The following is a 57,671-nucleotide window of genomic DNA, read 5'->3' as shown; positions in this document are numbered from 1 at the left end:
GATGGCTAATACAAAATTTGGATTTTATCTGAATTTTATTAACAATATCTTGCAATGAATGCTGCAATGACTCTGGAATAGCTGCTAGTTGTATTGGCAACGGATCTAGTAGTTGCATAGGTGTTTGCCTTTTAACTAAGGGGAGATAAGCTTGTGGATTTGATGCTCCCACGGCTAATTAAGATACCACATATAGAAGACAGAATTCCTTAAGGAATATTATGACTACAGTGGTATAAATCAGACGGGTGTATTAAGATAGTTAGGTATTACCCCCCTTAATCCCCCCTTATAAAGGGGGGAAACCGGATAAAGGCGGGAAACCGGATAAAGTGGGGAAACCGGATAAAGGGGGGAAACCGGAAAATCCAGTTCCCTCCCCTTGACAAGGGGAGGGTTAGGGTGGGGTAAAACCTTGGTTAATCAACTTTTTCAGACTTGTGTGTACACCGTAGCCTTTACAAAGGGAGGGTTAGGGTGGGGTAAAACTTACGCTTAAACCCAGATGAGTAGACTGTTTCAGACTTGTGTGTACACCATAGCTTTTTAAGGGGGGTTAGGGGGGATCAATAAGTGCCTAAAATCACAGTCAATCACTTTTAAAATATCCTCTTAAAAGACTGGGCTTTCTGCTCTCAACGCTGTAAGTTCTGATGTTTGCATCCCAAAAATTGTGGGCATCGATGCTTCTGGACGGCACAATAAAGACTTAGCCACTTGTAGCATACAGATACCCGTATTACCAAAAGATTTTTGGTATTGCAGGATTGATTGAATAGCGACAATCAAATTCCAACCAGCAAACTGTACAACTCGTTGTAAAAAATCAGGACGATGCTGTAATATTTCTGGAAAGTGATTTAAATATGCGATCGCTAAAGCAGCAACAGAAGGTTGGATTATCTCCAAGGGTGTTATTGCCATCCGCAAGGATTCATCGATACTCATGGTTTTGCTGGTAATCATGCTACCCAACCAGATATGCAAATAGCTACTAATGAGTGTACCTAAATCAAAAGCTGGATCTCCCCAACTACATCTTTCCCAATCAATTAATCTTATCGTACTGTTGCCAATACCTTGTTCCCAATCATCACCCACAAGGATATTATTTAATTTTAGATCATTGTGGGTTAAACAATTGGGTTTTAAAGAATTTCCCAGTTCGGCTATGGCTTGACCCAAACTGTCATATCGTTGATAGAGAGAAAAGAATTTCATACCATCAGCCGGAACAGAACTAAAAATTTCTGGGCTAATTCGTCCCAAATCTTTAACTAAATGGTTAACTGGTTCGCTGGCTTGATTTTCTTTTGAGGAAGAGAAAAACTCTTGATAATCTTTATGATTGAAAGTTAAGCTATGGATGCGGGCTAAAATTGTGCCTATAACAGAGGCTATTTCTAAGGGAAAAATATTTTCCTTACCATAGAACGCCATCACATCACGATAGTTATCTAAGTAATTAAAAATAATAATGGAATCATCGGGATTAAAGTTAACTCCCTCTGATATCCAGTCGCGCATTTGATTTAATTCGGGAAATTTCTGGACAAATTCCTGCATTTGCCATTCTCGCAAAAACTCACCTGCTGGTTTTCCTTCTCGGTTAAGACGTTCTTGCTTGACCAGGACTTTACGTCCATTTGGGAAATTTAGCAATAAATTAAAATTTTTGGCGAATTTAGGTTCAATCTGTGTGTGAGCCTGTTCTTCTGGCGTACAGATATCATACTTGATTAGATAATCAAAAATGTTTTGGGAACTCAAAGAAAGTGCCATACTTAAATAAGTAATTGAATAGTTGAAAATGCCAAAAAGTTTTAGCTAATACCAATCCGATATTAGAGGATGTTTGAAAAGTGGTGTCTTGTGATTTTAATCACATTCTTACCCCCCTTAATCCCCCCTTATAAAGGGGGGAAACAAGAAAATCCAGTTCCCTCCCCTTGACAAGGGGAGGGTTAGGGTGGGGTAATAACATTTGATACATCAATGATGACTTTTCAAACATCCTCTTAGGGTGTATATAATTAGCAATTTATCTAAGAGTATGTTTGAAAAGTTTTATTGTCTGTATAAAAAGTTTGAATTGAGTTTAAATACCCCTTAAAAAGGGGTATTTAAACTCAGGTTTACCCCTTTTTAAGGGGGGTGGTGGCTATCTAGAAGTCCCTAATGTCACAGCGAAACACGTACCTAAAATACTATCCATTAATTATTATCCCTTTGTGTATATTATAATACCGGCGTTACTAGCAGTGGCAGTAGCACCGCCAATACCAGTGCTGGTAATATTGATAGTAACATTGCCGGTAATAGTGTTGGTAACACCAGTCAGGGTAAGATTGTCGGTAAGACTTGCACCTACTGTGTTCGCCATTTCTTGAGCGCCGAGGTCGCTGAGGAAGCTTTCAGAATCTTGGAACAATTCAGAACCAGCAGGACGTAATTCAGAGATTTTAATAGAAGCCATGAGATTTTTCCTTCAAAAAAATAAGTTGAGTAACTTTCGTTAAAGGATTAAACTTTGTTTTGTTTAATCCTTAATTTCATTGTTATTGAATCAACTTTGAAAATCAAGCTTTCTAAATCACTTTTCGAGACACAACTAAACCTTTTATGTCTGTAAATTAAAACATTGCTTTGGCAGTAAATTATAGTACTTACGCATTGACAATAAATACCAAATATCTATATTTTGAAAAATCATATCTGTCGCAGAGGTTTAGCAATACTAAACCCCTACAGCGTGGGTCTATCTGTCATCTCAGAATGATTAATTTGTACAGTGCGTAACTACTAAATTTATTCTTTGGAAGTCCCTTACATTAAAAAAGCAAATGTTTTATGACTATTTTTAGAGACATTAGTATAGGAGTTTTGTCTTTTAATGTTGTCTCTGAGCGACTGCGTATCTTAGAGGTTAAAGAAGTAACTGTGAAAGAATGCGTACACCAGAACACATGACGGGGTTTTTACCCAAATTTTTGATAAATGGTCTCTGAGCGATCGCTCTTGGGGAAAAAGATAACGGGAAAAGTCAGAACTTTGGATAAAGTCGAGCTAAGGTTAGGCTTTGGAATTAGAGGTTAAACAATTAGAGCCTAAGAGGTTGTTTGAAAAGTGTTTTGCTGTGATTTTAGGCACTTTTAGATCCCCTCTAACCCCCCTTAAAAAGGGGGGAACCGGAATCAAAGTCTCCCTTTTTAAGGGAGATTTAGAGGGATCTAAAACTTTTGATACCGAAAAGAGGACTTTTCAAACATCCTCTAACTGCTTAACAACATCAACTTTAGCGATTTCTTTCTTTAGCCATTCAGAAAACAAATTTGAAGCAATTTTTTGGTATAGGACATTATCCAATTCCGGTTGAATAATCTCCTCCACCAAAATCAGGTGTACTCCCATAGAACTAACAATAGGTTTGAGAAGCTGCGGCGGTTTAGCTGCAAAAACAGCACGAGAAATTTCTGGCTTCAAATTCTGACGATAGACTATCCCTCGATATCCACCTTTTCGACGTAACTCTATATCCTGGATGTATTTGTGAGCAACATCATGGAAACTTATCTCACCTTCCTGAATACCATAGAAAAGTTCTATCGCTAAATCTTCGTCATTTAAGATAACCTCATATAACACTACACCGGCATAGTCTAATTGATGTTGAAAGAAATAGGGTTCAACTTTATCTGCAAACAGATGGCGAAATAATTTACTACTAATCAAGTTTTTGTAATTCACTTTTTCAAAATCATCTAGAGACAGACCATGCTTTTCCAGCCAGTCCCAGGTATCATTTGCACTGTGAAGTTCATTAATTAACCGCAATTGGTCTGCTGCTTTCTGAAGTTCCTCTGTATCTACTTTAATATCCGCCTCAGCTACGGCGTTTTCAATAACTTTGCGGGTAACAATCTCTTCAATTATCTCAGGAATCTTGCAGGATAGCTTGACTTCCTCAAGAATATCTTCATTGGTAATCGTGATAGTTTGATACATGATGTTTCTCCTAAGTAAATAGACGAAATAAAACGTGAAATTATGACCTCTCCTCAATCCCTCTCCTAGTAGGAAAGGGGCTTTTTTGTTTCCCTTCACTAGGAAGCAAGGGAGGGTTAGGTTTAGAAATGCATAAGTACTGCGAATCCCCCTACAATTTCACCCCACCCTGCTGCAACTGCTTAAACGGGTCAAGCAGAAAATCAATAATCCGACGCTGGCGCACAATTACCTCAGCCGTCGCCGTATCCCCAGGATGCAGGGCAATACACTTATTAGCTGAGAGAAGACAATTTTGTTTTAGGGCAATATCTAAGTTATAAACTGCCACTTTTCCATCAGGGGTATCTATCTCTGTAGTAGTAGGAGAAATCTTAATTAATTCACCTGATATAACTCCATAATCCTGAAAAGGATAAGCATCAAATTTTATTTTGACTGGTAATCCCGTCCGTAAGGAACCACTTTCTGTAGTTGCGATTTTTGCCCGAATTATTAAAGGTGAATTTAGCGATGCAATCTCCGCTAGCATTGTCCCAGGCTGCACTACAGAACCAGCTTTTTCGATCGGTAGCTGAAACAGTGTACCGCTAACGGTGGCTCTGATCTCTCGTTGCCCCAACTGAAATTTTAATGATACAATCTGCCTTTGACTTTGAGCAATTTCGGACTTTAGCGAACTAATATCTGTTTCTAGACTTTTCTGTTGTTCTTGAATTTTTAGCACAGCTAGCTCACAAGAACGTCTCAAAGTTTCATAACTCCTTTCCTGTTCTTTTAACCGTAATCGAGCCTGTTCAATATCCGCATTTGTTTGGCGAATATTCCGCTCGTAACTGCTCTGGTGTTCTGCCAAACTTAACTTGGCTTGTTCTATATCTGACTTAGTTTGTTCATATACTTTTTGCCTATCTTGAGCTATATCTTTCTTGTCTACTACATAAGTTTCTGAAATAACCCCTGACTGCCAAAGACTGCGATAGCGTTCAACTTCTCGCTCGCTACTCGCCAAACTACTTTTGACTAACTTATTAGCTGTTTGACTATGCTCAAGAGTTTCTCGTGCCTGATTGACTTGAGACAATTTTTCGTCTTTTTGTAATTCATAGGCATTCTTCAAAGCATAAAGATTCTGTCGTGCTTGCTCAATTTGCGCCTGCTTTTCTGACTGTTGAGATTGATTTTGTTGCTCTTGAGTTGCTAAGGATACAAATAATTGATTTTTAGATGAATTTAACTGAGTGAATCGATTTAATTGTCCTTCTAACTTGTCCTGTGCTTGCTGTAAATCTGCCTTGACTATTTCTGATTCTAATAGCAATAAAATTTGCCATTTCTTAACTGAATCACCCTCCTTTACCCGAATTTCGGCAACAGTACCTGCCACAGCAGCATCCAGCCTAACCGTCTTTCCCTTTGGCTCAAGTCGTCCTCTTGCCGTACCCGTTTCATCCACTTTAGATAGCATCGCCCAAGGTAAAATGATCGACACAAACACCACTAAAAAATACAACAATCCCCTTGTCCAAACTTGGGGCAAGCTATCAAGTAAATCCTTCGTCGCGTCAGCCCAATCATCAGTTGCTCTAGCTGGTGTTTGCTCTCTTAAAATTTCCTCGCTCTGTTCTACCTCATAGATTTGGGTTTGAACCGTTCCATTTAATGTGTTTGGCATGATTTTTCCTGATATCAATTTGGGATTTTGAGAGTGGGGAGACAAGACTCCATGTCCTCTTTTTTTACCCCGCAACATCTAACTGCTGATGATTGAGATAAAAATAATGTCCCCGCTTCGCCATCAACTCTTGGTGAGTCCCACTCTCAACTAATACGCCGCGATCTAGCACTAAAATCAAATCTGCATTCCGCACAGTTGAAAGGCGATGGGCGATTATTAAGGTGGTTTTGCCCTGAAGAATTGTGTTTAAATTCGTCTGAATAATCCTTTCTGACTCTGCATCCAGATGGGAAGTCGCCTCATCCAAAATCAACAGCTTGGGATTGCCTAATAACGCCTTTGCGATCGCAATTCTTTGTCGCTGTCCTCCAGATAACATCCCCCCTCCTTCACCAATCTGGGTTTCATAACCCATAGGTAACTTTTTAATAAACTCATCAGCACCCGCCAATCGCGCCGCCTCAATAATCTCTGCCAAAGTTGCCCCAGGATGTGCCAAACTAATATTTTCCCGAATCGTTCCACCAAACAAAAAGGTATCTTGGTCAACTACCCCAACCTGCTCGCGTAGAGAGCGCAAGGAAAGACTGGTAATATCATGCTCATCAATCAATACTTTGCCATCTGTGGGGGGATATAACCCCAAAACTAGCTTAGAAATCGTGGTTTTCCCTGAACCGCTCCGTCCTACCAGGGCAACCATTTGCCCACTGTGTACTTCAAAACTGAGATTTTCTAAAACATTGATATCGCTTTCAGGATGATAGCGAAACGTCACGTTATCAAAGCGAATCTTACCTTGAATCGGTGGTAAAGATTGCCGCGCCTGGTGCTGCAAATCCTCTTCTGGTTCCGTATCCAACACATCATTAATGCGTTCTACCGCAATCACCACTTCTTGCAATTGATTCCACAAAACTGTTAATCGTTGGAAAGGTGTAATAATATTTCCCAGCAACATATTAAATGCTACCAATTGCCCAATGGTTAGCTGGTTATGAATCACTTGGTATGCCCCAAACCACAGCAAGATGGTAGTTACGATTGCTTCAATTGTGTTGCTGAATATTTGCAGGCGATTGCTGATCATTTGCCCGGAAAAATTAGTTTTTATTTCTTTACTTAATAACTCTTCCCAATGCCAACGCACTGTCTGTTCCACTGCTGTGGATTTAACTGTTCGCACACCAGAAAGGGCTTCGATCAGATAGCTACTTTCATTAGTAACAGCATTAAAGATTTCCCTAGAAATCTTTTGTAAAAAAGGTGTGGCAATCAATGCCAGCAGGAAAAAAGGTGGTACAATCACCAATACCAGCAACGCCATTTTCCAGCTGTACCAAAACATCAATCCTAAATAGATAAAGACAGTGACTAAATCCAGCAGGATGGACAACGCCTCACCAGAAAGGAAGCGTTGAATTTTGCGGTTTTCCTGTACACGAGAGATAATATCCCCCACATAGCGGGACTCAAAGTAACTCAAGGGTAGCCGCAGGGTATGGCGAATAAATCCGACAATCAGTGCTAAATCTACCTTATTCGCCGTGTGGTCTAATAGATATTGCCGCAACCCCGTCATCGCCACACGGAATAAACTAAAAATCAGTAACCCTAACCCCACCGCCGTTAAGGTTAGTTCAGAACGCTGCACCACCACTCGGTCTAAAATTAACTGGGTAAATAGGGGAGTAACCAGTCCAAAAATCTGGATAAATAAGGAAGCGACAAACACTTCCAGCATCACTAAAGTGTGAGGCTTCATCAACTCAAAGAGTTGCCAAAAGGGAGTTGTAGCCTCTTTGGCATCCTTCAACCAGGCTGTGGGTTGCAGTAGCAATGTGTAACCAGTCCAGTTGGCTTTAAATTCGGCGTGGCTGAGGCTGCGTTGCCCAATACCAGGATCTGCCACAATCACTTGTTTAGGAGTGATTTCATAGACAACGATGTAGTGCTTCCCCTCCCAGTGGGCGATCGCCGGCAATTTCTGCCTCGCTAATTGGTCAAGACTCGCTTTCACAGGTCGCGTGGTAAATCCAATGCCTTCCGCCGCCGCCGATAACCCCCGCAGCGACGAGCCATTGCGATCAACATTGGCCATATCCCGCAAGCGATTTACACTCAAGTTTTTCCCCCAATAGCGAGACACCATCACTAAACAAGCTGCACCGCAATCCGATCCACTCTGTTGGGCAAAAAACGGATAGCGCCGAATCACACGCTGTAATAAATGTCCAACTCGCTGCGTGGAGTTGGGAAAATAGGCTTTGCTAATCTTTTTCTCGCGTGGCTCTACTGCTGGCGTTGACAAAATCTTCGTTTCATGCAGACGTTTGGAGTCAGATGGCAGTAGTGGGGCGTTATCTGAGTCCACCTGTTGGGGATTACGAGATAGCGCCTTAGCCCATAAATGTTGCCGAATTTGGGGATATTTAGCCATCAATGGCCACAACACCTCACCCGAAACAAAGCACAGTTGCAAGTTGACTGAAGCCCTAGCTGCGTAAGGTTTAAAGTCACCCTCCTTAAACAAGGTAAATTCCCCAAATGAGTCTCCCGTCTCCAAAGTGGCGATTAACTCATCGGCGCTAGAGAGCAACCTGACTTTACCAGCGATCGCAATATAGATTCCTGGTTGAGCATCGGTTCCTTGCCAGAATTTGCCGACTTTCGGGTTGATAAATTTAACTTGTTGAAGACAGTATTTAAATTCCTCTATGGAAAGAGAATAACCTAGAGTATTGTTGAACTGTTGCAGAGTAACCAACTGAGCGGATATATCTTGCGCCATGAACGTCTACATCTTTTCCTAATTTTGCAAAGTTAATAAGTAACAATTCAGAATTATCGGGAATAGTTATCGATTTGAGGTCACTAATCAAAATTTTGGAACCCTGAGCTTGTTCAGGATTACTGGGTTTTGCTAGTGTGGATAATCCCATCTGTTTGAGCAGTCGCTTGATATGGCGATCGCTCACCTCAATCCCAAATTCTTTTGTGAGATGCTTCCCCAACCAGTTAGCTGTCCACCGTCGAAAAACATAGCCATGATCGCGGGGACTACTACTAACCAGCTCTTTCAAACGTTCTAAATACTGGTCATTTATGGCTTTAGGGCGACCGATGGGACAATCTTGCCATTGGTGCGCCATCCCAGTCCGAGCTATGTGCATCCAATGCCTTGCTGTTGCTGCACAACATCCCAAGGTTTGACAAATCGACCTTTGAGTTTTCCCCTGATCTGCCAACAACATGATTTCAATTCGTTGACGGTAAGATTCAGGTAAACTTTTGTACAAATTTTCTAGCAGTAGTTTCCTCTGAAACGGTGTTAAACATTTACCAGCAGTTGCAGTTGGATATTTAGTTTCAGGTTTCGCTTGGCAGTCGGACATATACATAGGATTTACTAGTTTTGCAGACATACGAATACCTCATGCTTCAAGCATAGTCAAGCACTTGCAAATGAGTTTTTCGGGTGTTTGTTTTTACCCTACAATTGGCAATCACACTATGTAGGTATACATTAACTACAAATCAAATTTTGGAATTCCGAAGAATTATCAATTAATTTTCTATGTTTAAACGCTTACTCAACGAGTCAAAATCAACTTGGATTTATCTCTGCCTAAGAGGATGTTTGTCAAGTCTTAAAGTCTACTAAAAAACCCCGCTTCCATTCCTCTCCCCGTCAGGGTTGAGAGGCTTTGAAATCCCCATTACCTTGTAGTGAAAGTCGGCTAGGGGGTTAGGTTTGGGAGCTTTCGGTGTTAAGTAATAATACTTTAAAACATCCTCTAACAGCTTAAATTATGATCAAAATTTTCATCTGCTTCCGCTTCCAAAAGTTTAACAGTAAATAAAGCTACATTCTAATAAGAAATGTGAAACCCATGTACTTAGACAAATCTGTATATTCTGTATATGTGTAGTTATGTTAAGTTAATAAATTGTATCATGTCCGCCAAATTACCCATAATAAAAGAACCCCTCCCCGCAGGCGGGGAGGGGAGACAAAGCTACGCTTTGGCGGGGTGGGGTTCTTCGGGTTTAATTAAGTAATCAAGCGGACATGATATAAGTTAACAGACGCGATTAATCGCGTCTGTACAGGAGTTATTTTATTCCCATACCCCTTTAATCAAATCCAAGAGTTGAACCACATTCGCAGCTTATAACCGTTAGGGGAGAGAGGTAAACCCAAATAAATGGGCATCCAGAAAATAAAAGCAACCAGAATGATAAAAGTAATAGTTACACCTACCGCCCGGAGTTGTTGATAATAACTGCGAAGACACTGATCAACAAACCAAGCGATCGCTAAAAATACAAACACTACTGCACACATATAATGGTAGATAAAAGCGCACCTCGTTACCTCCACCCAAGGTAATAAGTTAGCAAGATAATTGATCACTAAATACAAGGCAATCCAAGTATCAACAGTAAGAGTGGCAGGTACAGAAAAACGCTTTTTCTTCACACAATAAATTACTAATTGTGACACCAGCATCCCAACTAAAAACAACATGGCAGCAATACCAAACCACCACAAAAATGGATTACCCATTGCATGGACATCATAAACAACTTGCCCAGCACCAGCAGGCAAAGGTGGCCCCATCACAGGTAACGGTTCAGTGATACTTTCAGCCGTTTGATAATAATATGCCATTGGCCGAGTCATTAAAGGCCATTTGTACCAAGCAGCACAGTAAGGATGCACATTAGGACTATTGCCACCTAAACTTAAGTGAAACTTTAAAATCTCTTGATGTACTGCAATAAATCCATACCTTTTATCTAGCTGAAGATGAGGAATCCAAATGATGCTGTAGATAAAAGCTGGGATAATTCCTAGATAAAACAGCATCTGAAAAATGTTTAGCTGAGTCAAGTTTTGTAGTGGTGTCTGAGATGAGGAAGATGAGGGAGAATAAGTACTAACTCCTGTCTCCTGATTTCTGACTCCTGCCTCCTGACTTCTGCCTTCTGACTCCTGACTTCTGCTTTCTGACTCCTGACTTCTGCTTTCTGACTCCTTCAATGAGGGGGATGTAAAAAAGAGTTTTGGGTTAGGAAAAGAATGTATCAAATGAATTATCCAAGCTGCTATCCAAATAAGATAGGCACCTGACAGAAACCATAAACCATTCCATTTAGTACCGACTGACGCACCAAAAGTAATGCCAGCAAAAACTAAATAAAAAGAACGTCGCCGATTTTGATTATCTAATGCTAATAATAAAAACCAATGTCCTAACAAACCAAAAATGACGATATAAACATTACTTAAAGCATAGCGAGACTCAACTAGAAAGATGCCATCACAAGCTGTGAACAAACCTGCAAGTATTGCAAAGCTACGGCGATAACTCAATTGATAAGCGATCGCAGCCACAACTAAGGGAATAAATGAGCCTGTGAGGGCATTTAACCAACGATAAGTCCAAGGCGATCGCAATGAACCTGTCAGCCCATTTACCGTATCGTGCCAAAAAGGAATATGACTACCAATCCAAATGCCGATACCAATAATATATTGACTTAGCGGTGGATGAGCATTAAAAAATGGCGTATGCGTGAGATAATTATTACCGAATTTAGCAAAGTAAACTTCATCAAATACCAGAGTGTTGAATCGCTCCAATCCCCAAAACCGTAAGGCAAGTGAGAGAAGAAATACACACACCATCCCAATTTGAAACCACTTTTTATTCATTTGTCATTTGTCATTTGTCATTTGTCATTTGTCATTGGGCATTGGGCATTGGGCATTGGGCATTGATTAATAATGGGAGCATCTCAATGAGTATAAAAAGCCTTGTAAAACCTCACCCCAACCCTCTCCTTGGTAAGGAGAGGGAGCAAGAATCTTGTTTCTCATCTGGTATATTTGCAAAACTGAGATACTTCCTTAATAATTCTTCTTCCCCTACTCCCTACTCCCCACTCCCCACTCCCCATTCTCTACTATGCGATGCCTGCGGCGGTAAACTACGCAAATTCTGAATTTTTCCGCAGTTCTTCAGACCGAAATCCCAAAACAATCCGATCCTTCGGCACACCTACCCTCACTAGTTCCGTTGCTAGCCCCTCTTCAGTGCCATCACGTTGAATCCAAATTTTGCCATCAATAATATCAATGTGAATCAAACAGCCATGAACGCGACGAGTCACAGTAGGAGACAAATCATAGGCTGGTTCTCTTCCCAAAATCATCAAAAGATAGCGGTCTTGTTCGCCATCAAAAACTGTTTCAAATTGAATATTGCCAGCGCTGAAGGGGATTTTTGTATGTTCAATCAGAATATTCCGAATCAACTGCCTGTATTGCTCCAAGGTATCCATCTAAAAATAACCTCTTGCTCTAGCTGAAATAGAACAATATTAACTTTGTAATCTTCTACTAAAAGTTTAGCAATTGGCTCATCAAAGATATCGGCGTATACTTCATCCTGAACAGCGAGATAGAGGACGCGATCGGGCGGGATTAGTTCTAATCATCACAGAGCGGTATGCAAGGTACTGTCCCAATGCGTGTTCGAGAGCGGTCATGTCCGATACACTGCGAAACGTTTTAATCTCAACGGCTATCTGCTGTCCTTCCTTTTCAGCAGCAATCAATTTCTCTGCACCCAAGTCAACATACATATCCCTTTTTCCCCACTTTAGATGAAAGGGATCGTCGGTAATCGTCCAGCCATCTTTGATTAGGGCATTTTTGACGTTATCGTGATAGCGGTCTTTAGCTGGCATACATTACTCGAATATTTAACACACTAAAACCCTTTACAATTAAGATTCAGCACTCTCAACTTTTGCCACTTCTAGCATCGTCTTTAAAACCGAATCTGGATTCAGACTAATCGAGTCAATTCCTTGTTCAACTAAAAACTGGGCAAATTCTGGGTAATCGCTAGGTGCTTGTCCACAAATGCCGATTTTGCGATCGCATTTTTTCGCCGTTTCTATGGCCATTTTCACCATTCGCTTGACAGCTGGACTGCGCTCATCAAATAACCGCGCTACCAACGCCGAATCCCTGTCTATCCCTAGTGTCAGCTGAGTTAGATCATTGGAACCAATGGAGAAACCATCAAATACCTCAGCAAATTCCTCAGCCAGAATAACATTACTGGGCAACTCGCACATCACATAAACCTGCAAGTCGTTAACACCTTGCTTTAAACCATTTTTTGCCATCTCTGCCAAAACTAAACGCCCTTCATCGGGAGTGCGACAAAAGGGAATCATCGGGATCACATTTGTCAAACCCATTTCTTCCCGTACCCGTTTGATGGCATGACATTCTAGGGCAAAAGCTTCTCTGTAACCTTGATCATAGTAACGCGCCGCCCCTCGCCAACCCAGCATTGGGTTTTCTTCATGGGGTTCAAACTGTCGCCCACCTAACAAATTAGCATATTCATTACTTTTGAAATCTGACATTCGGACAATCACTGGTTTAGGATAAAATGCCGCCGCAATTCTACCTATACCTTGGGCTAATTTATCTACAAAATATTGGGGTTTATTGTCGTAAAGTGCAGTAATCTCAGCAATTTTAGCTTTCACAAATTCATCTTTTAACAAGTCATAGTGAATCAACGCCATTGGATGAATTTGGATTTGGGTAGCAATGATAAATTCTGTCCGCGCTAAACCTACGCCATCGTTGGGAATTGCCGATAAACTTAATGCTTCTTGAGGATTACCCACATTCATTAAAATTTGAGTGCGGGTGCGGGGTAAGTTCTCTAAAGGAACTTCTTGAACCTCAAAAGGTAATAAGCCTGCATAAACTTTTCCCTCTTCCCCTTCAGCGCAAGAAATTGTTACCTCTTGACCAGGTTTCAAAATTTCCGTAGCATTGCCACATCCCACGATCGCAGGTACACCCAATTCTCGTGCAATAATTGCTGCATGACAGGTTCGGCCTCCAGAGTTGGTGACAATTGCACTGGCGCGTTTCATAATTGGTTCCCAATCGGGGTCAGTTCTCTCTGTCACCAAAACTTCTCCGGCTTTGAACTGTCCAAGTTTTTGAACATCTAAAATTAGGCGTGCTTTTCCTTGACTAATAGCTTCTCCAATCGCCCGCCCAGTAATTAGAGGTGTTGGGGATTGGGAAGATTTTTCCCCAGTCCCTAGTCCCCAGTTCCCAGTCTCCAATAACAACCGATAACTCCGCAATATATTTCCCGTCTTTTGCGACTGCACGGTTTCGGGACGCGCTTGCACAATAAAAAGTTGGTTAGTAATTCCATCTTTTGCCCACTCAATATCCATTGGAGTGGAAATGCCGTGGACTTGGGAATAATGGTCTTCAATTAAACACGCCCAACTTGCTAGTTGTAAAATCTCTTGATCACTCAGGGCGAATTTGCCTCTTTCATTGGCCGGAACAGCCACATTTTTCGTAAATTTGGAGCCGTCATCATAAATCATTTTTAGTTCTTTACTGCCCAATTTTTTATCGATAATTGGGCGGAAACCTGCTTTTAAAGTTGGTTTAAAAACATAGTATTCATCGGGATTTACAGACCCTTGAACAACATTTTCACCTAAACCGTAGGCGGCTGTAATCAGTGCCGCATCCTTAAATCCGGTTTCTGTGTCAATGGAGAACATCACCCCAGAGGTTGCTAAGTCAGAGCGCACCATTTTTTGCACGCCCACGGCTAGAGCAATGCTAAAATGGTCAAATCCCTTGGTGTGGCGATAAGAAATGGCGCGATCGGTAAATAGGGAAGCAAAGCATTTATGACAAGCTGCTAAAACTCCTTGGACACCAACAACGTTGAGGTAAGTTTCCTGCTGTCCAGCAAAACTCGCATCGGGTAAGTCTTCGGCGGTGGCGCTAGAACGGACTGCCACATCTGTCTCTGCATTGTATCGTTCACAAAGACTATGGTAGGCTGTAGCGATCGCCTCTCGCAATTCTACAGAAAATGGGGTATGGATTAATAGCGATCGCGCTTTTTTGCCTCGTTCTCGTAAATTTTTGACATCTTCAACATCCAAGTCCGCAAAGAGTGCGCGTAGCTTTGCTTCTAACCCTGCTGATTGGATGAAATAACGATAAGCGTAAGCAGTGGTAGCAAATCCGGCGGGAACGTTAATGCCTTTGGGCGTTAGCTGTTGGATCATTTCCCCCAGTGAGGCATTTTTACCACCAACTACAGGGATATCAGCAATACCAACTTCATCAAACCAGAGAATGAGCGATCGCTCTTTGGAAAATTGAGATAAAGTGCTTGTTGATACTGTCGCCATAAATATTACCTTTTAAGTTTATACTGAATTTGTCAGCGTATAACTGCCAGTATATTTTGCTCATATTCGATTTTAGATTTTTAATCTTGTCGCATGATTTTATATTTGGCGATAAAATGCAAAGCTATGTGAATAACAATTAAGAATTATTTACGTTAATAGCTATTTTTAGGTAAATAGACCACGCAGTAAGGGCATAGCAATGCTCATTGGTGTCAACTTAAGCGCAAACCCTTTTAAAACCTCGTTTCCAGCCTCTGGCTGGAAATGCACTTCAATTGCGGCTCTGCCGCAAGTCTTGAGGCGGAGCCTCCCATAGGCATTCCCAGTCGGAGACTCTTGACGAGACAATCTCTAAAAGCTGGTTCTAGGGAGGTTTTTACGTTATGTTGACACTAATGAGCAATGCTGTACCCCTACGACAGATGTGGTTTAAATACTTGAATTCTGCTGTAATAGCTGTATTAAAAGCTTTTGCATAGCATAAATCTTTCTTGAGGTATTTTAAGGGCTGCGCGATCGCTCCTAGCATTTACTGAGAACAACTTACTAATCACCAGTTGTCACCACTTCAGGAGGCGTCACCCTGAATGCAGAAGCTGTCTTAACGAACATCACGACATTTCTAAGAAACATCACGACATTCCTAATGAACATCACGATATTCCTAAGGAACATCACGACATTCCTAATGAACATCACGACATTCCTAATGAACATCACGACATTCTTAATGAACATCACGACATTCTTAATGAACATCACGACATTCTTAATGAACATCACGATATTCTTAAGGAACATCACGATATTTCTAATGAACATCCAGTACCCTGGCTTACCTCACCCTCAATCCCTCTCCTTATAAAGGAGAGGGAAGCTAGAGACAGGATGAAGTTTTGCATTTTATTTACAGCAGTTTTCATGTATTTTAACCACATCTTTCGTAGGGGCACAGCAATGCTGTGCCCTTATTGCGTGGTCTATTTACCTGAAAATAGCTGTAATCCACGTTTCTTAGAGGAAGTCAGGATTAAGAAGTTGTTCTATAGTAAAAGGACATCCAAAGGGAAAAGTTTCTATTGGCATCTCACAGTCATTGCACCCCACCCCCAGCCCCTCCCCGCTCTTCGGGAGGGGAGACAAAGTGTAGCTTTGGCGGGGTGGGGTTCTTGGGGTTTTATAAGTAATCAAGCGGACATGATATTACTCCTCTTATCAATGTCGCGTCAGCAAGGGCAATTGCTGATATCTCCTTCTAAAATAAATTCCTTTTTGAGTTGAGGTTCACCATGTACTTGATTAGGTGTGTACCTTAAACTCTCGATCCAAGTTACAAATTCATCTACGTATGGGTGATTTGCTGTCGATTTGTGTCCTTGGTTTTTATGAACAATTGGAGTGAGCGAAGCAGGTAAATGAACAGCCTTTTCACCGAAGTAGTAAAAGTGCTGTGATATCAAAACATTTACACCACCTAAATCTCCTTTTTTATTACTGATGTCATGAACACCTGGTCGCAATACTGGTGGTTCTCCTTGGCTATAATCGTAGATGCAATCACCAACACGATACTTAAATATTTCGCTATCCCACTTTGGAATTTTGTGAGGACTATGAAATCGGCAAAACTCGTCGTATTTTTGCAATGTCATCTTGTCCGTTACCTTCATTGCATATACAACGCAATCGGCGATATTTCCAATTGGTGACTGTGTAGAACCAAGTCCTATAACCCAATCTCCAATCTTTGCGACTCGTCGGATAACAGGTTTGCAAATTGCGAGAGTGCAAAGTTCCCAGAATGGGTTAGGAGCCGCGCCATCATCATAACGTAGGCAGTAAGAGAAGAGTCTCATCAGTACAAAAATACTCAAGTATCTAACTACTACACTATGGCGCACACTGCGGTATAATACGCTTATTTATGTATTTTTTGTTACTTAAAATTCAAAGATAATGAGAAGTGAAGAATCAAAATTTTAATCCTTCACTCTTCATTTTATATTTCTACGATTCTCTTCCCGACGCCCAGGTATCACGCCATTTGACGGTACCTTCTTTCGCAATCACCCAACGGCGATTTACGAGATTTTCACGCAAAGGCGATCGCCCTTCCCGCCACATGGCATATTTAAAAGTAATCAGCTTACCAGCACTCTCATCAAAAGGAATTTCGGCAGACCAGGTATTTGAGTTGATGTACTCTAAAGGATATGCTTTGCTGATATCCAAGTTACCCAACTCTGGGCAATCTCCTGTCACCACAATGATTTCACCGGGTTGGGTATCCACGCCATTGAGTTGCACGCGCACAATTGTTTGTGCTTTTATCCGTTCGCCAACGTGGCTGAAAACAAGCACTCCCCGTTCTTGTAGTACAAAGTCATAAATTTTGCCGTCTTTCACCTCATACTTATTGCGAGTCACCACGCAAGTATGTTCCCCATCGGGTAATTCTGTTTCCACTTCTGGGAGAGTAACTTCTCCTCCCCGGTTTAAAGCGACAAAACACACGGAATCACGATAGCGGCGCACATAACAGTAAACGTCGGCTGCTAAGTATTTTTGCCAGTGGCTACCCATTGACACGGCTGGATTCAGTCGCCGTAAACCAGACAACAGCCTGATGCAACGATAAATGTCGCTCTCAGTATCCCAACTTTCCATCATTGGGCGGTTATACGGGTCATTACCGCCATCAGTGTCGTTATGCAGATACTGTTCTGTACCGTAGTAAATGCAGGGAATGCCGCGACATGTCATAATTAAGGCGATCGCTACTTTCAACATCGCTGGATCAGGATTCAGTGATTGGAAGCGGGACATATCATGGTTATCGATGAAGGTGACTAACTCAGCTGCCCCGTTGTAGCGATAATCCTGATCAAAAATGTATTGAATTGTTTGGAATCCATTTTCTGAACCTTGCGCTAGTGCGGCTCGAATTGCCACACACAAGCCAAAGTCTAGAAGTGTCATCCCTGAGTGGTTAACAAATTCTACGGAGAGATCGTCACTAGGATTACTGTAAATCCATTCACCAAAAATAAATACATCTGGTTTGTGATTGGTGATCTCGCCATTGAATTCTTGCCAAAACCAGATAGGCATGTGCTTGACAGTATCCACCCGCAGTGCATCTACACCCCGGTCTAGCCATTGTTTGATTGCTGACTTGATATACTGACGATATTCAGTATTGTTTTCATTAAAAGTTGCTAAACCAGATAGTTCACAATTTTGTACTTGCCAATCGTCTTCCCAGTTTTGCACCTCGCCATAGTGGTGATACCAATTATTGACATCATCATTGAAGTCAGCAATTTTCACGCCATCATCAAACAATTCGCCTTTACTACCACTAGTATCAGGGCTGCTATGGTTGCAAACAATATCTAGCACTAGCTTCATATTCCGCTTGTGCAGTTCTGTAATTAACCGATCAAAGGTGGTATTTTTTTCTTCTTGGGTAGCGTTTAAAGAAGGATTCTCTCCCTCAGCAATGTAGCGAGGATTAATTCGCTTAAAGTCTTTTGTCCAATAGCCATGTAGCGCTGCATTGCCAACAAATAATTCTTCAACCTGCTCAAACAGTGGAGTTAGCCAAAGGGCAGTCACTCCCATATTTTTGAGATAATCTAATTTATCAATCACCCCTTGCAAGTCGCCACCCCAGTATTTACCCCACTCTTGTCTAGTTGAATCGTACAATTCTGAGTTTGCACCTTCGCTATTATCTGGATCGCCATCATAAAAGCGATCGACCACAGCAAAGTAAATAGTTTCTTGACGAAATTCAATATCTCTGGTATAAAGAAACTCTAGATCAATCTCAGTTTCTGATGGTGGTGTTTCTATAAGAACTTCTATTTTTTCTTGTGGCGAATCAACTTTGTATTGATCTGGTGAGAACTGAACTTCAGGGGTTTTTACCATAAAAAAACTCAAAATTTCATGTAATTGACACTTGTAGAACCAACAGTACAACCTTTCGAGTATTGTGTGTCACTACAAACTTCGTTATTGTGACATCCGTCTCACGGTGTAGGTATCTATCGCTAGCTAGTTTATAATTCTATCGATAGATATAATTCCTCTGCTAGAGAATAAAAAAAAAGGAATATAGCAGTTATTAACGCTAATATAGGATTACTATTTGATTTTTGAACAAAATTAGCTATTGTAGGATGCGTTAGGATGAAATCCGTAACGCAACATTATCAAGGGTTTTGTGCGTTACGCTGTCGCTAACACACCCTACGTATCTTTTCAAAAATCAAACCGGATTCCTATAGCTTCAGGGAATCCCAAAAAATAAATTCTCCAATAGTTAGTAAGTAAGTAGGCGTAATTAAATATAAGATCAAACCTCACCCTCAATCCCTCTCCGTGAGTTCGGAGAGGGAAGCCGGAGGCAGGGTGAGGTTTTATATTTAATTTCACCCACTTACTTAGCGATCGCTTAGGAATAAGAATTAAATAACATACAATTTATGTCCCTGGCTTACCTCACCCTCAGTCCCTCTCCTTATAAAGGAGAGGGATCGTGAGACAGGATGAAGTTTTGCATTTTATTTAATCCATGTTCCTAAGGAAATAACCCAGTTTTGCAAATATACCAGATGAGAAACAAGATTCTTGCTCCCTCTCCTTACTAAGGAGAGGGTTGGGATGAGGTTTGACAAGGCTTTTTACACTCATTGAGATGCTCCCGCAACAGACCCTACTCAATGGAGATTTTTTTAATTGGAAGTCCCTGATCATAAAAATTTACAATATCTAGTTAAAGTGACTTGCTGTAAATATTGAGCCTAGCTAATGTTTAGGTGTATATTTGACAACAGATTTTCGGACAGTCAACAAGGTTTCGTTACACTTGAGCAATACTGAGTAAACCATGTATTAGCCAACTTTTCTCTAGAAGATTCGCTCCATTGGTAAACTGACCATTGTCACTTTCAATCTGTTATTACTATTAAGCGATTAATTCAGGTAGCAATTATGACCAAATATGACAAGGTTTTTAACTCACCAAAGACATCAGAGGAATCACTAAGTCCAGAGGAAGCAGTGGCGGCGATCGCAACTGTCACTGCGATCGCTGATTCATCAATTGAAGATGTAGATGCAGAAAGTTTAGCGGGTATCCTCTGGGAATTTGAGGTCTTTGACGAATACTCAGAAGATGAAATCACAGAAATAGTTGATAGACTCATAGAGATTGTAGAAGAAGAGGGAATTGGGCCTTTGTTTAATGTCGCTAAAGTATCTCTCTCAGATGAATTAGTGCTGGATGGTTTTGCAGCTGGAGTGATAGTGCTTTTAGACGATGACCTCGCCATCCCGAAATCGAAACAACCCTACCTCAAAAAGCTACAAACAGCTTTGGAACTTGAGGATGAAGAAGCAGAGGAAATTATCAAAGAAGTAATTGCAGCCTTTAAAGAAGCAGAAGAGGAAGAAGAAGAATATGCAGATGATGACGAAGATGAAACAGTAGTCATCGAAGATTTTAATGAAGAGACATATCAATCACTTTTAGGTAATTTTACGGTGCCAATTCCGGTTGATCCGCAGCAGGGCGGTAGAATTCAAAGCCAGGAAGGAGTAGTTGGCTTTTCCGATGACATCGGTACTTTGCTGAGAATCGATTATTATCCTTTTCCCCTAGAACAGTTAGAGGAATTGGAGGCTATTGGACAAGAAGAATATTTACAAGCAATCTTAGTAGATAAGTATGTACCCCAAGCGATTTTTGCCAATGTACCAGATGCTTCTGTGGAATATACTGAATATTTGTCAGACACTTTGCGAGGCGCTTACTACGTCTTAATTGATATGCCTAAAGGTTCGACAATTTCTAAACAAGAAAATAATGGAACTGCGATCAGATTAGATGCTTACCGGGGGCTGCTGACTTTTATCAGGGGTGAGTTTTTGTATATAGTTAGTAATCAGCACAGCTTTATTAACGGTGAAACTCCCGATTCCGTTGAAGAAGAAGCCGAAGACATCAAGGAGAGTATTTTAGAGTTTGTTGAGACTATAGAGTTCGCTTAGTACACGTCACCGTAAACAAGGGTTGAAAATAGAGTTTTTATGGTGAGGTGTATTAAATAAGCTCTCTATCCAAAAAAGCGATCGGGGCTACGGTGTACACACAAGTGTCTCTTGACGCAATTTACAGTTTATCGAATAGCTTAAAGAAACCTCACCCTGGTTATGCTACGCAAAACCTGTCCCTCTCCTTATTAAGGAGAGGGATTAAAGTCAGGACAGGGTGAGGTTTTTGTGTAATTCGATGACTTGTGTGTACACGGTAGCCGCTTACCTAACGGCTGATGCCAACGGGGAGAGGAATGGAAGTGGGGTTTTACAGCAGTCTTCATGTATTTGAACCACATTTGTCGTAGGGGCACAGCAATGCTCATACGTGTCAACTTAACGTAAAAACCAGTCTATAACTAGCTTTTAGATTGTTTCGTTCCCAGTCGGAGACTGGGAATGCCGTTCTAGAGGCTCCGCCTCCCTTGCTGGCGGCAGAGCCGCCAAGAGCAGCATTTCCAGCCAGAGGCTGGAAACGAGGTTTTAAAGGGGTTTGCGCTTAAGTTGACACCAATGAGCAATGCTGTGCCCTTACTGCGTGGTCTATTTACCTGAAAATAGCTGTAAGAATAAGTTGCACATCGCGTACTTTATTAAGCTAAACGCTCAACAAACTTTGTGTGTTCTATTGAATTTAACCCTTGTTGCAGCACTGCTAAAACTTTCGTCATGTCTCCAGTGATTAGTGAGGTGACAGCTAACCACAAACCTGGAAATACCCTACTTTTAATCACCCCATCTGCATCTGCGACGAGTGGCAAATATTCCCCATTTTGCAAACAGAACCAGTCGAGTTTATTCTCTAAAGTCTGCCAAACGATATATTCCTGCACTCCGTTGCGACGATAGGCGCGTTTTTTGTCGTATAAATCAATAGATGCACTACTGGCTGCTACTTCTGCGACTAATTCCGGTGCCCCTTCTATGTAGTCATCTTCACTGATTTGTGCCTGTCCCTTAGCTGGTTTATCTATCAACAGCAAAACATCAGGTTGTGGTTCGTTGTCTAAATCCAAGCGCACAGTAGCATTGTCGCCTAGTGCTACGCCGGGAGTGGAAACTTGATAAACTCCCAACCAGGTAATTAACTGTCCATGAGGTTGGCCATGACTTCTAAAACGCAGGGGTGATGCCACGTAGACGACTCCTTCAATTAATTCTGCTTTTTTATCAAGCATTGCTATATAACGACGCTCGAATTCGTGACGGGTTAAGCGATCGCCACTTTCTAAGGGAGGAATAAAAGCGCTATTATTTAAGCCATGTTCCACAGAAGCCGCCATTACGTGATTCCTCATCCGCAGGAGTTATATTGAATTTAACATAGTGGGATTGCTGGGGAGGCAAAGATTGTAAGGAGCGATCGCATATGAACCATTACAGCTATTTTCAGGTAAATAGACCACGCACTAAGGGCACAGCATTGCTGTGCCCCTACGACAGATGTGGTTCAAATACTTGAATTCTGATGTAAACCAATTCGCAATTCGCAATTACGATTGCTGACGCCACACTCACCCGTTGTTCGGTGTGTATGGAGTATGTCATATCATGTGCGGGCAATTAAGCATAATATTTGGAACCCCACCCCGCCAAAGCTACGCTTTAGCTCCCCTCCCCGCCTGCGGGGAGGGGTTGGGGGTGGGGTTCTTTATTATGGGTAATTTGGCGGACATAATATCATATAACTTGAGTTTATCCACCTTGTGGTTTTGATAATGCTTGTAATTCTTCCCAAGAATAGTGAGGGAGTAATTCAATTGGTTTGTGATTGGCTCCTAATCCCAATCCACTTGTCGGCTGGAGTTCTTCAATGAATTCTCCCGCGTATCCTACCAACTTTTTGGCTGCAACGCTACCAGTAATTGCCCCTGCAACCACGCCAATTGCAGCACCCATTTTCCCACTAATGGAGTGACCCAGTGCGGCTCCGGCAACGCCACCTCCAATGGCACCTAAACTTGTAACCAGGGGATTAGGAGAATCTGTCGCTTCTAAATCGTCCGGTTGAGATTGAATCTGTGATTGCTGTTGTGGTGTAATTTGCCGTTCATCATTTGTCATAACGTTTGCCCTTTTTGATTTTACTAATGACTATTTCCATCTTTTAGCTATGCGTTAGCGTTCGTGGAGCGTCTGCTTTGCACTCAGCGCTGCTGCAAGCAGGTCGCCAACACGTAACGCATTCGCCATAATCGTTAATGTCGGGTTAGCACCGGAATTTGACGGGAAAAAACTACTATCTACCACATAGAGATTATTCACATCATGGGTACGACAATTAGGGTCAAGAACTGAAGTTTTAGGATCTGTGCCAAATCGACAACTACCACATTGATGAGCAACTGCTTGTTCAGGTAGTTGAGTGCGGGGATAAAGGCTAAATGGTAGGACGCTTTTAGCGGAGTTAGACATGGACTTGAGTACAGATGTCCAACGATGGATTAAGCGATCGCTTGCTTCGGTATTATTCAGTGTATAGTCAACGTGAATCTTGTCACCCACCACCCGAACCCGATTATTCGGGTCTGGTAAATCTTCTGTTTGCAACCACCAACCAACCGATCGCTCGGCCAGCAAATTGCGCTCATAATGGGGAATCAGCTTGACAAATGGAGCCATTAGTGGTGGTGCTTCTCCGGGAATCATATCGGCTAGCACATTACCTGTATTCTGCACCATGCCCATGGGATAAGGAAAATCTGGCTCTCCCCAATAAAAATCATTGACAGCGATGGTTTTTTGAAAGTTGGCGTGATTCACCTCTAAGTGTATGGAAACTATGGCTGTTTCCAGTTGCTTCATGAAATTCCGCCCCACCTGATCGGAACTGTTTGCTAATCCGTTGGGATGCTTGTCATTAGCAGAGCGTAACAGCAAAGCAGCTGAGTTGACAGAACCACAGGCAACAACCACAATATCGCCTGTAAACCAATGTTTTTCCCCAGCAATTTCAGTTTCTACTTTTGTAACCTCTCGCCCCGACTCACTGGTATGCAGCCGCAAGACTTTGGCATTAGTTAAAAGGGTGAAATTGGCATACATTTCCCAGCTAGGACGAATGGCGTTAACATCGGCATCGGCTTTTGCATCTACAAGACAGGGGTATCCATCAAAAGTATCGCAGCGAATGCAAGGACTTTTGCTGCGTTGGCTTTCATTCAGCTTTAATCCTAGTGGTAGGTGAAATGGGTAGTAACCCAGTTCACGAATACAATCAGCAAGGGACTGCATATCTGGCTCATGACTGACTGGTGGATAGGGGTATGGTTCGCTGCGAGGTGGTTCTGTGGGGTCTTCCCCTTCCTGACCATGCACGTCATACAGCTTTTCTGCTTGCGTGTAGTATGGCTCAAAGTCTTGATATTTCAAAGGCCATTCTGGAGAAATTCCTCCCTTGTGAATTACCCTTTCAAAATCTCGCTCCCGCAATCGAATTAAGGCTGCACCGTAGAGTTTAGTATTGCCGCCAACCCAGTAACCTGTTTGAGGCTTAAAGGCTTTTCCTTCTTTGTTATACCATTGCTCATCTGTATGGTAGCGATGTTTTTGATAAACTTCCTCTGGATTCCAGTTAGCTTTTTCTCTCGGCAAAAAGTCGCCTCGTTCCAGCACGAGAATTTTTTTACCTGTGGGTGCGAGACGATGAGCCAGTGTACCTCCACCGGCTCCCGTACCGATAATGATGATGTCGTAACGCTCAGTGATGTTCGTCATATATGCAGAGGTGGCAAATTACTCTTGTCTCAAACCTATTGCTTGTTATATTATGTCCGCTTGATTGCTTATTAAACCCGAAGAACCCCAAAGAGCCAAAGCTATGCTTTGTCTCCCCTCCCGAAAAGCCTACGGTGTACACACAAGTGTCTCTTGACGCAATTTACAGTTTATCGAATAGCTTAAAGAAACCTCACCCTGGTTATGCTACGCAAAACCTGTCCCTCTCCTTATTAAGGAGAGGGATTAAAGTCAGGACAGGGTGAGGTTTTTGTGTAATTCGATGACTTGTGTGTACACGGTAGCCCGAAAAGCGGGGAGGGGTTGGGGGTGGGGTTCTTTTATTATGGGTAATCTGGCGGACATGATATTATTACAGCAGAATTCAAGTATTTGAACCACATCTGTCGTAGGGGCACAGCAATGCTGTGCCCCTACTGCGTGGTTTATTTAATGTCTTTGAATCAAATCAACTGTACCACGGCGTAATTCTTCAACAGTTAGCATCTGGTTCAAGCTCATCAATTCTGAGATAGCTGCTGTTTCTGTATCCCGATGGCTGGTTGCAACTGCCAAGACTTGATTATTTTTAGTGTAAAAAGCAATGAATTCCTGTTTTTGCAAATCGCCATCTACAATTATTTCATCCCAACTTTGGGCGTGTCCAAGGTAGCGCAAGGGAAAGTTGAATTGCATTGTCCAGAACAAAGGAAGCCCTCTAAATTTGACTGCTTTCCCTGCCATGTTATTAGCTGCAATTCGCCCCTGCTGTGCTGCGACTCGCCAATGTTCAACGCGAATCGATTCGTTTGTCCGCCAATCGGGATAACGGGCAATATCGCCTGCGGCGTAGATGTCATCACCTGCACACAAGTATTCATCAACAACAACACTGCTATCTTTGGGATGCAAATCGACACCTTTAAGAAAGTCTGTTGCCGGCTGTACGCCAACTCCGATAATTACGATATCTGCTTGCAAGCGATCGCCATTATCTAAAATTACAGCTCCTACCTTGTCACTACCCTCAAACTGTACCGCTTTTCTACCCAACTTAAAGGAAACACCGTTTTCCTCATGGACTTGCTGAAAGATTTTGCCGATTTCCTCGCCGAGAGTTTTCTTAAAAGGTACAGAATCTGGTGAAACAACGGTTACTTGTAAGCCGTGCTGACTCAATCCAGATGCGGTTTCCATACCGATAAAACTGGAGCCAATGACTACCGCTTGTCCTTTTTGCTTGATGGTTGTCAAAATGCGATCGGCATCATCAAAACTGCGTAATGTTAAAATGTTTTGCAAGTCCGCACCTGGAATATCTAGCTGGCGTGGTTTTCCTCCCGTTGCTACCAGCAAGGCATCATAGGTTAAGGAATTACCATCGCTAAAGGTGATCGCTTTTGCCGTTGTTTGCACCTGTTCAACTCGCTTATTCAACAGTACTTCAATGGCGTGTTCTTTGAAGAAATCGGGCGATCGCAAAAGCATTTCCTCTGAGGATGTTTTACCAATGAAGTAGTCTTTACTCAGCTTGGTGCGATCGTAAGGCAGCTTGTTATCCTGAGTAATCATGACGATTCGCCCTTGATATCCAGCTACTCGCAAAGTTTCTGCGGCATGGACACCCGCCGCCCCTGCACCTAAGATCACAAATGTGCGTCCATCAGCGTTGGGGTTAAATTGCGCCATTGCAGGCGATCGTAATCCTGTTGTTTCCTCTGGTACGCTGACAATGACGTTTTCACCTTCAATGCGTACTTTATAGCAAGCTAAAGCATCCAAGCCAGGTGGCTCTACTTGGTCGCCAGTCGTCACGTCAAAATAGGCATTGTGCCAAGGGCAAACAACATGATGTCCACTCAGCACCCCCTCTGCCAGTGGCGCTTTATAATGAGAGCAATGTGCGCCGACGGCATAAAACTTTCCATCTATACGACTCAGTAAAATCTCTGTCTCGCTGACAGACACCTGTCGCATTTCCCCATCATTTAGATCGTTGATATTGGCAACAACTGCTTCTATCTGTTTCATAATCAACTCTTAAATTAAGAATAAGAGTTATACCAATTCTTTAAAATCCGGCAACAGATTCAAACCCGAAAAACCAGATGCAATCTGAGTCCGAGCGCAAGCCCTTACACCCATTGATTACGAATTACGAATTGATATAAAACAAAGAACTTCTATAGTGTGTTTGGGGCTTGTTTCCTCTAGACCCGCTTCGCTCACAAACTTGCAACCGAGCCACCATCTACGCGATAGTTAGAACCAACCACAAAGCTTGATTGCTCAGAGCAAAGGAATGCAATCACAGCCGCTACTTCTTCTGGTTTGCCACGTCGTTTGAGTTCGATGTGAGGGCGCTGTTCATCAAGGAAACTGTCAATTGCCTCATGAAAGCTGACACCCAGCTGTTTTGAGCGCTTTTCCATCATTGCGTCAGTCATTGGGGTGGCGATATAGGCGGGAGAAACTGCATTTACCAGCACGCCATCTTTTGCATAAGCTTTAGATAAATTTTTAGCCAGATTCAATACAGCTGCTTTGCAAGCGCAGTAAGGTATCTCTTCTGGGTAGGGCTGTAGTGCATCTTCCGAACTGACGAGGATGACTCTTCCCCAACCAGTTTCACGCATCGCCCCGATAAAAGCGCGACAGGTGCGTACCGTCGCCATCAAATCAACGTCAATTGTCTTGTACCACTCCTCATCACTGAGTTCGAGGAAATCTCCCGTACCACCTGTGATTCCTGCCGCATGAACAAGGATGTGAACTGTTCCGAAGCGCTCAAGAATTTGCTCTTTGGCAGCTTCAACTTCTTTGGGCTGAGTGAGGTCTGCCTGAACTGTAAATATTTCTCCAGACTTTCTCAACTCCTGGGCTGCTATCTGAAGACTTTCTGAAGTCTTATCGATAATAGTAACCTTTGCCCCCTCCTCAGCGAGTAGTTTCGCTGTCGCTTTACCAATGCCGGAATCACCTCCAGTAATTACAGCGACTTTACCTTTAAGACCAAGATCCATAAGCTATTTCTCTATTTCTTCTTAATTGGAAACAATTTATGCCAAGCTGATTAATTGAGAAATATTCAGATAGATAGTTTTTGCTTGCACGCTTTACTTTATGTCACAAAGTCTGAATTTTTCAACTCATAAATGGTATATATATAAAATCATAAATTCAGCCTTTAGATATATAGTAATTGTATTAGAGTTATGTAAATTATCGAAGAGCGAAAAACGCCAAGAGGAAAAAATTTAAAGCTGCTATGAGTAACCTTTAAAAACACGCGATTTAAAATTTTAGACTCTATCCAATGGTCTAATTTTCATTTATGCCTAAAGGAAGGCTAATATTTAATTTTAATTTCATTTATGTTTATGTATTATGGAAATCAGGCATATTTGATATTTATAAAAACTAAGATTGTATTAACTTGAACCTGCCATTTATCGCCAGTAACCAAGTTAAATAACAGGAGATTCCTATGGCTGAAGCCATTGAGATTTATGACGATCGCTTGCTTGCTATTGTACGCCCCGGTGCTTCACTCCAGGAGCTAGCCAACGGTGTCGTTCATAGTGAGGGGCCTGTTTACTTTCATGAAGACGATTGCCTTGTGTGGAGTGACGCTCACGGCAACCGCCTGTTACGCTGGAGTCCTACCGACAACGTGAGTGTCCTACGAGATCCATCTGATTACCAAAGCGGTAATTACCGGGACTTAGAAGGTCGTCTAGTTGCGTGTTCCTCCGGTCTGCGTGCCATCATCCGACGCGAAGATGATGATGAATGGAAGATTTTAGTCGATCGCTATCAGGGCAAACGCTTGAACAGTCCAAATGATTTGGTAGTCAAAAGTGACAATACAATTTGGTTTACCGATCCGCCCTATGGCATCACCGAGCCGAACCAAGGTTACGGCGGCGAACAGGAACAACCTGGAAGTTATGTATATCGCTTCGATCCGGCTACTGGTGAAATTTATCCTGTAGTAACAGATATGGTGCGCCCGAATGGGCTGGCTTTCAGTCCAGATGAAAGCCTTTTGTATGTCTCAGATACAGCAGGGTTTAATATTCCTGGCGGGCCTCATCATATTCGTGTCTATGAGATTGTAGGCGATCGCCATGTAAAGAATGGCCGTGTGTTCTGTGTCATCGATCCCGGACAACCTGATGGATTTCGGGTTGACGAACATGGCAACATTTTTACTAGTTCTCAAGACAGCGTACAGGTATACGCGCCCGATGGGACTCAGTTAGGAAAAATTCTTATACCGCAGACAAGTACAAACCTAACTTTCGGTGGTAAGGAAGGCGATCGCTTATTTATCACAGCCGGTCATTCCCTATATGCTATTGACCTTAATACTCGTGGTGTACAACTATGATTTATCAATTTGGGCTGGGTGTCGCGATCGCATTTTTCCTAGCTGCATTTAATTATCCACAGCTAAGTCCACACTTGTTAAGTTCACTCTCTCCTGTGTATCCTGACGGACTCCCAGGATTAGCACTTTTACTACTAAGATTTAGCCTTGGCGGGTTGTTTCTACTACACGGCTATCCAAAGTTAACGCATCTTCGACAGTGGGCTGAGTCTCTAAAAATGCCTGTCTCTCTTTGCTTTTTATCAGCAGCGTCTATGTTAGGTGGTGGAATTTTTCTAATTATTGGATTTCTAACACTCTTAGCAACCTTGCCCATTCTCGGCTCAATGATTTATGCGATATATTTAGAGATTTCGGGAAGTAAACCTTTTGTAGCCCAAGATCCATATTTAATTCCAGAAGACCAGTATAAAGGCCCTTTAGGAAAAGGTGAACCACCAAGTTGGGAAAAAGCGTTTATGTATTGCGTTATGCTGATTGCGATCGCAGTTTTAGGACCTGGTGCTTATTCGCTGGATGCTTTAATTTTTGGACGTTGAATCATCGTTAACACTGGCAAGAATGGGATAATTGGCAAATCAGCAATCTTTATTCCATGTGCCAACGTAATCGCTAAAACCTCTAACCGACTAAAGCGCAAAGCGTCCTCCAAATTAGTAGGAACTATTCACTTTCCTAAAGACTGTTTAATTGAAATTTACCAAGCACTAATAGCACTGACAAAAATTAAATTTTCCACGAGAGATTAATAGTTTCAGCCCCCAATTTCACTTTTAGGGGTATTATGTTCAAATGAACTATAATTTTGACAAAATCATTTTACGTTCCAACACTCGTTCTCTCAAATATGATACCCGGGAACGATACGTTAAGGCTAAGGATACTATACCCATGTGGGTTGCGGACATGGATTTTCAGGCTCCCCCTGAGGTTCGGGAAGCCATCCGACAACGCGCAGAACATGGAATTTTTGGCTACAGCGTCAGAACTGACGATTACTACGATGCTGTGATCAACTGGATGCGGCGGCGGTTTGCTTGGGAGGTTAAACAGAGTTGGATTACCTTCATTCCTGGGGTTGTTCCGGCATTAAACTTCGCGGTCAAGGCTTTCACAAATCCTGGGGATAAGGTGATTATTCAACCCCCAGTGTATTACCCCTTTATGAATGCGGTGATCAACAACGGTCGGCAACTAGTAACCAACCAATTGATTCAACACGAAAACGGCACATATGCCATCGATTTCGATAATTTGGAACGTTCTATTGACGACCAGACGCGATTGATCATCTTTTGCAGTCCTCACAATCCAGTGGGGAGAGTCTGGCGTCTCGAAGAACTAAATCGTTTTGCAAAAATTTGTCTGAAACATGACCTTGTGGTTGTTTCTGATGAGATACACGCAGACCTGATCATGCCGGGGTATAAACACACCGTGCTTGAGACGCTTTCCGATGAAATTGCCAGCCGCGTTGTGACCTGCACAGGCCCAAGTAAAACATTTAATCTCGCTGGACTGGGACTTGCCAACATAATCATCTCTAACGCATCGCTGCGTAACAGGTTTAATACTGAGCTGTCCAAAGCAGGATTAATGATGACAAATACCTTTGGCATTGAAGCTACCATTGCGGCTTATCGGTATGGTGAACCCTGGCTCGAAGCGTTGAACTCCTACCTTCATCAAAATTTTAAATTTTTAGCGTCCTTTGTTCGTGACCATCTCCCCCAGGTAAAAGCTATCCCTTTAGAGGGAACTTATCTGGTCTGGTTGGATTTCAGGGGTATGGGACGCAGCGACGATGAGATCAAGGAGACCTTACTTAATCAAGCAAAAGTATGGTTAAGCGATGGTTCAACCTTTGGTAAAGGCGGCGAAGGATTTCAGCGGATCAATATTGCAACTCCACGGGATGTCTTAGAAAGTGGGTTAAAACAAATCGCAAAAGCCTTTGCCGATAACTGATCAAAATAAAGTTTAAAATTCAATGTATACAAAGGCTTCTGATACAGTCAAGTCACTTCACGATTCCGCTATTAGCAATATTGCGTGTCCATCAGGGTCTTTAACTAAATACCCCTGGCGATCAGGACTTGCACTATCCGTAAACTGTATAACCCCCGATGACACAAACTGAACCCCATTCTGGCGCAATATCTCTACCGCCTGCTCAATATCATTGACAACAAGTTCAATTTGCATCTTCGCAATATCACAACTTTTCCAGTCACTCGGTATAGGACGGCCTTTTCCAGGCAAAATGTAATCTAACAGTTCAATTCCGACACTATCTTGATCTGGTCGCAGTCCTGTAATTTGGACTTTGGCTCCTGGTAAATTATCCAAGCTAGTTTGGGTTGACTCCCAGTTAAGACTACGGCTATCAATTTGCATTCCCAGGAGGTCGCAATAAAAGTGTAGACTTTGCTCGGTGTTAGAAACTGCGATCGCACTATGATCAATTCCCAGAAATAACCGATTGCTGTTTTGATGCCATTTATTTTTTCCTTTATCAGGCGGAAACGAAATTAACTCTAAATCATGACCATCAAGGTCTTTAAACTTGAAGGCACGGACACCAGCAGATGCTTCATTACTAGGTGGCATTGTCTGGGGAGAAACTGAAATTGGTTCAATGGGAAATGAACGCAAGTGAGCATAGGCGCGATCCATATCACTCACCACAATTGCCAGATGTTGAAACCACAGGTCATTACTTTGTGAATCGCTGGGAATCGGTTTACCCTGAATGTTGAGATACTCCATCAACTCGATAAGTTCATCACCTAGTCGTAAGATAACAATGCGAATTTTTGCCTCAGTCACATCTTCTAGGTCGCTGTGATTCTGTCCTTCAACAGTGATGTCGGAAACTAGTTCAAAACCAAGCGCTTCCTTATAGAAATTTAAAGAGCGATCGCAGTTTGTCACCGTTAATCCAATAGCTCGAATTCTTTGTCCTTGTACATAGGTTTGACTAGGCATATTCGACGGCCTCTGTACTTACAATTAATCTTCTGTTAAAAGGGATTGGGCGTATTCTTCCAGGCGGGCGCAATGCTTGATTATTTGAGTAGAAAATTTGGGTTTTTACCTTCTTGGAGCAACTTCGCAGCAGTAACGTGAATTCCAAAGTCCTCTCCCAATTGCGCTCCCAAAGTTCCGTGAATGTAGAATATTGCCATTATCGCTATACCTGCTAACAAGTAACTCCACTGCACCTGCACCGAAGCATCTTTGCGCCAGCGATAGCGTTGCAAACCTCTCCATACAGTCATGGCTGCGATCGCCCCTAACAGCAAAACCCCACCCAAACCATGCAAAAGCATCGTCCAACCAGTAGTTAACCCCCAAACGCTCTTTTGATCAACTGGTGGATTTGCTAGCAGTAGCTCGAAAAAACCAGCTGCAACGGTGAAAAAGGTGATAAAAGCTGCTCCGATGAGGTTATACCAGCCGACATCAAAGAAACCAGAACGCAGGGCAGGCAGACCTAAAAATTTGAATATTGGTTTTTCTAAAGCAAAAAGCGTTCCTGCTATATCAAAAACGATCGCAATAATGAACAAACCCAATGTTAGATGCACCAGTTGCGGATGTATTGGAATCTCATAAGGCAATCCGTTAGCATTCAGCCTCAATCTCAACTGTTCAATCAGTTGCAAGTTCATGGCGAAACTCCCTGCTTCATCGCTTGCACAACTGGCTCGATGTGTAAGCCGTACACCCAAACTAGCTTACTGCCTAGATAGACTTGCAAGCACACCAAGCAGACTAAAAACGTTGCAGCACCCAAATAAGCAGGCGGTACTTTCCGGGGAGTGCGATTGCGAATCACGAAACGCCAAGCTGTAATGGCGACGACAATAGCCGCCAGCGACCAACCCATCACCGTATGAAAATTCAGTGTTGGTTGGACTGCTGGGTAGATGTTCGCCAGACCCGCTTCAAACTGACCAAAAATTACCGCTAAAAAGATGGTTACTGAGGCAACAAACATATTCCAGAAACTCACCTCAAACAAACGCACGTTGCGGGTAAAATAGCCCAGCACATCGCATACGAAAGAAAAAAGCACCATCGCAATTACGAAGTGGACGATGATGGGGTGTAGAGGGTCAGGGTATGGTAAATTTTGCTTATTCAAAGACAGAGCATAAAAAAATTTTTCCATATTTACTGTTTTTTAGTACTTATTTTTTTAAATGTCAAAACTAATTAAATTAACCACAATTTTAGTTTAAATTATATCCCATATGGTATTTATCAAAACTAGAAAATGATTATTTTTGATTAGTTTAGATTGGTTCTTTGACAATATAGGACTCCTATTTGATTGTTGAACAAAATTAGGTATGTAGGGTGTGTTAGAACGAAGTTCGTAACGCACCATTATCAAGGGTTTGGTACGTTACGCTGTCGCTAACACACCCTACGTATCTTTTCAGAAATCAAACCGGATTCCTATAGCTAATCTAATCAGACACTCAGGAGTGATAAAAACAATAGCCTAAACCATGATTCTTAAGGTAGGGGCAATTCATGAATTGCCCTACCTGAATATCTTACATTCTTCTCTCATTTGGATTGACTAACTAAAGATTTTACCTAAATTCATCACCGACATTGCTCTGAATATATCATAAATCTTTCTTGAGATTGATATGATCTTTAAAATTACAATCCTCCAAATAAAGTAAATAAAGACATCCTGTTGTCACAGGAATGACAAATAATTGAAATATTGCTCAGTAAAACAATATACTGTTTATCTTTCTCTGGATAGATTAGAAAAATACTAGGGATTTCTTAAAATAATAAAAAGTTTTGCTTCTTTAAGTAAGTGGGTCAAATTAAATATCAAACCTCACCCTGCCTCCGGCTTCCCTCTGCTTACTAAGGAGAGGGATTGAGGATGAGGTTTGATCTTATATTTAATTACGCCTACCTACTAAATCTATAATTAACCGATTTTACGAGCTAAATCGCCAAGGGAATACTACGCCCAGCAAAAATATCATGCAAGTCTTCAGCTACTTACAACGAACACAAGTTTTAAAAGTATCGAAAGCATTATGAGTTATTCTCCTTACCTGCTTAAAGGTCAAAAAGCACTTGTGACGGGTGCTAGTTCTGGCATTGGTGAAGCGATCGCTCGCTATTTAGCTTTATCAGGTGCAGCAGTAGCTGTCAACTATCATTCTGAAGCCGAAGAAGCTCAAAAACTTGTGGATGATATCAAGGCGGCTAATGGTGAAGCATTTGCTATTCAAGCTGATGTCAGCAAAGAAGACCAAATAAAGGCGATGTTTAGCCAGACGCTCCAGCAATTCGGCACTATTGACATTTTGATCAACAACGCGGGTCTTCAAAAAGATTCACCGTTTGTAGATATGACCCTTGACCAATGGAATACAGTCATCGGGGTAAACCTAACAGGACAATTCTTGTGTGCTAGAGAGGCAGCAAAGGAATTCTTGCGCCGGGGTGTACAGCCCGATATTTCATCTGCCGCAGGTAAGATTATTTGTATTAGTTCAGTGCATCAGGTGATACCTTGGGCAGGTCATGTTAATTATGCTACTAGTAAGGGTGGTATTAATATGATGATGCAAAGTATTGCTCAAGAACTTGCTCCCCACAAAATTCGTGTGAATAGTATTGCCCCTGGTGCGATCAAAACCCCAATTAATAAATCAGCTTGGGATACTCCAGAAGCAGAAGCGAAGTTACTAAAACTGATTCCAGCCAAACGTGTGGGAGATGTAGAAGATATCGCCAAAGCAGCAGTTTGGTTGGCTTCTGATGACTCTGATTATGTCAACGGTACAACACTGTTTGTAGACGGTGGTATGACCTTATATCCAGGTTTTACAGAGAATGGTTAATTGACAATGCCGACAAAAGTTACTGTCAATCCTGGTTTGATAACCATCAACGATGGTTCCTCTTTTCTAGTAACAGCTAGTGATGGTTCCATCGACGAAAATTTACCTCAAGGTTTTTTTGTTTGGGACACACGCCTAATTTCTTACTACGAAATTTCTCTCAATCGCTACCGACTTTCGCTGCTAGCATCTAGCAATATCACCCATCATAATGCGCTTTACCAATTCACCAACCCGCAACTTCCTACTATCAACAGCTCTTTACCTCCGGGTAGTTTGCTTGTAACTGTTGGGCGCGACATTGTGGAAGGGATGCATGAAGATATTGATATAACTAACTATCACAATGAAGTTGTTAAGTTTCAATTAATGCTAGCTGTGCGCTCGGATTTTGCGGACATTTTTGATGTCAAATCACAGCAAATCTTGACGCGAGGTGAAACAGAAACCAGATGGGAAAATGGTGTACTCACGACTGAATATCGGAATGGCTCTTTTTTCCGAGGTATTGTGATTGAACCAGTTTGTGCTAGTTCTCAGCCACGCTATGCCAATGGTCGTTTAATGTTTGATGTGGCGATCGCTCCTGGCAAGACATGGCACACTTGTATCAATTTTACAGCCTTAGCTGATGGAAATGTCTTCAAACCTCAAGACAGCTGCGCTGTGCCTCACAATACAAAAGCCGGAAAGGTCAGGGATGAGTTTCTGACTAATGCGACAAAGTTGCGATCGTCTAATGCTGAAATTGCGGAATACTATCAGCAAGCGATCGTGGATATGGGAGCGCTGCGGATTGAGGTATATGACAATGGGCATCATTTTTGGATGCCTGCTGCTGGTATTCCCTGGTTTGTCGCCGTTTTTGGGCGCGACTCAATAATTGCTAGCTTGCAAGCGATCGCAGTCTATCATGAATTTGCCCGTGGCACGTTACTGAAACTGGCTCAACTCCAGGCAACTGAGTTGGATGATTGGCACGATGCCCAACCGGGCAAAATACTACATGAACTACGGCGCGATGAGTTAACTACACTAAACCTACTTCCATACAAACCCTACTACGGAACAGTAGATACTACCATCCTTTGGATTGTGACTCTAGCTGAAGCCTATAACTGGAACGCCGATCTCAGTATGCTTGATGAGTGTCGAGCGCCACTGGAAAAGGCGCTAAGTTGGATTGACAAATACGGCGACTTTGACGGAGATGGCTTTGTTGAGTATTTAACTCGTTCGTCAAAAGGATTACGGAATCAAGCTTGGAAAGATTCGGGTGATTCAATAGTTTACCCAAATGGTCAGTTAGTTGAGCCGCCAATCGCTTTGTGTGAAGTGCAAGGCTACGTTTATGATGCTTGGCTAAGGGCAGCTTTAATTTATGAAGTCTGGGGGGAAAAAGAACAAGCGAAAAAGCTGCGTCAAAAAGCAGAATCACTTTATCAACGATTTAACGATCGCTTTTGGATGGAATCAGAAGGCTTTTACTGTTTAGGATTAGACGATAAAAAGCAGCAAATTCAATCAATTACCTCAAATCCTGGGCATCTACTCTGGTCTGGTATCGTCCCACAGGAACGAGCAAAAAAGGTTGTTAAGCGACTTTTTCAACCAGATATGTGGTGTGGTTGGGGTGTGCGGACTCTTTCAGCCCAAAATCCAGCTTATAACCCGATTAGTTATCAACGGGGTAGTGTTTGGCCTCATGATAACTCGATCATTGCGGCTGGATTAAAAAAGTATGGCTATCACGAAGAAGCAAACCGCATCGCTGAGGGTATTTTTGCTGCTGCTAGTTATTTTCAATCTGGGCGGATGCCAGAATTATTTGCTGGAATTCAACGCCAAGAGAATAACTTTCCTGTACCTTATCCAGATGCCAATATTCCCCAAGCTTGGGCTGCCGGCTCGATTCTTTTACTCATTCGCACCATTTTAGGACTTGAAGCTGATGCACCACAGCGAAAGTTAAAGGTACAACCTTCACTACCAAAGTGGTTGTCAGATTTGGAACTGACAAATCTAAGTGTAGGAGACGCTACGGTTGGATTGCGCTTTTGGCGCGAGCGCGAACAAACCCAATGGGAAGTTACCAATAATACAGGCGAATTACAAGTAGAACTTACGCATCAGTAACGAAAAATCAAGGGTTTGGGCTGGGTATTGGTCATCGGGTTGAAAAGGCTTCAAGAGCAAAGGGGTACTTCGAGGTTCTGGAGAGGGATAAGTTCGTTTCGGAGACTACAAAAGCTATTTCGGAAACTACAAAAGTTATTTCAAAGACTACAAAAGCTATTTCAAAGACTACAAAAGCTATAGCTTCTCAATTGAGTCGAATACAGACCTAACCCCCAGCCCCTTCCCTACAAGGGAAGGGGAGTAAATTCAAAGCCTCTCTGCTTTTAGGAGAGAGGTCAAAGTGTATTGCATACAAACGAAAAGCGCTATATTTCGGAACTCTCCTCTGCGCTTAGAGCCTCTTCAACCCTATGATTCTGCCCGATCTCAACGAATAAATCTGCTGCGTAAGTCCTGACAAGTTTTTGGAGAACTACTTCTTTACGATCATGGCAACTGATTCATCTAATAAAACTATATTTGCGGCCATGGGTGCTAATTTAGCGATCGCTATTACTAAATTTATCGCCGCCTCCATTACTGGCAGTTCCGCCATGATATCTGAAGGTATTCATTCAGTTGTAGATACTGGCGATCAACTGGTACTTTTGCTGGGAATTCGCCGGAGCCAAAAGCCAGCAGATGATAGCCATCCCTTTGGTTATGGTCAAGAACTTTATTTCTGGACTTTCATCGTTGCTATCCTCATCTTTGCCATTGGCGGTGGTATGTCAATTTATGAAGGAATCACTCATTTAATTAATCCCAGCCCTTTAGAAGATCCAAAATGGAATTATATTGTGTTAGGTATGGCAATATTATTGGAGGGTTTTTCTTGGACTGTAGCTTTAAGAGAGTTTTTGCCGACCAAGGGTAAACAAAATTTCTGGCAAGCAATTAAAAACAGTAAAGACCCCACAGTATTTACAATACTATGTGAGGATTCTGCGGCAATTTTAGGTTTACTTGTTGCCTTAATCGGAATATTTTTAGGGCATTTATTTAATAATGTTTATTTTGATGGCATCGCCTCAATTATTATTGGCATTATCTTGGCTATAGTAGCAGTGATATTAGCGAGAGAAAGTAAAGGATTATTACTTGGTGAAAGTGCTAATCCTCAAACTATAGCTAATATCCGTTACTTGTCAAAAACCGAACCAGGAGTGAAAGAAGTTATCCGGGTGCTAACAATGCAGCTTGCTCCACAGGAAGTATTACTCAACTTAGAAATTCAATTTTCTCAAAATCTTACAGGTGAGGAAATAGCTTTAACTGTAGAAAGTTTAGAAGTAAAAATTAGCCAAAAACATCCGGAAATAAAACAAATTTTTATTGAAGCGAAATCCTTAACTGCCGCTCGCAAATCTTCTCAACCTTCTAAATAAATTTTTAATCAGATAAATATTAACTACAGCGCTAATCAGCACAACAAATTATGGTAAAAATTCTTGGTCAAGGACAGGCTTTTGGCGCACCGGGTATGGAACCTCGATGGACTCATGCCAATAAAGATGGAGTCGGAACAGCTTACTCTACTTCCAGTAACATTTGGTTTACTATCTGGAACGGTGTTGTCACTGAAATCTACCATCCCACAGTAGATAAACCTCAAGTTCGAGATTTACAGTATCTAATTTCTGATGGAAAAAGTTTTTTTCACGAAGAGAAACGCCATCTCGAATCAAAAATTGAACCTATGTGGACTCATGGTTTAGGATACCGCATCACTAATTCCGATCCACAAGGGCGTTATGCTGTAATCAAGGAAGTGATTGCTGACCCTCATTTATCCTGTATTTTACAACATACAAAGTTAACAGGAGATAGCGAGTTTATTTCCCAACTCCAGTTATATGCTTTGTGTGCGCCCCATCTGGAAGTTGGAGGTAGAGGTAATAATGGTTACGCTGTACAAGTTGCTGGACATCGGATTCTCACAGCCGAGAAAGAAGGAACATGGCTAGCGCTGGGTGCAACAGTTCCCTTTACCCATCTTTCCTGTGGCTACGTCGGTGAAAGTGATGGCTGGACAGATTTAGCTGATAATTTTCAGATGGATTGGGAGTTTGACAGTGCTGTGGATGGCAACATTGCTCTGATTGGAAAACTAAATTTAGATAGCACTAAAGAGTTTACTTTAGGACTGGCGTTTGGTACAAATCTGCACAATGCAATTTCCACACTCTTTCAGTCGCTAAATATTCCTTTTGAACAGCAGAAGCAGCTATACAACGAACAATGGAAGCGATCGCGCCAAGGCATCCACTCATTAGAAAATGTTTCTTATGATGATGGGAAATTGTATCACAATAGTATTAGTTTGTTGTTGGCACATGAAGACAAAACTTATCCCGGTGCTTTAATTGCATCCCTTGCTATCCCTTGGGGTGAAGCCAAAGACGACCAAGATGAAGGAGGATATCATCTAGTCTGGACGCGGGATATGGTTAGCAGTGTATCAGGTTTAGTGGCAGCTGGTGAAACAGCTACAGCAGTGCGATCGCTCATTTATCTCGCCACTAGTCAGCAGGAAGATGGCGGTTTTGCCCAAAATTTCTGGGTTGATGGTAAACCTTACTGGAAAGGTATCCAGCTTGATGAGGTAGCATTTCCCATTCTTTTAGCATGGCTATTACACCAGCAGAAGACTTGTTTAAACTTCGATATCTATCCGATGGTTCTGGGGGCGGCGGGTTATTTAATTCGTCGCGGCCCCGTTACCCAACAAGAACGCTGGGAAGAAAATAGCGGTTATTCACCATCAACACTAGCATCCAATATTGCCGCCTTAATCTGTGCTGCTCAATTTACTCGTGAACGTGGGGATGAAGCAACAGCAAAATTTATCGAAGAATACGCAGATTTTTTAGAATCTCACATCGAAGCTTGGACAGTTACTACTGAAGGAACTTTAGTTCCTGGCATCAAACGGCACTATATCCGAATTACTCCTTCAGATATTAATAATCCTCAACCCAACGAAAATCCTAACCAAGGAACTCTTTTTATCAGCAGTCAACCACCTGGTGAACCGGCAGAATTTCCGGCGAAGGAAATTGTTGATGGCGGGTTTCTGCAATTGGTGCGCTATGGAATTCGTAAACCTAATGACCCGATTATTGTTGATTCTGTGAAAGTAATTGATGCAGTATTGAAAGTAGATACACCAGTTGGGCCTTGTTGGCATCGTTACAACCATGACGGCTATGGACAACAAGAAGATGGCAATGCGTATACAGGTTGGGGTAAAGGACGTGCTTGGCCTCTCTTAACAGGAGAACGAGGACATTATGAATTAGCTGTTGGTGGCGATGTCAAAACATATATTAAGGCGATGGAAGGATTTGCTTCAAACACTTGTTTGCTACCAGAACAAGTTTGGGATGAAGCAGATACAGATGAAAACCACATGTGTTTAGGAAAACCAACAGGTTCTGCGATGCCTTTAATGTGGGCACACTCGGAATATATTAAGCTGCTACGGTCAAATCATGACGGTCAGGTGTTTGATTTGATTCCAGAGGTGGCGAATCGCTATCTGGGTGAAAGACAAGAGTGTAAATCATTAGAAATTTGGAAGTTTAACCGTCAAGTAGACAAAGTTAAAAAAGGTTATACACTGCGAATTCATGCTTTAGCATCTTTTCAGTTGCACTGGTCACAGGATAATTGGCAAACCGTACAAGATACGCCTGCTACTTCCACCAAGTTAGGAGTGAATTTTGTAGATATTTCTGTTTTAGATAACCAGCAACAGCCAATTAGCTTTACCTTTTTCTGGATTGAAAGCAGTAAATGGGAAGGGCGCAATTATAAGGTTGCGGTTTCATAATTTGTAATGAAGTTAGACCAGTCCAAGCAGACATTATAAATTCAAAACTCAAAATTCAAAAATAGTAGCGTAGGCGTAGCCCGTCGTAGACATCGCTTTGCTAGCTCTATGAGCGAATAAACGAAACCAAAGTAAAATAACCCCACAATTAAAGAGAGCCATTTTATGCAGAATAATTCATCACCCAAGCCAACAATTGACTACTGGCACGTCTGGACTGACGGCGACGGTATAAGTCACCAGTCCCGTTGTCAAATTGAGGACTTCATCGAAAAAGGCATAGCCCCAGATACCTCGCCGCAGTGGCTTTCTAATTTGAAGCAGTCTGGTGCTACAATTACCTTTACTGTGCTACCTGTAGGTTGGGTTGGCAACTGGCATGAGAACCCCAAGCCCCAGTGGATCATCCCACTGTCGGGATGCTGGTTTGTGGAGACTATGGACGGCCAGCGAGTCGAGATGGGTGCTGGCGAAATTTCATTTGGAGAAGATCAAGGTACAAAAGCAGATGCCCAAGGTCATAAGGGTCACTTATCTGGAACAGTAGGCGATGCACCTGCTGTTCTGATAATGGTGCAACTTGAAGAGACTCCGACTATAGAGCAATCCTGTCGCTTTAAGTAAGGCTTTCTCAAAACTACCGGGGTCAGGGCTATTTCATTCTCATCTAGCCCGCCTCAGAATGAATTCTGAGTCTAATAGCGAAAGTCGTCTAAAGACGACTGAGACAAAGTTATAGTCCGTTTTAACGGACTTTAGCTATGAGCCGCGGAACTTTAGTTCTGGGCGGTTTATGTTTAGAACAAAATAGCCCTGCGACCAGGGTTGATCGTAAATTAACACAAAGCTGACTACTTCACTCAACTTCCTCACAGCGAATTAATAGTGTTTCCATCGCCTCTGCTAAAGAAATCAACTCTGTCCAAGAGGAGCCAGTAACTAAATTTTGGGCGTGAGCTAATCGGTTTCGCAACTGTTCAGCAGACTTGAGGAAGCGTTCACCAAACCGCTTAGACTTTAGTCCCAATTGCTGAAGAAGTTCTGGTTGATTTAAAATCAACTCTCGCTTATCACAGAATTGCAGATAATCTAACAAATCGGTAGCTTCGTTTCTTTCTTGGCTTTCTCGCCATAGCCGTTGAGCAACTTCTAAGCGCTCAATTCTGAGGACTTTTTGCCAAGAATCTTGGGGATAGTAAATCCGCACCAGCCGCAGCAAATTCATTTCTAGCAGCGTTACTAAGCCAAACAGTAGCATTCGCACAGGTGCTTTTTGCAAGTCGCCACAGGTAACAATACCACTTACCTGATTGCAGTCCAGAACAAACAATCGCGGAGTTTCTTGCAAAATGGGTAGCAACTTCATCAGTGGGGTAGAAATGGCTATTAGTTCTTTTGGATGAAAGACTCGTTGATATTCGCTACATTTGCCTTCTTTGCCTTGAATCAAACTAGAGCGTTCTACATAACCGCTAATAATATCTCCTGTCTCAATGCCGATAACATCAAAATTTTGTGCCTGCATCCAATGCAGCACTTCTATCACCTCCGCATCAGCTGGCATAGCTTTGAGAGGTTCTGCCACATATTCAATGGTGATATTGTTCTCAAATAAACTCCGCAGGTCTTGAGAACGCGATTTTAGGTGTTTCATCCCCCTGCTGTGAACTCACGTTAAATAATCCTATGGCACTGACGCGATCGCAAAATATTTTCTCAAATATTTCGCCAGCCATACCTAAATGCGGAAAATTGGTGCTGCAAATTACAACACCACGTTCTCTTCCTAAATAACCGACCCAAGCGTTGTAACCGATTGCTAGTATATTGGTGGCGATAAAAGCTTGTTGCCAATCTTGGGTGTTTATTTCTGGGGTCATCTCGATTAAACTCCTTGTGATAACTGCCACAGTTGGATTTCATAACGCAGATGGCTCTCAAAAATTGCCCGTGCTGCTAAACCCTCAGTAATCGGTTTTTCCAACCAACACTTAAACGCTAAACGACCAAGTGCGTGTAGTAGTGGCTCCCAATACCCGTAATGGAGATAGGAGTAATTTGTGAGTCCCATGTAATAATCTATCGCCGCATTTTGGTAGCGAGTAGGTTTCGGAATCTTGTTTGATTTTGGCTTGAGCATTGAGGAATAAGAGTAATCCAAGGAAAAAATGATCCAAAAACTAGGGATACTGAGAAAATAATTAGTGTACAGTATGGTGTATGTCTCCAGAATCGTTAATCCAACTAAGTGATAGTTTGAGGTCGTTGTACATCAAGACAGCACAAAAGCTAATCAACTAGCTTATTATCCTCCAAATCATAGTAAATATAATCCTGTTGAGCGTGCTTTTGGTTGGCTTGAGCAACATTGGCGTGGTAGCTTGCTGGACAGTGTTGATACTGTGCTACAGTTTGCTTCTACACTGACTTTCAAGGGCAAAAATCCTGTGGTTACTTTGGTTGAGAAGATTTATCATACAGGAGTTAAACTTACACAATTAGCAATGGCGGAAATGGAAGCGCAGATTTACCGCTTACCAACTTTGAAAAAATGGTTCGTTGAAATCTTTTATCAAAGCGACTAAAATTTTGGATCATTTTTTAGTTGGAATACTCTAAAGTAAATTTTAGGGCATTAAGCTTGGTTGAAATTCTTGCCAACGTTTGCAAACTTGTTCGTAGCAATCGGGTGGAGTAATTTTTAGATTGTGTAAAAAATTAGCCTCAATCTGAGGATGAGCCTTCTCTACGTTCGCGTAGGGTGTCGCAGATAGGCGCTGCGCCAACAGCACCAGAAGAATATCTTGATGGGGATTGTATGTTGTGACTGCTGGGAGAATGGATGAAATCATTGATGAGCTAAATGATTGCGAGATTGCTCCGCAACGCTGATGCGATCGCAAGCAAAACCCAATTAGATCGGAGGGGATAAATTGGAGCGTGAAGGGAACTAGATCAAGGTTTGTAATTGTAGAGTGAGTAACTTGAGTATCCACATCACAAATGACAACTCCCCGCCCAAAGGACTGAAATCCCTTCCATGCTGTGTAACCAATTACCAGCAGATTATTATGAATAAAGCTGTTTTGCCAGTAGCTAAAATTTCCTTGCCAGACACTATTGGAGGGTCGCATTCACTTCCTCCCGTAAGACTTTTGTTGCTTCCACCATATTCTTTAAAGCCGGAATGACCTCTGACCAACGACGAGTTTTTAAACCGCAATCTGGATTTACCCAAATTTGTTTTACGGGTAAATTAGCAATTCCAGTCCGCAATTGCTGTAAAATCTGTTCAGTTGTCGGAACGACGGGACTATGAATATCGTAGACTCCATTACCAACTTGATGTGAGTAACCACCCTTTGTGATTTCTCGCAAAGTTTGATTGTTGCTGCGACTATTTTCAATCGAAATAACATCAGCATCTAACCGTTCAATATCCTTGATGATGTCACCAAATTCGCAGTAGCACATGTGTGTATGAATTTGGGTTTGGGGTTGGGCTACTGCTGTCGTTAAACGAAATGCATCTACAGCCCAAGATAGATATTCATTCCACCGTTGAGCTTTTAAGGGTAAACCCTCGCGTAGCGCTGGTTCATCTACTTGAATCACCTTTGCACCAGCCGCTTCCAAATCCGCTACCTCATCCCGCAATGCCAAAGCAATTTGGAAAGCTTGTTCTGACCTGGAAATATCAGTCCGGGGGTAAGACCAATTTAAGATAGTTACAGGAGCCGTCAACATCCCTTTTACAGGTTTTTCAGTCAAAGATTGTGCGACTTGAAACTCACGTACTGTCATTGGCGCAGTACGAACCACGTCACCGTAAATAATTGGTGGACGAACATAACGGCTACCGTAGCTTTGCACCCAACCATTTTCAGTGAAAGCGAAGCCTGATAACTGCTGTCCAAAAAATTCCACCATATCGGTGCGTTCAAATTCACCATGAACTAAAACATCTAACCCTAATTCCTCCTGTAGTTTAATGCTGTCGGCAATTTGAACATCAATTGCAGCTTGATATTCTGACTGATTCAATTCACCCCGTTTGTAGCGCACCCGGAGTTGGCGAACTTCCGACGTTTGGGGAAAAGAACCAATTGTGGTTGTCGGGAACAGAGGAAGCGAAATTTAGATGCACAGCCATCAACTGGTAAATCACCAAATAGATAGGTTGATTTCCCTTCTGCTGTAAAGGCAACAACACAAGAATGGTTACAAGCACTCATGCATTCAACTCCCTGAATGAGGAATTTATTTCGCAATTCCCAAGCTTGTGCAAGTTCTTGAAGCTGTTGTAGTAATTGCTCACCTTTACTTTCATCAACTCGTCTACCATCTTGCCAGACGCTGGCACAGGTTGTGCAAACAAATAAAGTATGTTGTTTGTCGAGCATTAATTTTGAAGTGTGTAGGATTAAGTCAAAATCGCAGATATGACATCTTGTCGCAGTCGTGCAACTGCAACATAGCTATTGAGTAAATTTGGCAGAAATGATCTTGCAAAAGCTTTCACGCTAGCGAAAAACTAGCGTAAATGACAGTTACACCAAAGTGCAATTGCAACTATCAATTAACTGCCTATAATTTCATAGCCATGAGTAGTCCGTGGCGCGTCTCTGGCACTATGAGAATGTAAAACTGATGTCTCGTTGAAACATTTATGGCAATATTCACCTGTACCTCGCAGATGGATGTGAGTTTGTCTGTACTTTCGGCGGGCATTCTGACTTTGAGGCATAAGCCTCATTACAGCTGCGGGACAGCGCCGGATTTACACCGGACTTTCCCCCTTGCGTCTGATGGCTGACCCCCACCAGAACCGAATTGATATTGGCTCAATAATAGCATGATTATGAATTTCAAAATACTGGAAATGACTAGTTGCAATAGCTACATTTTCTCAAAGGCGATGCCTGGGTTGGGCGTAGCGACTCGCCTCACTAGCTGACACGGATTGCAATCGCCGATGTCTTAGATTAGCTTTGAATCTGTGCGATCGCTTACAGCAGAATTCAAGTATTTGAACCACATCTATCGTAGGGGCACAGCATTGCTGTGCCCTTACTGCGTGGTCTATTTACCTGAAAATAGCTGTAACTTAGATTTAGTCCTGTTACGTACTGAAGTCGTTAGTTTTTACTTGCTACTAGTAAATTGTCAGCGCTTTGGAAATTCTCGCAGTTTACAAATAAGGTGTAGCTTGTCAACTCAGCCCTGAGAGTGTCAGTTTGTCATGTGTTAATCTAAACTCCAGTGATCAGTAATAATTTTTTGTCTGCCTACTTTTAGTTTTCGCCAGCTACAGGTAGACGTATAGTGAATGTACTACCCTGCCCTGGTTCAGATGTCACATCGATTGTGCCTTGATGTGCTTCGATAATGCAACGAGATAGATATAGTCCCAAACCACTACCAGAACGCTGGTGTTTACCTTGGCGAAATCGCTCGAATAATATCGCCTGATCTGGTTGAGAAATTCCTGGGCCTGTATCTTGGATATCAATAGTTACAGCTGCCGGAGTCAGATAGCAGTGAATATCTACAGAACCTTTGTCTGTAAATTTGATGGCATTGCCGATGATATTTGTCAAAACTCGCCGCAGTTCTACGCGATCGCCCATGATCGTACTTGCAGTTTCACCTCGATCAATGTTTACAGCTAATCCTTTTTCTTCAGCTAAGGGAGTTAATTCTTGGGAAACTTCACTAACTAATTCCTGAATATTGCAGGGAGAAATTTTTAAGGTTTTACAACCCGCTTCATGACGATAAACTTCTAGCAAGGTATTTACCATTTCCAGCAGGTCTTGATTACTGCCAATCATGGTATCAATTATTTCTTGCAATTGTGGTGAAACTTCGCAAAACCTGCCTTCCAGCAATAATTTTAATACGCGGTTGGAGGCTACTAGCGGTATGCGTAAATCGTGAGTAAAACGCGAGACAAAATCTGCCCGGAGATTAGCCATCTGATCTCGTTCGTCGATACTATGTTTGAGCCGCAGGAGCGATCGCACTCGTGCATCTAGTTCATCAGGATCGAATGGTTTACGAATAAAGTCATCTGCACCAGCATCCAGTCCTTCAACAACGCTAGACTCATAGTGAGCCGTGAGCAGCAGAATGGGAATAAATGGCAACGCCGGATTCTGTCGGATGCGTCGAGTAAATTCATAGCCATCTATCTCCGGCATCATCACATCTAAGAGAATTATATCTGGTGGTGACTCCTCAACCATAGCCAGAGCAATTTTGCTATCTTCCACCAAGCTAATTTCATAGTTCTTATCTTCTAGGACTGCTTGTAAGACCAGTAAATTGTCAAAAACATCATCGACAACGAGAATTTTATCTTTTTTGACAGTTTTAGTTAAAGACATGGATTGAATTATTTATATTGTTATATCGAAACTCTTGCTTTAGAAAAACTTCCGAGATCAGATTATTTATGTCTAATGGTAGATGAAGTTCAGGAAATAATACCAAACGCATTGCTTTTTGTATAAGATACCGAATAGAAGAACGAGATTATTTTAATCTGTACTTTAGATAAATAACAGTAAAGTTAAGCAACTATGAGTGAAATCAAGATCCTTGTGATTGAAGATCACAACCTGACAAGAATCGGCTTACGGTCTGCTTTACAAACCCAGCCAGAGTTAAACATTGTTGGTGAAGCAGCCAATGCAACCGAGGGTATCAAGCTTCTGAAAACTCTCAAACCGGATGTTGCTACTATTGACATCGGTTTGCCTGACATGGATGGTATTGAGCTAACACGCACATTTAGGCAATATCAAGCAGAGAATGAAGATTATACAACAAAACTGCTAATTTTAACGATGCAGAATAGCGAACAGGCAGTTTTAGCAGCTTTTGCCGCAGGTGCGGATTCTTATTGCATGAAGGATATTGAAACTGAGAAACTAGTTGAGGCTGTGCGAACGACCTATGCAGGTAGCTCATGGATCGATCCAGCGATCGCAGACCTTGTACTACAACAAATACGTCAAGATTTCCCCGATGGCAGCAGAGGCGCAGCTGGAAAAAGAGTCTTGATTGAAGGTATTGACCCAGATGTTGAAAAAAGTATAGTCGGCTATCCTTTAACTAATAGAGAGATGGATGTTTTAGAGTTGATTGTCGCTGGGTGTGACAATGCAGAAATTGCTAAAAGGCTCTATCTAACAGTCGGTACTGTAAAAACTCATGTTCGAGGTATTCTCAATAAACTCTGTGTAGCTGACCGTACACAGGCTGCTGTTCGTGCTTTGCGGGCTGGATTAGTACCGTAAATATGCTTATTAAGAATTGTTTTTCGGTCAAAGCGATTACCTGGGACAAAGATTTATGAAGAAATTGTTACACAGTTTAGTAAAATGACATAATTGACGAACAAATAAGTATTTTTCCTCATATACATGATAGCGGATCAATTTCCCTGGCTTACCGCGATTGTCTTGCTGCCACTCATTGCTGCCCTGCTCATCCCTGTGCTGCCTGATAAAGATGGCAAGCGCGTGCGGTGGTATGCATTGGGTGTAGGTATCGCAGACTTTGCTTTGATGTGCTATGCCTTTTGGAAACATTACGATGCCAGCAGTGCTAGTTTTCAACTTGTAGAGAATTATGCCTGGGTGCCTCAGTTAGGTTTGAACTGGGCGGTATCAGTTGATGGACTTTCAGCACCACTTGTGCTTTTAGCAGGATTTGTCACCACACTCTCGATTTTTTCCGCTTGGCAAGTTGATCACCGACCCCGCCTGTTCTATTTTTTGATGCTGGTGCTGTATTCCGCACAGGTAGGGGTGTTCGTTGCCAAAGACTTGCTGCTATTTTTCATTATGTGGGAAGTAGAGCTGATTCCCGTCTACTTACTAGTCTGCATTTGGGGTGGGCAAAGGCGACGTTATGCGGCTACAAAATTTTTGTTGTACACCGCAGCCGCTTCTATATTTATTTTGGTGGCAGCCCTGGCAATGGGGTTATACGGTGGCGGTGATATGACATTTGATATCACCGCCCTCGCCAGGAAGGAATATCCGCTTGGTCTACAACTGTTACTTTATGCAGGGTTGTTGATTGCATTTGGTGTCAAGCTTGCTGTTTTCCCGATGCATACTTGGTTGCCTGATGCCCACGGTGAAGCATCCTCTCCTGTGTCGATGATTTTGGCTGGTGTATTGCTGAAGATGGGCGGATATGGACTAATTCGCCTAAATCTTGAGTTGCTTCCCGATGCACACATTTACTTTGCGCCGGTTCTAGCGATTCTCGGTGTTGTCAACATTATCTATGGCGCATTGAACTCCTTTGCTCAGACGAATATGAAGCGGCGTTTGGCTTATTCGTCGATTTCTCACATGGGGTTTGTACTGCTTGGGATTGCCTCCTTCACTGATTTGGGAATCAACGGCGCGATGTTGCAGATGATTTCACATGGTTTGATTGCATCGGTGCTGTTTTTCTTAGCAGGTGTTACTTACGATCGCACCCACACAATGGTAATGAAAGATATGGGCGGTATTGGTCAAGCCATGCCCAAAGTCTTTGCCCTGTTTACAATCGGAGCAATGGCATCCCTGGCACTTCCCGGTATGAGTGGCTTTGCTGGCGAACTCTCAGTATTCGTTGGTCTGATAAGTAGTGACGTTTACAGTTCGACTTTCTGCACTGTCACGGTTTTTCTAGCCGCAGTTGGAGTCATTCTCACACCTATCTATCTACTTTCCATGCTGCGAGAGGTATTTTATGGTGACGGTGCAGCACTTATCTGCGACATTAATAATGCAGGCTTAGAAAATCAAGAAGATGACGGAACAGTTTGTTTTGGTACAGACTGCTTCGTGCCAGAGGAGGCAGTTTACGACGATGCTAGACCGCGTGAGGTGTTTATCGCTGTCTGTTTTCTGCTGATGATTATTGGTATTGGTTTCTATCCCAAGATGGCGATGCAGATGTACGACGTGAAGACTGTCGCAGTGAATGCTAATCTTCGCCAGTCTTATGCCATAGTCTCGCAAACAAATCCCCAGATTTATGCTAATCGATTATTGGTTCCGCAAATTTCAGAGGTTGAGGTAGCGCCCGTTTTAGGAACAATGCATTGATTCAAAGCCTATCTCAATAGATACTCAGTACTTTGTAGATAGGCTCTCAATGTCATGCTATTCTCAGGATGCCCAGCATGTCTTTTCAGGAAACAATCCTTTTTTCCAGTGTTGCCGAACCTTTACTGCCGCTCCTTGGAAAAATCCCTGTGAGTTGTAAGCAGATGTTTTTTGAAGTTCCTTGACTTCTCCACTAGATTTATCTAGCCATAAAGATCCGAGATGATCTTCATTCGGCCCGAAGCGGTAAGTAACGCCGTTTTCATCCTCTCTGTCTTTTAAAATCAATACGTAAAAAGCCATAACCCATAATGTCTGTGAATGCTGTTTACTTCATTTGTAACTCATTTGAGTTACCCTAATGTTATTGGTGGACTCCATACACGACCAGAACGTTCAGTTGCTTCATGAGCAGTACGATAGTTGGTATGAAAGATAGCCTCAAACCGCGACTCAAAATATTCATGTTTCAGTAAGCGTAAATCTTCTTGGTTGAAATTACCTTCCTGTAACCTCATCCAGGCATCAGCTATATCTGGGTGAGGGTCAAAGTAATCAAATCTGTCATCCAATTGGTGCTGACGATAGAACAAGTGGTCTTTTATCCGTTTAATGCGAAACTCAGACAAATTCGTATTCCGTGCTATTTCTGCTACATCATAAGCATTGTAGCGAATAGCACTATACGCTTTAGGAGGTATTGCTCCCAACGTTGTAAATAATTCATTTTAAAAATTTTTAATATAAAAAAATCATATAATATGTAGTTATATTAACAGGGTTTTAAATGAATTACTTAATTAAATAAAAAATTTATTCAGAATCGCATAAATAACTCACTCAATATTAATTGCTTCTGACTTAAAGACAATCAGCAATCTTCATAAGCAAATTGCTCATTAACATGGGATGGTAGTTGATGATTAGTGAGTTTTGCCAATGTCTGTTGTTTCTACCATCACTGTTACCGTTCCCGCCACAACTGCTAATTTGGGGCCTGGTTTTGATTGCATCGGTGCAGCATTAAAGCTGTACAACGAGTTCAAATTCACTCGCCTAGAAGAGGGCGGGTTAACTATTCATGTCACTGGTACGGAAGCTGAACGAGTCCAAACTGATGAGAATAACCTCTTGTATCAAGCATTTGTCAAGTTCTATCAACATATAGAGCAGACACCGCCGACTGTGAAAATAGAGATTAAGTTAGGTGTCCCGTTGGCGAGGGGTTTGGGTAGTTCGGCGACAGCAATTGTTGGTGGCTTGGTTGCTGCTAATCAACTTGAGGGTGCAACTCTGTCTCAGTCGCAGGTAATGGAGTTAGCGATCGCAATGGAAGGACATCCTGATAATGTAGTTCCAGCCTTGTTGGGTGGATGTCGTCTCGCTGCTACCAGTGGCGCAGCCTGGGAAATTTGTGATGTTCCCTGGCATAAAGATGTTGTACCAGTTGTAGCTATTCCTAACTTTGAACTTTCCACTTCAGAGGCGCGGGGCGTTCTCCCAACCCAAGTAAGTCGCGCCGATGCGATTTTCAATACAGCACATCTGGGGTTATTGTTGCGCGGACTGGAAACTGGTAACGGACAATGGTTAAAGACAGCTTTGCAAGATAGATTGCATCAGCCCTATCGCAAAGCTTTAATCCCTGGTTATGATGTTGTCAACATCGCAGCTGTTAGTGCTGGTGCTTATGGTATGGTGATTAGTGGTGCAGGACCGACACTGTTAGCTTTGGCGGATAAATTACACTCAGAGGCAGTGGAGGCGGCGATGTTAGCTGCTTGGCAACAAGAAGGAATTACAGCCGAGGTGCGATCGCTTTCTCTCGATAGTCAAGGCGCAAAAAGCTAGAAGATAAAGGAGATGAGGAGCAGCAAAAGAATTTTTAACTCCCCACTCCCCACTTAGCTACAGCAGATGGTTGCATAATTCCTAGTTTTTAATACTTGCTAAAAAATCATCTGTGGATGAATTAACTGGTATCCAGACTCTTTAAGCTTTTCATTCGACACCCAAGCATTATATGGGCGGGTACTGTTGATAGAAGTATCCCATTTAACTTTGGGTAAATTATGTTTTTCAAATAGGCTATCTAGCAAGTCTCGGCTGGTGAGATGTGCATCATCTACCAGATTGTAAATCCCTTGCAAACGACGATCACGGGCAAATTCTATCGCACCAACAATATCATCCAAATGAATCCAATTTCTGATATCCTCACCATTGCCAGGACGGGTTGTACCAGAATATCTACTAAATATTTTCAACAGTTCCCTACCAGTCCCATAAATCCCTCCTAAACGGAAGGTACAAACACGGAGATTTTCGCTAGATGCTGATAGCAACACCTCCTCTGTTTTTCGGAGAATTTGTGCATTTAAATTCGCGGGTGCAAGCGGTGTTTCTTCATCTACCCAGACACCATTTCTGTCACCATACACTGCATAACTCCCTGTGTATATTAATTGTTTCACACTCTTAATCTGCTGCAAGGATGAAACTAAACTTTGGGCAGTTTGTAGATAAGTTTCTTCATAAACTTCCCCACCTTTTGCACCAACACTCAAAAGTACAACATCTTGATTGTGCAAAACTGATTTTAGACTATCGAGGTCATTCCCACGGGTAACTACAACTCTTTGGGATACTGATTCTAGTGCCGGGACACGCTCAGGGGAAGTTGTGGTTACACTGACAACAAAACCCATTTTTTGCTGCCAATATTGAGCAAGTTTATAACCAACATAACCACAACCAATGATTGCAACGTTCATGACAAATTAGACACAAGTAAATTAAACTACTCATCGAGACTATATTCTCAATTAAGGGAATATTGCCAAGTCTCCCATATTACAGGTACTCTAAACCCGGTTTCTTTAAGTAAATTAGGTTTGTTAGCCTTGTTAACCCTATTTTCGGCTAAATATTCTGGGTATGTTTTTAGCGATGTCTACGACGGGCTATTCGGCGTCGCATTCAAATAACGAACCTACATATCAGCATCTATTAGCTTTCGTTTAGCAAGTGCAGCAACTCTTGTGTCGATATCTTGCCACTTAAATCCAATACAGTTCAGTTAAGGATAATTGTAGGTTGGGTTGAGCGAAGTGAAACCCAACAAATGCCAAAAAATGTTGGGTTTCGTTCCTCAACCCAACCTACGCAATATATTTTTTGGGCTTAACCCAAGCGTATTGCACTTAAATCAGCACCTTCAACCAGGCTCGAAGCCAAGTCTCGCTTGTGGTGATGTAACTCTACGATCTTATCTTCAATAGTATCTTTCGCCACTAGGCTAATTTGTCAAGTATGCCTGATACCTCAGTGTTCAAGATACTTGTAAAACAAGCGTTTCAAGATTGTAAAGAAACGTGAGTTCGATGAACCTCTCCCTGACTTAAACTAAAGTTCAAGTCTGTCCCTCTCCGACTCGGAGAGGGACGGTTTTGCGTAGTAAAACCTCTAAGAGATTTCAATATTTACGCTAATTAGGCGGTTACTACATGAGCTGTCGAACTCACGTTAAAGAAAGATGTGACTAATGGATAAGCTGTTACGTATACAACTTGCACTATCAGGGCGGGCTTTTCGGCCTACCCCACAATCATATTGAAAAAAATATTAGTGCAAATTAAAGGCGCAACAGCTTAGAAGGGGGGAAAACTCAAAGTTTGATAACCTGTCCCTGAACCGTTGAAGCAGAAGGAACGCCCAGTAAATTATTGATAGTTGGAGCCACATCAATATTGTGAATCGTGCCGATACTGCCACGACGACTGATATCGGGGCCAGCCGCATAGAAAATGGCACTCAGTTTGGATATATTCGGGTCATAGCCATGCGCTCCGTAGAAATTAGGTACTGAAAACACTAAATTGTTGTCATCCCCCAAACGAGTCACCACAGGACTTTGAATTCCGTCAAAGTTATAACCATCGCTCATAATTGCGAAGACATCACCACTATCCTGACCAACAAATTCGCTAGTATCAAGTCCAAATCTCGGCTCGTTTAAATTTGCTGGCAACGGACGAGTATAAATCTTATCAAAAATGGCTTGACGTTTTGACGGTACATAGTTGGAATTCGTGTCTACCAATTCCTTGAGAGCGGCGACAATTTGTTTTTGGATAGTGACATATTCAGAGCGACTGACGACACCGTTGGGTTCCCGGCCCTGAAGATTAATATAAATGTTAGCTGCTGGCCCCGATGTTACACTTCGGACTTTATTTAAGTCAAAACCTTTGCTCTTGAGGAAGTTATTCAGGTTAACCGTAGTATGAAAGGTAGAAAAACCATGATCCGATACTACAATAATGTTACTATTTGGTCTTCCCTGACTATCCGTACCTACTGCATTAATGATCCGTTGTACAGCATCATTAGCTGCCCGATAAGCAGTCTGTACATAAGACTTGTATCGGGCGACTTTTGCTTTGTCTTGCGCTGCACCAATTGTATTGGGATTGCTCGGATTAGTTGCTTGACGTAAATCAGTTAAGAGAAACTGATGTTCAGAGCCGTCTGGCTGCTCAATATAAACCATCACCATTGAAGCATTGGGATTTTGCTTGATTGCTCTCAAAGCAATTCGCGTCTGATAATCTACAAAACCTCGAACTTGGTCTTCATAGATAGCTTCTAGTTCCGTGTCGGGGAACGTGTTAAATCCAGGACTCAATCGTTCTATAATCCGGTAATCAGACTGAGGCGACCAAAAACCAACATTATTATTAATGTCATCAACTGTAGTTTGGACTGCGGGGTTATTAGGAATAGCATTAGCACCGTAACGCGCAATCCTCACACTACTCAAGTCAGGAGCCAGATTAGTCACATAAAAAGCAGTTCCGGCTTTGTTGGAACTACCTTCTAAATAAAATAAGCTGGATCTTTTATCCCGCGCTCTTACGTATGCTGGTCCAGTTGAAGGTAAATTAAAAGGTTGATGTTGAATCCCAATATTGGAATCAAAAAATACTAGGGTGTCATAGTCCTTTTGATGATTATTGCTGGTATCAAGTGCAGCAACTTGGATATTATAGTTGACACCACCAACAAGAAATTGATCGCCAAGAGTTGCTTGTACAATTGGGCTGTAAGAAACTTTTCCTGCTGTTTTGAGTTGACTGACAGTTTGACTGGATGCCAAGCTAAAGTTAGCTGCCATCAGACTGAAACCTTTAGCACTTGCACCAGCAAAAGCTCCAAAAGGGACTGTATAAGATACGGTTCTCTTACTAGCGGGTTGAATAATTGGGCTGTTAGTTAAACCTGGTACTGGAACATCAACTCCATCTGCTCCGGGAAAAGTTGCAGTCACAACTTTCTTCCCCTTTTGCTGGAGTCCAATCCATAGTGGTTCAGCAGTTGGGTACAAACTTGTAGCAGGGCCAGTAGTCAAATATCCGCCGATTGGAGCCGCAAAACCACTTATGTTAGAAGTGAATGGGCTGGCTACTAGGTGAAATGTGTTGGCATTAATATCATTGCGTGCAGCCGTAGAACCCGTACTGATTGCAATATGGCAAGCAGCAGTCAGAGATGCGCTACAGGTTACGTTCCGCTCTGCATAAACTCCCTTGTTTTTAATCAGTCCTAATCCTTGCTTTGGACTTAGGACACCACTCTTGAGATACTGTTCGACAAAATCTGGAGTGGCACCATCTAGAGAAATCAAAATCACTTTCGGTTGTGATTTGCTTACTCCTGGTTGAACTGCTAAAGAATGCACAGTTATAGTTAATAAACAAGCCACAAGTAAAACAACAGTTAAGCGCAGAAGCCATTTATGCCTTGACCATCGAAATATTTTATCTAACTCAAAACCTCTACTTTTTTTAAATGAATAAAATTTTTTCACATTTCCTCCCTAAGCATACTGTTATATTTTTAACTTGATTACTCATTTTTAATTTACTAAAAGTATGTTAAGTAAAAACTATGAAAATCTTAAGTAGAGCGATTTTTACATTCAAGTACCAGATATATTAATCCCTCTGCGTTCCTGTGCGTCGCTTTGCGTTAAAAAAAGGATATAAGCTATGACGACAATATTAGATGCCCTGATTAATTCTCTAAAAGGCATAGAAACTATCACCGACTCCGCCCAAGTCGCAAAATTATCCCAGGATTATCACACCTTTAGCCCCGTACTAGTACCCAAACTAGAAGGAAAAGTTGGGGATATAGTAGTGCGTCCCGCCAATGAAGCAGAGGTTATAAAAGTTGCAGCCGCCTGTGCAAAACACCGTGTACCCGTAACAGTGCGGGGTGCGGGAACTGGGAATTATGGGCAATGCGTACCGTTGCACGGTGGCGTAATTTTAGACATGACGCGGATGCAAGAGATTCCTTGGGTAAAACCGGGGGTAGCGCGGGTAGAAGCGGGGGTGAAGTTGGCGGCTTTGGATAAAAAAGCCAGAGAAATCGGCTGGGAAATCCGCATGGCACCCTCAACTTACCGCACAGCTACAATTGGTGGATTTATTGCTGGGGGAAGTGGGGGTATTGGCTCGATACAATATGGGTTACTAACCGATCGCGGTAATATCCTAGCATTGCGAGTGGTAACTGTAGAAGATGAACCCCGTGCGATCGAATTACGTGGCGACGATGTGCAAAAGGTGAATCATGCTTGGGGAATTAACGGCATCATCACCGAAGTAGAAATCCCCTTAGCACCAGCTTATCCTTGGGTAGAACTCATTGTCACATTTGACGAGTTTATGACAGCAGCAAAGTTTGGTCAGGCTCTTGGCAATGCTGATGGGATGATTAAGAAGTTGATTTCTGTCTTTGCATCCCAAATTCCCCAATATTTCCACGCCCTACAACAATACATTCCTGAAGGAACTCACCCAGTATTTTTGATAGTTGCTGAATCGAGTTTGGAATTCTTACCGGGTTTAGTGCAGCAATACGACGGCAAGATTACCTATGAAAAACCAGCCGAAGAAGCAGCCAAAGGTATACATTTAGCAGAATTTTGCTGGAACCACACCACCTTACACGCCCGGAGTGTAGATACTGCAATTACTTACTTACAAAGTATGTTTCCTGGCGATGCCTGGGTTGGGCTGCGCCTACGCAGTTTGCAACTAGTAGAGCATATGTATCATTACTTCGGCGATGAGGTAATGATGCATTTGGAATTTTTTCGGGTGAACGGTGCGGTAGTTCCTGGTGCTTTGCAACTTGTGCGCTACACCACAGAAGAACGCCTCAATGAGATTATCCGCTATCACGAAGAACAGGGTGTGAATATTGCCAATCCTCACACGTATATTATTGAAGACGGCGGTAGAAAAGTTATTGATTCTGAGCAGTTAAAATTTAAAGAAATAGTTGACCCCTATGGGTTGATGAATCCCGGTAAAAGCAAGGTTCTTCAATTGCAAATTCAAAATTAGCAAACTACAGAAACACATATCGTGCGATTCGTTGATTAGTGAATCACGGTAATCAGTCCGTAAATAACTAATCCAGCCCGTCAGCAGATTACTGACATTAAAGGCTGAAC

At 42.2% G+C, this 57,671-nt stretch carries 47 protein-coding genes, 1 pseudogene and 1 riboswitch (1 of these 49 running past the window's edge); of the genes and pseudogenes, 14 read left to right on the top strand and 34 right to left on the bottom strand.

All coding sequences use genetic code 11. From position 1 onward, the window contains the following. The 14 genes from V7K36_RS23975 to V7K36_RS23910 all read right to left on the bottom strand — a co-directional run. A protein-coding gene (locus V7K36_RS23975) for a T3SS effector HopA1 family protein (protein WP_335119965.1) crosses the window boundary here: on the bottom strand, window positions 1-118 show its beginning. It extends 986 nt beyond the left edge of the window; only the first 118 of its 1,104 coding nucleotides appear in the window; it begins with the start codon at window positions 116-118; its stop codon lies off the left edge, out of view. Window positions 119-612: 494 nt separating this feature from the next. After that, window positions 613-1,782 carry a phosphotransferase gene (locus tag V7K36_RS23970; RefSeq protein WP_335119963.1) on the bottom strand — a complete coding sequence of 390 codons (1,170 nt, stop codon included), beginning with the start codon at window positions 1,780-1,782 and terminating at the stop codon, window positions 613-615. A 439-nt stretch (window positions 1,783-2,221) separates the two neighbouring features. After that, window positions 2,222-2,476, bottom strand: coding sequence for a hypothetical protein (locus tag V7K36_RS23965; protein WP_335119961.1), 255 nt, complete (start codon window positions 2,474-2,476; stop codon window positions 2,222-2,224). A 785-nt stretch (window positions 2,477-3,261) separates the two neighbouring features. After that, window positions 3,262-4,005 carry a peptidylprolyl isomerase gene (locus V7K36_RS23960; RefSeq protein WP_334829667.1) on the bottom strand — a complete coding sequence of 248 codons (744 nt, stop codon included), beginning with the start codon at window positions 4,003-4,005 and terminating at the stop codon, window positions 3,262-3,264. Between the two features lie 151 nt (window positions 4,006-4,156). Beyond that, window positions 4,157-5,680, bottom strand: a complete 1,524-nt coding sequence (locus V7K36_RS23955) for an HlyD family efflux transporter periplasmic adaptor subunit (protein ID WP_335119958.1) — start codon at window positions 5,678-5,680, stop codon at window positions 4,157-4,159. Window positions 5,681-5,744: 64 nt separating this feature from the next. Beyond that, the gene (locus V7K36_RS23950; protein ID WP_335119956.1) at window positions 5,745-8,474 is read right to left on the bottom strand and encodes a peptidase domain-containing ABC transporter; all 2,730 of its coding nucleotides are present in this window, start codon (window positions 8,472-8,474) and stop codon (window positions 5,745-5,747) included. Then, the gene (locus V7K36_RS23945; RefSeq protein WP_442948511.1) at window positions 8,389-9,108 is read right to left on the bottom strand and encodes a helix-turn-helix domain-containing protein; all 720 of its coding nucleotides are present in this window, start codon (window positions 9,106-9,108) and stop codon (window positions 8,389-8,391) included. The genes V7K36_RS23950 and V7K36_RS23945 overlap by 86 nt, the downstream gene beginning before the upstream one ends. Window positions 9,109-9,824: 716 nt before the next feature. Further along, window positions 9,825-11,405, bottom strand: coding sequence for a dolichyl-phosphate-mannose--protein mannosyltransferase (locus V7K36_RS23940; protein WP_335119954.1), 1,581 nt, complete (start codon window positions 11,403-11,405; stop codon window positions 9,825-9,827). A gap of 275 nt (window positions 11,406-11,680) precedes the next feature. Then, the gene (locus tag V7K36_RS23935; RefSeq protein WP_335119952.1) at window positions 11,681-12,034 is read right to left on the bottom strand and encodes a XisI protein; all 354 of its coding nucleotides are present in this window, start codon (window positions 12,032-12,034) and stop codon (window positions 11,681-11,683) included. Next, complete coding sequence (locus tag V7K36_RS23930; RefSeq protein WP_335119974.1) at window positions 12,004-12,123, bottom strand: hypothetical protein; 120 nt, start codon at window positions 12,121-12,123, stop codon at window positions 12,004-12,006. The genes V7K36_RS23935 and V7K36_RS23930 overlap by 31 nt, the downstream gene beginning before the upstream one ends. A 13-nt stretch (window positions 12,124-12,136) precedes the next feature. After that, a complete protein-coding gene (locus V7K36_RS23925; RefSeq protein WP_335119951.1) occupies window positions 12,137-12,442 on the bottom strand; it encodes an element excision factor XisH family protein in 306 nt (101 codons plus the stop codon). A gap of 39 nt (window positions 12,443-12,481) precedes the next feature. Beyond that, on the bottom strand, window positions 12,482-14,962 hold the full coding sequence (ppsA, locus tag V7K36_RS23920; protein ID WP_335119949.1) for a phosphoenolpyruvate synthase: 2,481 nt from the start codon (window positions 14,960-14,962) through the stop codon (window positions 12,482-12,484). 1,229 nt (window positions 14,963-16,191) lie between these two features. Then, the gene (locus V7K36_RS23915) at window positions 16,192-16,821 is read right to left on the bottom strand and encodes a hypothetical protein (protein ID WP_335119947.1); all 630 of its coding nucleotides are present in this window, start codon (window positions 16,819-16,821) and stop codon (window positions 16,192-16,194) included. 151 nt (window positions 16,822-16,972) lie between these two features. After that, window positions 16,973-18,901, bottom strand: a complete 1,929-nt coding sequence (locus V7K36_RS23910) for an alpha-amylase family glycosyl hydrolase (RefSeq protein WP_335119945.1) — start codon at window positions 18,899-18,901, stop codon at window positions 16,973-16,975. Between the two features lie 1,065 nt (window positions 18,902-19,966). Here V7K36_RS23910 and V7K36_RS23905 point away from each other — a divergent pair. Further along, window positions 19,967-21,025 (top strand): hypothetical protein, encoded by a 1,059-nt coding sequence (locus tag V7K36_RS23905; protein ID WP_335119943.1) that lies wholly within the window; start codon window positions 19,967-19,969, stop codon window positions 21,023-21,025. Window positions 21,026-21,663: 638 nt separating this feature from the next. Here V7K36_RS23905 and V7K36_RS23900 read toward each other — a convergent pair. The 5 genes from V7K36_RS23900 to V7K36_RS23880 all read right to left on the bottom strand — a co-directional run bounded on the left by V7K36_RS23900 (window position 21,664) and on the right by V7K36_RS23880 (window position 27,810). Next, entirely contained in the window at window positions 21,664-22,353 is a 690-nt protein-coding gene (locus V7K36_RS23900; RefSeq protein ID WP_335119941.1) for a Uma2 family endonuclease, read from the bottom strand. Between the two features lie 412 nt (window positions 22,354-22,765). Next, window positions 22,766-23,134, bottom strand: coding sequence for a hypothetical protein (locus tag V7K36_RS23895; protein WP_335119939.1), 369 nt, complete (start codon window positions 23,132-23,134; stop codon window positions 22,766-22,768). 54 nt (window positions 23,135-23,188) lie between these two features. After that, complete coding sequence (locus V7K36_RS23890; protein WP_335119937.1) at window positions 23,189-24,787, bottom strand: GMC family oxidoreductase; 1,599 nt, start codon at window positions 24,785-24,787, stop codon at window positions 23,189-23,191. 450 nt (window positions 24,788-25,237) lie between these two features. Continuing rightward, window positions 25,238-26,818 (bottom strand): FAD-dependent oxidoreductase, encoded by a 1,581-nt coding sequence (locus V7K36_RS23885; RefSeq protein ID WP_335119935.1) that lies wholly within the window; start codon window positions 26,816-26,818, stop codon window positions 25,238-25,240. Window positions 26,819-27,012: 194 nt separating this feature from the next. Beyond that, a complete protein-coding gene (locus V7K36_RS23880) occupies window positions 27,013-27,810 on the bottom strand; it encodes an SDR family NAD(P)-dependent oxidoreductase (RefSeq protein WP_335119933.1) in 798 nt (265 codons plus the stop codon). A 464-nt stretch (window positions 27,811-28,274) separates the two neighbouring features. On the opposite strand from V7K36_RS23880, the gene V7K36_RS23875 reads away from it, so the two are divergent. The 3 genes from V7K36_RS23875 to V7K36_RS23865 all read left to right on the top strand — a co-directional run bounded on the left by V7K36_RS23875 (window position 28,275) and on the right by V7K36_RS23865 (window position 31,148). Continuing rightward, entirely contained in the window at window positions 28,275-29,180 is a 906-nt protein-coding gene (locus V7K36_RS23875; protein ID WP_335119931.1) for an SMP-30/gluconolactonase/LRE family protein, read from the top strand. Next, a complete protein-coding gene (locus V7K36_RS23870) occupies window positions 29,177-29,719 on the top strand; it encodes a DoxX family protein (protein ID WP_334829702.1) in 543 nt (180 codons plus the stop codon). Before V7K36_RS23875 ends, V7K36_RS23870 begins: the two co-directional genes overlap by 4 nt. A gap of 253 nt (window positions 29,720-29,972) precedes the next feature. Further along, window positions 29,973-31,148 carry a MalY/PatB family protein gene (locus V7K36_RS23865; protein ID WP_335119929.1) on the top strand — a complete coding sequence of 392 codons (1,176 nt, stop codon included), beginning with the start codon at window positions 29,973-29,975 and terminating at the stop codon, window positions 31,146-31,148. Window positions 31,149-31,205: 57 nt separating this feature from the next. On the opposite strand, the gene V7K36_RS23860 is transcribed toward V7K36_RS23865, so the two are convergent. The 3 genes from V7K36_RS23860 to V7K36_RS23850 all read right to left on the bottom strand — a co-directional run bounded on the left by V7K36_RS23860 (window position 31,206) and on the right by V7K36_RS23850 (window position 33,357). Beyond that, complete coding sequence (locus tag V7K36_RS23860) at window positions 31,206-32,168, bottom strand: VOC family protein (protein ID WP_335119926.1); 963 nt, start codon at window positions 32,166-32,168, stop codon at window positions 31,206-31,208. Window positions 32,169-32,248: 80 nt separating this feature from the next. Beyond that, window positions 32,249-32,854: a DUF2231 domain-containing protein gene (locus tag V7K36_RS23855; RefSeq protein ID WP_335119924.1), complete on the bottom strand. Its 606-nt coding sequence runs from the start codon at window positions 32,852-32,854 to the stop codon at window positions 32,249-32,251. Next, window positions 32,851-33,357 (bottom strand): DUF2231 domain-containing protein, encoded by a 507-nt coding sequence (locus tag V7K36_RS23850; protein ID WP_335119922.1) that lies wholly within the window; start codon window positions 33,355-33,357, stop codon window positions 32,851-32,853. Before V7K36_RS23850 ends, V7K36_RS23855 begins: the two co-directional genes overlap by 4 nt. Before the next feature lie 901 nt (window positions 33,358-34,258). Here V7K36_RS23850 and V7K36_RS23845 point away from each other — a divergent pair. The 5 genes from V7K36_RS23845 (at window position 34,259) to V7K36_RS23825 (ending at window position 41,648) form a co-directional block, all read left to right on the top strand. Further along, on the top strand, window positions 34,259-35,071 hold the full coding sequence (locus tag V7K36_RS23845; RefSeq protein WP_335119920.1) for an SDR family oxidoreductase: 813 nt from the start codon (window positions 34,259-34,261) through the stop codon (window positions 35,069-35,071). A 6-nt stretch (window positions 35,072-35,077) separates the two neighbouring features. Next, window positions 35,078-37,207: an amylo-alpha-1,6-glucosidase gene (locus V7K36_RS23840; protein WP_335119918.1), complete on the top strand. Its 2,130-nt coding sequence runs from the start codon at window positions 35,078-35,080 to the stop codon at window positions 37,205-37,207. 431 nt (window positions 37,208-37,638) lie between these two features. Beyond that, window positions 37,639-38,577 (top strand): cation diffusion facilitator family transporter, encoded by a 939-nt coding sequence (locus V7K36_RS23835; protein WP_335119916.1) that lies wholly within the window; start codon window positions 37,639-37,641, stop codon window positions 38,575-38,577. 50 nt (window positions 38,578-38,627) lie between these two features. Further along, window positions 38,628-41,024 carry a glycoside hydrolase family 15 protein gene (locus tag V7K36_RS23830; protein WP_335119914.1) on the top strand — a complete coding sequence of 799 codons (2,397 nt, stop codon included), beginning with the start codon at window positions 38,628-38,630 and terminating at the stop codon, window positions 41,022-41,024. 165 nt (window positions 41,025-41,189) lie between these two features. Continuing rightward, entirely contained in the window at window positions 41,190-41,648 is a 459-nt protein-coding gene (locus V7K36_RS23825; protein WP_335119911.1) for a cupin domain-containing protein, read from the top strand. Window positions 41,649-41,880: 232 nt separating this feature from the next. Here V7K36_RS23825 and V7K36_RS23820 read toward each other — a convergent pair whose 3' ends face one another. From V7K36_RS23820 to V7K36_RS23810, 3 genes are read right to left on the bottom strand one after another with little or no spacing between them, the layout of a single operon-like run. Further along, window positions 41,881-42,678: a hypothetical protein gene (locus tag V7K36_RS23820; protein ID WP_335119909.1), complete on the bottom strand. Its 798-nt coding sequence runs from the start codon at window positions 42,676-42,678 to the stop codon at window positions 41,881-41,883. Continuing rightward, the gene (locus V7K36_RS23815; protein ID WP_335119907.1) at window positions 42,632-42,904 is read right to left on the bottom strand and encodes a hypothetical protein; all 273 of its coding nucleotides are present in this window, start codon (window positions 42,902-42,904) and stop codon (window positions 42,632-42,634) included. The genes V7K36_RS23820 and V7K36_RS23815 overlap by 47 nt, the downstream gene beginning before the upstream one ends. Window positions 42,905-42,909: 5 nt before the next feature. Next, window positions 42,910-43,164, bottom strand: a complete 255-nt coding sequence (locus tag V7K36_RS23810; RefSeq protein ID WP_335119905.1) for a hypothetical protein — start codon at window positions 43,162-43,164, stop codon at window positions 42,910-42,912. Between the two features lie 154 nt (window positions 43,165-43,318). Here V7K36_RS23810 and V7K36_RS23805 point away from each other — a divergent pair. Beyond that, window positions 43,319-43,609: pseudogene (locus V7K36_RS23805) on the top strand (ISAzo13-like element transposase-related protein); the annotation flags it as partial. Between the two features lie 42 nt (window positions 43,610-43,651). Here V7K36_RS23805 and V7K36_RS23800 read toward each other — a convergent pair. From V7K36_RS23800 to V7K36_RS23780, 5 genes are all read right to left on the bottom strand, one after another. Beyond that, window positions 43,652-44,158, bottom strand: coding sequence for a hypothetical protein (locus V7K36_RS23800; RefSeq protein WP_335119903.1), 507 nt, complete (start codon window positions 44,156-44,158; stop codon window positions 43,652-43,654). Continuing rightward, window positions 44,142-45,131: a 5-methyltetrahydropteroyltriglutamate--homocysteine S-methyltransferase gene (gene metE, locus V7K36_RS23795; RefSeq protein WP_335119971.1), complete on the bottom strand. Its 990-nt coding sequence runs from the start codon at window positions 45,129-45,131 to the stop codon at window positions 44,142-44,144. Before metE ends, V7K36_RS23800 begins: the two co-directional genes overlap by 17 nt. Beyond that, window positions 45,065-45,427, bottom strand: a complete 363-nt coding sequence (locus V7K36_RS23790; protein ID WP_335119901.1) for a DUF1636 family protein — start codon at window positions 45,425-45,427, stop codon at window positions 45,065-45,067. Before V7K36_RS23790 ends, metE begins: the two co-directional genes overlap by 67 nt. A gap of 176 nt (window positions 45,428-45,603) precedes the next feature. Continuing rightward, complete coding sequence (locus V7K36_RS23785; RefSeq protein ID WP_335119899.1) at window positions 45,604-45,771, bottom strand: hypothetical protein; 168 nt, start codon at window positions 45,769-45,771, stop codon at window positions 45,604-45,606. Further along, a riboswitch (cobalamin riboswitch) is annotated at window positions 45,730-45,872 on the bottom strand. It overlaps the preceding gene by 42 nt. Window positions 45,873-46,318: 446 nt before the next feature. Continuing rightward, entirely contained in the window at window positions 46,319-47,413 is a 1,095-nt protein-coding gene (locus V7K36_RS23780) for a hybrid sensor histidine kinase/response regulator (protein ID WP_335119897.1), read from the bottom strand. A 195-nt stretch (window positions 47,414-47,608) separates the two neighbouring features. Here V7K36_RS23780 and V7K36_RS23775 point away from each other — a divergent pair, with 195 nt between their 5' ends. Both V7K36_RS23775 and V7K36_RS23770 read left to right on the top strand, forming a co-directional pair. Next, complete coding sequence (locus V7K36_RS23775; protein WP_334826532.1) at window positions 47,609-48,328, top strand: response regulator transcription factor; 720 nt, start codon at window positions 47,609-47,611, stop codon at window positions 48,326-48,328. Between the two features lie 126 nt (window positions 48,329-48,454). Beyond that, window positions 48,455-50,143: an NAD(P)H-quinone oxidoreductase subunit 4 gene (locus V7K36_RS23770; protein WP_335119895.1), complete on the top strand. Its 1,689-nt coding sequence runs from the start codon at window positions 48,455-48,457 to the stop codon at window positions 50,141-50,143. A 63-nt stretch (window positions 50,144-50,206) separates the two neighbouring features. Here V7K36_RS23770 and V7K36_RS23765 read toward each other — a convergent pair whose 3' ends face one another. Then, entirely contained in the window at window positions 50,207-50,446 is a 240-nt protein-coding gene (locus V7K36_RS23765) for a hypothetical protein (RefSeq protein WP_335119893.1), read from the bottom strand. Window positions 50,447-50,496: 50 nt separating this feature from the next. Beyond that, window positions 50,497-50,853: a hypothetical protein gene (locus V7K36_RS23760; RefSeq protein ID WP_335119891.1), complete on the bottom strand. Its 357-nt coding sequence runs from the start codon at window positions 50,851-50,853 to the stop codon at window positions 50,497-50,499. A gap of 229 nt (window positions 50,854-51,082) precedes the next feature. Here V7K36_RS23760 and thrB point away from each other — a divergent pair, with 229 nt between their 5' ends. Next, a complete protein-coding gene (gene thrB, locus V7K36_RS23755; protein ID WP_335119890.1) occupies window positions 51,083-51,994 on the top strand; it encodes a homoserine kinase in 912 nt (303 codons plus the stop codon). 98 nt (window positions 51,995-52,092) lie between these two features. Here the strand turns inward: thrB and V7K36_RS23750 are convergent, their stop codons facing one another. Both V7K36_RS23750 and V7K36_RS23745 read right to left on the bottom strand, forming a co-directional pair. Beyond that, entirely contained in the window at window positions 52,093-52,917 is an 825-nt protein-coding gene (locus V7K36_RS23750) for an SDR family oxidoreductase (protein WP_335119888.1), read from the bottom strand. 893 nt (window positions 52,918-53,810) lie between these two features. Continuing rightward, a complete protein-coding gene (locus V7K36_RS23745) occupies window positions 53,811-55,883 on the bottom strand; it encodes an alkaline phosphatase family protein (protein ID WP_335119886.1) in 2,073 nt (690 codons plus the stop codon). Between the two features lie 310 nt (window positions 55,884-56,193). Here V7K36_RS23745 and V7K36_RS23740 point away from each other — a divergent pair, with 310 nt between their 5' ends. Beyond that, entirely contained in the window at window positions 56,194-57,561 is a 1,368-nt protein-coding gene (locus tag V7K36_RS23740) for an FAD-binding oxidoreductase (protein WP_335119884.1), read from the top strand. Window positions 57,562-57,671: the final 110 nt, after the last annotated feature.

This window comes from Nostoc sp., assembly GCF_036919555.1.
GTDB lineage: Bacteria > Cyanobacteriota > Cyanobacteriia > Cyanobacteriales > Nostocaceae > Nostoc.
This window is presented reverse-complemented; position numbering and strand designations above follow the sequence as displayed.

What these genes read in the sequence shown, in the direction of transcription:
- V7K36_RS23945 (WP_442948511.1), bottom strand. Translation starts at nt 9,108, where the DNA reads ATGTCTGCAAAACTAGTAAATCCTATGTATATGTCCGACTGCCAAGCG.
- V7K36_RS23860 (WP_335119926.1), bottom strand. Translation starts at nt 32,168, where the DNA reads ATGCCTAGTCAAACCTATGTACAAGGACAAAGAATTCGAGCTATTGGA.
- V7K36_RS23870 (WP_334829702.1), top strand. Translation starts at nt 29,177, where the DNA reads ATGATTTATCAATTTGGGCTGGGTGTCGCGATCGCATTTTTCCTAGCT.
- V7K36_RS23905 (WP_335119943.1), top strand. Translation starts at nt 19,967, where the DNA reads ATGACCAAATATGACAAGGTTTTTAACTCACCAAAGACATCAGAGGAA.
- V7K36_RS23855 (WP_335119924.1), bottom strand. Translation starts at nt 32,854, where the DNA reads ATGAACTTGCAACTGATTGAACAGTTGAGATTGAGGCTGAATGCTAAC.
- V7K36_RS23825 (WP_335119911.1), top strand. Translation starts at nt 41,190, where the DNA reads ATGCAGAATAATTCATCACCCAAGCCAACAATTGACTACTGGCACGTC.
- V7K36_RS23780 (WP_335119897.1), bottom strand. Translation starts at nt 47,413, where the DNA reads ATGTCTTTAACTAAAACTGTCAAAAAAGATAAAATTCTCGTTGTCGAT.
- thrB (WP_335119890.1), top strand. Translation starts at nt 51,083, where the DNA reads ATGTCTGTTGTTTCTACCATCACTGTTACCGTTCCCGCCACAACTGCT.
- V7K36_RS23835 (WP_335119916.1), top strand. Translation starts at nt 37,639, where the DNA reads ATGGCAACTGATTCATCTAATAAAACTATATTTGCGGCCATGGGTGCT.
- V7K36_RS23880 (WP_335119933.1), bottom strand. Translation starts at nt 27,810, where the DNA reads ATGGATCTTGGTCTTAAAGGTAAAGTCGCTGTAATTACTGGAGGTGAT.
- V7K36_RS23810 (WP_335119905.1), bottom strand. Translation starts at nt 43,164, where the DNA reads ATGCTCAAGCCAAAATCAAACAAGATTCCGAAACCTACTCGCTACCAA.
- V7K36_RS23970 (WP_335119963.1), bottom strand. Translation starts at nt 1,782, where the DNA reads ATGGCACTTTCTTTGAGTTCCCAAAACATTTTTGATTATCTAATCAAG.
- V7K36_RS23765 (WP_335119893.1), bottom strand. Translation starts at nt 50,446, where the DNA reads ATGGCTTTTTACGTATTGATTTTAAAAGACAGAGAGGATGAAAACGGC.
- V7K36_RS23790 (WP_335119901.1), bottom strand. Translation starts at nt 45,427, where the DNA reads ATGCTCGACAAACAACATACTTTATTTGTTTGCACAACCTGTGCCAGC.
- V7K36_RS23900 (WP_335119941.1), bottom strand. Translation starts at nt 22,353, where the DNA reads ATGGCGGCTTCTGTGGAACATGGCTTAAATAATAGCGCTTTTATTCCT.
- V7K36_RS23960 (WP_334829667.1), bottom strand. Translation starts at nt 4,005, where the DNA reads ATGTATCAAACTATCACGATTACCAATGAAGATATTCTTGAGGAAGTC.
- V7K36_RS23925 (WP_335119951.1), bottom strand. Translation starts at nt 12,442, where the DNA reads ATGCCAGCTAAAGACCGCTATCACGATAACGTCAAAAATGCCCTAATC.
- V7K36_RS23750 (WP_335119888.1), bottom strand. Translation starts at nt 52,917, where the DNA reads ATGAACGTTGCAATCATTGGTTGTGGTTATGTTGGTTATAAACTTGCT.
- V7K36_RS23740 (WP_335119884.1), top strand. Translation starts at nt 56,194, where the DNA reads ATGACGACAATATTAGATGCCCTGATTAATTCTCTAAAAGGCATAGAA.
- V7K36_RS23800 (WP_335119903.1), bottom strand. Translation starts at nt 44,158, where the DNA reads ATGCGACCCTCCAATAGTGTCTGGCAAGGAAATTTTAGCTACTGGCAA.
- V7K36_RS23830 (WP_335119914.1), top strand. Translation starts at nt 38,628, where the DNA reads ATGGTAAAAATTCTTGGTCAAGGACAGGCTTTTGGCGCACCGGGTATG.
- V7K36_RS23815 (WP_335119907.1), bottom strand. Translation starts at nt 42,904, where the DNA reads ATGACCCCAGAAATAAACACCCAAGATTGGCAACAAGCTTTTATCGCC.
- V7K36_RS23910 (WP_335119945.1), bottom strand. Translation starts at nt 18,901, where the DNA reads ATGGTAAAAACCCCTGAAGTTCAGTTCTCACCAGATCAATACAAAGTT.
- V7K36_RS23890 (WP_335119937.1), bottom strand. Translation starts at nt 24,787, where the DNA reads ATGACGAACATCACTGAGCGTTACGACATCATCATTATCGGTACGGGA.
- V7K36_RS23875 (WP_335119931.1), top strand. Translation starts at nt 28,275, where the DNA reads ATGGCTGAAGCCATTGAGATTTATGACGATCGCTTGCTTGCTATTGTA.
- V7K36_RS23850 (WP_335119922.1), bottom strand. Translation starts at nt 33,357, where the DNA reads ATGGAAAAATTTTTTTATGCTCTGTCTTTGAATAAGCAAAATTTACCA.
- V7K36_RS23935 (WP_335119952.1), bottom strand. Translation starts at nt 12,034, where the DNA reads ATGGATACCTTGGAGCAATACAGGCAGTTGATTCGGAATATTCTGATT.
- V7K36_RS23955 (WP_335119958.1), bottom strand. Translation starts at nt 5,680, where the DNA reads ATGCCAAACACATTAAATGGAACGGTTCAAACCCAAATCTATGAGGTA.
- V7K36_RS23950 (WP_335119956.1), bottom strand. Translation starts at nt 8,474, where the DNA reads ATGGCGCAAGATATATCCGCTCAGTTGGTTACTCTGCAACAGTTCAAC.
- V7K36_RS23965 (WP_335119961.1), bottom strand. Translation starts at nt 2,476, where the DNA reads ATGGCTTCTATTAAAATCTCTGAATTACGTCCTGCTGGTTCTGAATTG.
- ppsA (WP_335119949.1), bottom strand. Translation starts at nt 14,962, where the DNA reads ATGGCGACAGTATCAACAAGCACTTTATCTCAATTTTCCAAAGAGCGA.
- V7K36_RS23785 (WP_335119899.1), bottom strand. Translation starts at nt 45,771, where the DNA reads ATGCCTCAAAGTCAGAATGCCCGCCGAAAGTACAGACAAACTCACATC.
- V7K36_RS23775 (WP_334826532.1), top strand. Translation starts at nt 47,609, where the DNA reads ATGAGTGAAATCAAGATCCTTGTGATTGAAGATCACAACCTGACAAGA.
- V7K36_RS23915 (WP_335119947.1), bottom strand. Translation starts at nt 16,821, where the DNA reads ATGAGACTCTTCTCTTACTGCCTACGTTATGATGATGGCGCGGCTCCT.
- V7K36_RS23865 (WP_335119929.1), top strand. Translation starts at nt 29,973, where the DNA reads ATGAACTATAATTTTGACAAAATCATTTTACGTTCCAACACTCGTTCT.
- V7K36_RS23840 (WP_335119918.1), top strand. Translation starts at nt 35,078, where the DNA reads ATGCCGACAAAAGTTACTGTCAATCCTGGTTTGATAACCATCAACGAT.
- V7K36_RS23940 (WP_335119954.1), bottom strand. Translation starts at nt 11,405, where the DNA reads ATGAATAAAAAGTGGTTTCAAATTGGGATGGTGTGTGTATTTCTTCTC.
- V7K36_RS23770 (WP_335119895.1), top strand. Translation starts at nt 48,455, where the DNA reads ATGATAGCGGATCAATTTCCCTGGCTTACCGCGATTGTCTTGCTGCCA.
- V7K36_RS23845 (WP_335119920.1), top strand. Translation starts at nt 34,259, where the DNA reads ATGAGTTATTCTCCTTACCTGCTTAAAGGTCAAAAAGCACTTGTGACG.
- V7K36_RS23885 (WP_335119935.1), bottom strand. Translation starts at nt 26,818, where the DNA reads ATGAAACAGATAGAAGCAGTTGTTGCCAATATCAACGATCTAAATGAT.
- V7K36_RS23895 (WP_335119939.1), bottom strand. Translation starts at nt 23,134, where the DNA reads ATGACAAATGATGAACGGCAAATTACACCACAACAGCAATCACAGATT.
- V7K36_RS23820 (WP_335119909.1), bottom strand. Translation starts at nt 42,678, where the DNA reads ATGAAACACCTAAAATCGCGTTCTCAAGACCTGCGGAGTTTATTTGAG.